This is a genomic window from Serinicoccus hydrothermalis (assembly GCF_001685415.1).
In the GTDB taxonomy this organism is placed as follows: Bacteria; Actinomycetota; Actinomycetes; order Actinomycetales; family Dermatophilaceae; genus Ornithinicoccus; species Ornithinicoccus hydrothermalis.
In genome coordinates, this window is the sequence record NZ_CP014989.1 from 3494224 (window position 1) to 3548527 (window position 54304).

The window sequence follows — 54304 nt, forward strand, 5'->3', positions numbered from 1 at the left end:
GACCCCTTTTTGCTGTTCAACAGCAGCAAGAAAAAGTACGTGGCGCTCCACCACCAGATATTGGACTACCTGCGGTTCCTGCGCGACCAGGCTTCCAACGACCTCGACCCCGGCCTCATCAAGAGCTGGTACACCTTCCGAGAGGTTAGGCAGAACTGGCTCGGTTTCACCGTCGGCGGTAACGACGGGCGCGGTCTCGGTCCCAAGTTCGCCAAGGCTCTGCACGCGGCGCTCGGCGACATTTTCGAGGACTTCGGCGACGAAACCATCACGAGCTCTAGCCACCTGGAGAAGCTCGCACTCATCCAACCCGGTGTCGGCCGGGACAGCATCTCCGACTTCGCGACCAACCTCATCAAGCACTTCCTGCTCGACTACACTGAAAAGTTCGCGAAGAAGCACTTGGCCGAGAGCGACGTCAAGCAGGTGACGGTCCAACGCGCCGCATTTAACTACGGCACCGAGACGTGGATGTCCCGCACCTACACACTCCCGTGGACCGACGGCGACTTCGTCATGCTCACCCCGGCTGACCTGCTTACGAGAGACGACACCTGGATCAACCGCGCCGACATGCTTGGGAACTTCGACCGTCTGCCCGGCGTCGTCGACAATGACCAACTCCGGGCTGACGTCAACCGGTACTTCAAGTCCGCACTCACGAGCAAACCCACCGCACGTGAGCGCGACCGGGCACGCGCCGCGACGATCCTCGCCTTCCCTGAGTTGATCGACTGCTACATCAAGCTGAAGGAGGACACTGGCGACCAGGCCGTCGCCACCAGCAGGGAGAAGGTCGACAGCACCTTGCGCCTGGCGCGGCAGGCGCAAGCTGCAGCACGCGACATCAGCGACAAGACCGACCTGTTCGCGAGGCCGTGGACATCCTTCGACGAGGCCCTGGCGGCTGTTCACATCTTCAAAGATTACGTGGAGAACCAGGACGGGTACCGGATCATCAACCGAGGCGACGGGAAGCCGCTCGCGAGCGAAGCTGAGGTGCAGGCCTTCTTCGGCCTCCTTCTCCAGGCCAGCCGGTTCGACGTCAACCGGGAACCCAACAACGGCCGCGGTCCCGTGGACTTCAAGCTCTCGATGGGCTTGGACAAGAGCCTTATCGAGTTCAAGCTTGCGAAGAGCAGCAGCCTCGAACGGAACCTGCGCAACCAGGTCAATATCTACGAGGCGGCGAACAAGACGAAGAAGTCGGTGTTCGTCGTCATCTGCTACACCGCAGCGGACAAGACTAAAGTCGACCGCGTCATCAAGAAGCTGAGACTCGACCAGCCCGACGCCCGCCCACTGGTGGTCATCGACGCCCGCGCCGACAACAAGCCGTCCGCCTCCAGGGCCTGACTCCGAACCAATTCTGACCGCGAAGTCTTGCCACGTTGCTAGGTAGCCGGGCCATCTGGCGTCGTTCCAACCCACCTGCCTCGAGTCGGGACTGCAGCGCGTCAACTCTGGGCGGTGAGCCGCCCGGGAAAGTGCTGCTGGAGGACCGCCCATCGGCATGAGGGCGATGTCACGAGCAGGAGGGGAGGCCGCTCATTTGCGTTGACGACCCGCTGAGAAGCGACAGTGCGCCCGTCCGCCCACAGAGCTGCTGAAGGTGTGTGCGCAAGCACGTCAGGCCTGGCATCAGGTGTCTGGTTACCCCGGGTGGGTCCGTTGAGCGTGGTGGACGACCGGGACATCTATTGCAAGCGCCGGTAGCAGCCCTCGCTGCCGTGGCCGCAGGTAGAGTCCGCGAGGTGGGCCGACGACTGTGGATCGACGCCTCCGCGGGGGTGGCCGGGGACATGCTGCTCGGCGCACTCCTCGACGCGGGGGCGCGCCTGGGCGCGGTTCAGGAGGCGGTGGCCACGGTCGCTCCGGGGGCCGTCGACCTGGTCCCGGACCGGGTCACCCGGGCCGGGCTCGCCGCGACCCAGCTGCACGTCCGGCCGCGCGCGCGGGCCGAGGAGCACCGCGCGTGGCCGGAGCTCCGCCGGCTGCTGGAGGGCGCTGCGCTCCCCGGACCCGTCCACGACCTGGCTCTCGCCACCTTCGCGAGGCTGGCGGTCGCAGAGTCTCGCGCTCACGGCGTGCCCGAGGAGCAGGTGCACTTCCACGAGGTGGGCGCCTGGGACTCGGTCGCCGACGTCGTCGGCGTCGCCGCGGCGCTGCACGACCTGGCCGTGGACCACGTCAGCTGCACCCGGGTCGGCCTCGGCTCGGGCACCGTCCGGACCGCGCACGGCACGATGCCCGTCCCGGTCCCTGCGGTCGTCGAGCTGCTCGGGGCGAGCAGCGTGGAGGCGGCCGCGGATGCCGATCTCGTGGGGGAGTGCGCCACGCCGACGGGGGTTGCGCTGCTCGCAGAGGTGACCCAGGGCCACGGCCCGGTCAACGCTCCCCCTGGTCGCGTCACCGGCAGCGGGGTCGGTGCCGGCAGCCGCGACACGGCAGGCCGCGCCAACGTCGTGCGGGTCGTGCTGCACGAGCAGACGGACGAGGCCGAGGACACCGACACCGGCGAGGAGGCGCTGGTCGAGCTCGCCGCCACGGTCGACGACCTGGACCCCCGCGCCTGGCCGCCGGTGCTGGAGACGCTGCTGGCGGCCGGCGCCCTCGATGCCTGGCTGGTGCCGGTGCACATGAAGAAGGGCCGCCCCGGCGTCGTGGTCCACGCCCTGGCCCGCCCGGCGGACCGGGCCGCCGTCGCCGAGGTGATGATGCGGCATACCTCGACCCTCGGCGTCCGGTGGCACGAGGTGGGCCGGTTCGTCCTGGACCGGGTATGGCGTGAGGTCCGGCTCGGCGACGACGGCACCACGGTGCGGGTCAAGCTGGGCCTCCGGGACGGCGTCGTGCAGACCGTCACGCCGGAGTTCGAGGACGTGCGGGCGGTCGCCGAGGCCACCGGGCGACCGGTCCGGCACCTGCTGCGGGACGTCGAGGTCGCCGCTCAGCTCGCGGGCTGGGAGCCGGGCGCCGAGATCTGAGCGGCCAGGTGGCCGGCGCCGTAGCCGTTGTCAATGTTGACCACGGCCACCCCCGGCGCGCAGCTGTTGAGCATCGTCAGCAGCGCGGCGACGCCTCCGAACGACGCGCCGTAGCCCACCGACGTCGGCACCGCGACGACCGGCACCCCGACCAGGCCGGCGACGACCGAGGGCAGGGCACCGTCCATCCCCGCCGCGACGACGATCGCCCGCACCGCCGGGTCGCGCAGCTCCTCGAGGCGGTCGAGCAGCCGGTGCAGCCCGGCGACGCCGACGTCGACGACGAGCCGGGTGTCCCTGCCGAGGTGGCGCGCCGTCACCAGGGCCTCCTGGGCGACGGGGAGGTCCGAGGTGCCGGCCGCGAGGACGAGCACCCGCCCGCCCTGCGGGGCCGGCGGCTCGGCGGGCCAGGCCACGACCCGGGCCAGCGGGTCGTGGTGCGCATCCGGCAGCTCGTGCTGGACCAGTGCGGCGACGCCCTCCCCGATGCGGGTGAAGAGGACCGGCCCCGGGTCTCCCGACTCCCGCCACGTGCGCGCGACCCGCGCCACCTGATCCGGGGTCTTCGCGTCGCAGAGCACGGCCTCGGGATAGCCCCGTCGGGTCGAGCGCTGCAGGTCGAGCCGGATGTCCTCCGGCGCGGTGCCGTCGGCGGGGTCGGTGCTCACCCGACCGCGCCCCGCAGACCCATCGCCTCCAGCGTGAAGACGCCGGACTGCAGGCCGGCGAGGTCGATCGTGGTGTGCCGGAAGCCGATCCGCCGGAACTGCGCCACGACCTCCGCGCGCGCCGCGAGGACGGTCGGCAGGTGCTCGACCGGCACCTCGATCCGGGCGAGGTCGCCGTGGTGGCGGACCCGCACGTCCGGCACCCCGAGGGCCAGCACGACGTCCTCGGCACGCTCCACCTGGGCCAGCTTCTCCGGGGTGACCCGCTCGTGGTGGGGTATGCGCGAGGCCAGGCAGGGCGACGCGGGCGCCTGCGCGGTGGGCAGGTCGAGCCAGGTCGCCACCTCCCGCACGACCTCCTTGGTCATGCCCGCGTCGGCGAGCGGGCGCAGCACCCGGTGCTCGTGGGCCGCGCGCGACCCGGGCCGGTCCGGGCGCAGGGCGTCGTCGGCGTTCTCCCCGTAGGCGACCGCGTCCAGCCCGTGCCGCGCGAGCAGCTGGGTGTCGATGACCGCGAAGAGCTCGTCCTTGCAGTGGTAGCACCGGTCGACGTCGTTGCGGCGGTATGCCTCGCGCTCGCCCTCGCGGGTCGTCACCTCCACGAGCGTGGCGCCGAGCCCCTCGGCGACGGCGCGCGCCCGGCGCCGGTCCCGCGCCGCCAGGCTGGGGGAGAGGGCGGTGACCGCCACGACCCGGTCCGGTCCCAGCTCGCGCAGCGCCAGCGCGAGGAGGACGCAGGAGTCCACCCCGCCGGAGTAGGCGACACCCAACCGACCCACGCCCGCCAGGCCCCGGCGGAAGGCGGCGAGGGCGTCGCGCAGGTGCTCCGGCTCAGCGGTCAGCACTGGCCTCGCTCCGGTCCCCGGACCAGTCGGTGTGGAACGCGCCCTCGTCATCGACCCGACGATACGTGTGGGCGCCGAAGTAGTCCCGCTGCCCCTGGACGAGCGCCGCCGGCAGCCGTTCGGCGCGCAGGCTGTCGTAGTAGGCGAGCGCCGCGGAGAACCCCGGGACGGGCACCCCGGCCCGGGCGGCCGTCCCGACCACGGCGCGCCACCCGTCCTGGCTGGCCTCGAGCCCCTCCCGGACGGAGGGGGCCTCGAGCAGCGTGACGAGGTCCTGGTCGGCATACTCGCTGCGGATCCGCTCGAGCAGCCGCGCCCGGATGATGCAGCCGGCGCGCCAGATCCGGGCGACGGTCTCGATGTCGACGTCCCAGTCGTAGGTCTCCGAGGCGACCCGGATGAGGTGCAGCCCCTGCGCGTAGGCCACGACCTTCGCCGACCACAGGGCGTCCCGGACCTGCGCGACGAGGGTCTCCCGCTCGGGCAGGTCGGTCCCCTCGGCCGGGCCGGACAGGGCCTGCGCGGCGGCCGCCCGGAGCTCGGGGTGGCTGGAGACCGAGCGGGCGAAGACCGCCTCGGCGATCGCGTTGACCGGCACGCCGAGCTCCAGGGCGGCCTGGACGGTCCAGCTGCCCGTGCCCTTCTGCCCGGCGGCGTCGAGGATGACGTCGACCAGCGGCTCGCCGGTCCGGTCGTCGACCTGGTCCAGCACCTCGGCGGTCACCTCGATGAGGTAGGAGTCGAGGTCGCCCTCGTTCCAGCCCCGGAAGACCTCGGCCATCTCGGTCGGCTCGAGGCCGCCCGCGCGGAGCAGGTGGTATGCCTCGCCGATGAACTGCATGTCGGCGTACTCGATCCCGTTGTGAACCATCTTGACGAAGTGGCCGGCACCGTCCGGCCCGAGGTAGGCGCAGCAGGGCTCGCCGTCGGCGACCGCGGCGATGCTCTCCAGGATCGGCCCGAGCGCGTCATAGGCCTCGGGCGAGCCGCCGGGCATGATCGCGGGACCCTCGAGCGCCCCCACCTCGCCCCCGGAGATGCCGGCGCCGACGAAGTGCAGCCCGGCCTCGCGCAGCGACTCCTCCCGCCGCCGGGTGTCCTGGTAGCGCGCGTTGCCGCCGTCGACGACGATGTCGCCCTCGTCGAGCAGCGGCACCAGCTCGTCGATCACCGCGTCGGTGCCCGGCCCGGCCTGGACCATGACGACCACCCGCCGCGGGCGGGCCAGCGAGGCGACGAAGTCCTCGAGCTCGTGGGAGGGGAGGAAGGTCCCCTCGTCGCCGTACTCGGCGACCACCTCGTCGGTGCGCTCGTCGGTCCGGTTGTAGAGCGCCACCACGTGGCCGCGCCGGGCGAGGTTGCGCGCCAGGTTGCGGCCCATGACGGCCATCCCGACGACGCCGATGACGGCGTTGCCGGCGTCGAGGTCCTGGTCCTCGGCGGGCGGTGTCGACTGGCTCTGGTCGGTCATGGTGCCTCCTGCGGTCTCGGGTCAGGTCCAGTGTCCGTCAGAGCGGCCGATCGGGCATCCGGTTGCCACCGGTTGCCTCGCGCGAGCACTAGGGTTGACCCCTCATGGACGCCAACGGTGCCGACCCGGCCGCGCGGGTGACCATCTACGACGTCGCCGCCGAGGTCGGGGTGAGCCCGTCGACCGTCTCACGCGCGTTCGCCCGCCCGGGGCGGGTCAGCAGCGCGACGGCGCGCAAGGTGCACGAGGCGGCGGAGCGGCTGGGCTACCGGAGCGAGCAGCCGCACCGGATGAGCGCTGACCCACGGACCCGCGTGATCGCGCTCGCGGTCAGCGACATCACCAACCCCTTCTACTTCGGCATCATCCGGGGCGCAGAGAGGGCTGCCGCGGACCACGACTTCTCCCTCATGGTGGCCGACGCCCGCGAGTCGGCGCAGGAGGAGCGACGCATGCTCGCGCGGCACCTGCCGCAGGTGGACGGTCTGCTCGTCACCTCCTCGCGCCTGTCGGACACCGAGCTGCGCGGTATGGCGCGCACGGTCCCCGTGGTCGTGCTCAACCGACAGGTCGCGGGCCTGCCCAGCGTCTTCCCGGACAACGCCCGTGGCATCCGACGAAGCGTCGAGCACCTGGCCGAGCTCGGCCACCGCCGGGTGGGCTACCTCGCCGGGCCGGAGGCGTCCTGGGCGGACGGCGCCCGGTGGCGCGCGGTGCGCGAGGCCTGTCACGAGCTCTCGCTGACCGACGTCCGGGTCGGCCCGGTCCGCCCCACGCTGGCGGGCGGACGCTCCGCGGCGGCCGACGTCCTGGACCGGCGGCTCACCGCGGTCATCGGCTACAACGACCTGGTTGCCGTGGGGCTCATGCGTGAGCTGGCGGAGCGCGGGGTGGACGTCCCGGGGGAGGTCTCGTTGGTGGGCTTCGACAACACCCTCGCCGCCGAGCTCGTCAGCCCCGGGCTCACCACCGTGGGCCAGCCCGTGACCGCGCTGGGCGAGACGGCGGCACGCCAGGTCATCGCCCTCGTCGGTGGGGCGCCGGCCCGTCAGCTCACGTCGGTGCTGCCGGTCGAGCTCGTGGTCCGCGCGTCGACCGGACCGTCCCCCTCGGGACGGACGCGGTAGAGCACCTCGCCGGCGTTGGGGATGACCGTGGTGCCGGGCTCGTCCGCGAGGGCCTCCAGGTCCACCGTGTCGGGGTCGAGGTAGCCCAGGTTGATCCGCGCGCAGACGTCCTCGGGGATCCGGGTGGCGAGCGTGACCCGGATCCGCAGCTCCTCCTGCCCGGTGTCGGCGTCGTAGGTGCCCTGGCCGCGCAGGTGGGTGGAGTGGGCGAGCACACCCCAGTGGATGTGCTCGAAGCGCGACCACTGCTTCACGAAGTAGTCGCGGCAGTGGTAGCCGATGTCGTAGATCTCGTGGTGCACCTCCGAGACCTCGGTGACGTGCGGCGCGTAGATGACCACCTCACCGCCGTCGGCGATGGCCGGCTCGGTCTTGTAGCCGCCCTTCGCCGCGGTCCAGATGTCCTCGTAGCGCGTCGGCATCACGGCGATGACGCGCTGCATCGGCTCGTCGAGCCACTCGACGTGGGTCTGCGCGGCGATCTGCGCGGTCTGGGCCCAGGCGTCCTCCGGGGTGCCGAAGGCCGCGGCCTCCAGGTCGCCGGTGCCCGAGCGCACCACGCAGCACAGGGCGAGCCGCCGCGTCGGGATCATGGCCGCACCCTCGTTGATCATGGCGCGGACCGGGGTGATGCCGGTCGTGCCGATGATCTCGGTCGAGGTGATGAGCGCCCCGACCCAGTGGGTCATGTCGATGAACTCCTGGCTCGCGATGCCCGGGATGAAGTACTTGTTGCCACCGGAGATCCCGACGACCTCGTGCGGGAAGACCGGCCCCACGACGATCGCGGTGTCGGCCTCCACCACCCGGCGGTTGATGACGATCGGCGCCTCCCGGTCCAGCCGCCCCTCCGACAGCTCGCGGATGCGCGCCGCCGGGATGGTGCCGACCTCGACGAGCATGTCCGGGTCCGCCCACTCGTGGTTGACCACGACCAGGCCCGGGTATGCCTCCTCCATGCTCCCCGGCTGCCCCGCACCGCCGACCCCGAGCAGCCGGTCGATCTCGTCGGGCTCCATGTAGGAGTGGGTGCCGAGCGCGATGACGGCGGTGAGGGAGCGGACGACGGGGGAGAGGTGACGGTGCAGGGTGCCCACGAGCGCGGGCAGCGGGCAGGACCGCGTGCCGTCGGGGATGACGAGGACGACGTCCTGGCCGTCCAGGCCCGCCTCGCCCACGGACGTGCGGACCAGGTCGTCGAGCGCGTCGGCGGAGACCTGGTCGTGGGGGCCGCCCACGAGGCGGCACGGGAGAGCGGTCTGGCCGGGTGTCGCGGACATGCTCTGCAGCGTACGGCTCCCGGGCCGGACCCGGGGGTGCGACGGCATACTCGGGGCAAGTGACGGCAACCCCGCCCCTGGCGGCGCCAGTCGAGGTTGGATGGGGACCTGCCCGACGAGAGGAGAGGACCGATCCGATGAGCCAGACGCTGCAGCTGCATCCCGACCGGCTGCTGCCCACCGATCCCGGGACGCGCGAGGTCGCCCGGCGGCTCTACGCCGAGGTCGCGGACCTGCCGATCGTCAGCCCGCACGGCCACGTGCCCCCGGCCTGGATCGCGCAGGACACCCCCTTCCGCGACCCGACCTCGCTGCTCATCACCCCGGACCACTACGTGACCCGCCTGATGCACGCGAGCGGCGTCGACCTCGCCGACCTCGGGGTCGGCCGGGGCGAGCTGGACGAGGCGTCCTCGCGGGCGGCGTTCCGGCTGCTGTGCGAGCACTGGCCGGTCTACCGCGGCACCCCCATGCGCCTGTGGCTCGAGCAGCAGCTGGTCGAGGTCTTCGGGGTCGAGGAGGTGCCGTCGGCGGACTCGGCCGATCGGATCTACGACGCCGTGGCGGCCTGGATCGCCCGGCCCGACGCGCGGCCCCGCACCCTCATGGACCGCTTCGACATCGAGGTGCTGGCGACGACCGACGACCCGTGCGACGATCTCGAGCACCACCGGACGCTGGCGGAGGACGCCACCTTCACGAGGTCGGTGGTCCCGACGTTCCGCCCGGACCGCTACCTCGAGCCGGCCGCCGAGGGCTGGGTGGGCGACGTCGACCGGCTCGCGGAGGTCAGCGGGCAGGACACGCAGACCTATGCCGGGTGGGTCGCGGCGATGGAGGACCGGCGCGACTTCTTCCGCGCCCGCGGGGCCGTCTCCACCGACCACAGCCACCGCGACCTGGGCACCGAGCGGGTCTCCGATTCCGAGGCCGAGCAGCTGTATGCCGCCGCGCGCGCCGGGCGGATCGCCGCCGACGACGGCGACCGGCTGCGCCGGCACATGGTCGGCGAGATGGTGCGGATGGCGGCGGAGGACGGGCTGACGATGACGCTGCACCCGGGCGTGCACCGCAACCACCACGCCCCGACGCAGGCGACGTTCGGCGCGGACGTGGGTGCCGACATACCTCTCGCGGTGGAGGTGACCCGGGCCCTGCAGCCGGCGCTGTCCGCGCACGGGACCGACCCCGACCTCACCCTGGTGGTCTTCACCATGGACGAGACGACCTACAGCCGCGAGCTCGCCCCGCTCGCCGGCTTCTACCCCAGCATGCGGGTCGGCGTGCCCTGGTGGTTCATCGACGCGCCGGGGTCGATCCGGCGGTTCCGCTCCGCGGTGACGGAGATCGCCGGGTTCACCCGCACGTCCGGCTTCATCGACGACACCCGCGCGTTCCTCTCGATCCCGGCCCGGCACGACATGGCGCGCCGGCTCGACTGCGGCTTCCTCGCCGGGCTCGTCGCCGAGCACCGGCTCACCGAGGAGGAGGCCGCCGAGACTGCGCGATATCTCGTGGCCACCCAGCCCAAGGAGGTGTTCGGCCTGTGAGCGACCTCAGGCGGCTGCGCCGCACCGACCCCTCGCCCCCGGTCCGCATGGTCCACCTGGGCCTCGGCAACTTCTTCCGGGCCCACCAGGCGTGGTACACCCACCGCGCCAACCGCGGACTCCCGCCCGAGGAGCAGTGGGGGATCGCCGCCTTCTCCGGCCGGTCGACCGCTGTCGCCGAGCAGCTGAAGGAGCAGGACGGGCTCTACACGCTCCTCGTCGACGGGCCCCAGGGCCCGGAGGCGGAGGTCGTCGAGAGCCTGGTCGCGGCATACCCGGGCACCGACCTGGCCTCGTGGCACCGTCACCTCGCCGACCCGGCCGTCGCGGTGCTCACCCTCACCGTGACCGAGGCCGGATACCGCGTCGGCGCCGACGGCGAGCTCGACCTCGAGGACGACCAGGTGGCCGAGGACCTCGAGGCGTGGCGGGAGGGCAGGACCGACGCCCTCGCGACGGCGCCCGTGCGCATCGCGAGCGGGATGGCCGCTCGTCGCGGCGCCGGGGCGGGCGGCCTCAGCGTGGTGCCGTGCGACAACCTGCCGGGCAACGGCGCCACCGCGCGGCGGGCGGTGCTCGGTGCCGCCCGCGTGGTGGACCCCGACCTGGCGAACTGGGTCGAGGCGCAGGTGAGCTTCGTCAGCACCGCGGTGGACCGCATCACCCCGCGCACGGGGGAGGGCGACGCGGAGCGGGCCGCCGAGCTCACCGGTGCCGAGGACCCCGCGGTCGTGGTGACCGAGCCCTTCGCCGAGTGGGACCTCGCCGGGGACTTCGTCGCCGGCCGTCCGGCGTGGGACGAGGTCGGCGCCGAGGTCGTCGAGGACGTCGTGCCCTACGAGCGCCGCAAGCTGCGGCTGCTCAACGGCGCGCACAGCATCCTGGCGTATGCCGGGGGTATCCGGGGCCACGAGACCGTCGCCGAGGCGATCGCCGACCCGGAGGTCGCGGCGTGGGTGGAGCAGTGGTGGGAGCTGGCCATCCCCACGCTCACGCTGCCCCGCGAGACCCTGGACGACTACGTCGGGGCGCTGCGGGAGCGCTTCGCCAACCCGGCCATCCGGCACCGGCTCGAGCAGGTCGCCGCCGACGGGATGCAGAAGATCCCCGTCCGCTTCGTCCCGGTGCTGCAGGAGGTGGCCTCGTCGGGGACGGACGTCGACGGCGCGCTGCGCCCGGTCGCGGCGTGGGTGCTCCACGCGCGCGGGCAGGGCGTGCCGCTCACCGATGCCGCCGCCGGGCGGGTGCGCGAGCTGGTCTCGGGCGACCTGCCGGAGGCGATGGAGCGGGTGCTGCGCCACTGGGACCTCGATCCCGGGCTGACCACGCGCGCCCTGGCGCTTGCCGACGAGGTCGCGGTAGCCTCGCCGCAGGAGGGGTGATCATGGGCCGGGTCGTGGTGGTGAACTTCGTCAGCATCGACGGGGTGGTGCAGTCCCCGCTGTCGGCGGACGAGGACCGGGACGGCGGCTTCGAGCACGGCGGCTGGGTGCCGCCCCTACAGCGACGACACGGTCGACGGCGTCATGCAGGCCGCCACGGTCGGCGCGGCGGGGATGCTGCTCGGGCGACGGTCCTACGACATCCTGACGCGGGCGTGGTCGTCGGCGGACGACTCCGACCCGGCCGTGGCGGCGATGAACGAGATGCCGAAGTATGTCGTCTCCTCCTCGTCGGACGGCCTCACCTGGTCGAACTCGCAGGTGCTCGGCGGCGAGCTGTCGCCCGCCGTGACCGGGCTGAAGGAGCGCACCGAGGGTGACCTCGTCGTCTTCGGCTCGGGAACCCTGGTGAAGGGACTGGCGGCGCACGACCTGGTCGACGAGTACCGCCTGCTCCTCTTCCCCGTCGTCCTCGGCGACGGGAAGCGCATGTTCGACGAGCACGCCCACCTGGCCCGGTTCACGCTCACCGACAGCGTCGTCGCCGCCACCGGGGTGGCTGTCCTGACGTATACCCGCGAGACCCGGGCCTGACCCGTCACCATGACGTGGGGGCCAGGAGTCAGGAGGGTTGGCTCCGTCGCGTTCGGCGCCGGGACCCCGGGCATACCCGGATCTGTGCACGCCACACGCGTCCCAGGCATACCTGGGCACGCTTCCTGGAGCGGAGCGGCAGAAATATCCTCAGCTCTGACCCAGCAACCGTGTCCAGACTCTCGCCGAGCGACTGGGTGTATGCACCCGGCGACGGCAGGCTCATGTGCGGTGCCGGGACCCGGGCATACCCGGACCTGTGCACGCCACACGCGTCCCAGGCGTACCTGTGCACGCCACACGCGCCCCAGGCATACCTGGGCACGCTTCCTGGAGCAGGGCGGCAGAAATATCCTCAGCTCCGGCCCAGCAACCGTGCCCAGCCTCTCGCCGGACGACTCGGTGGCGGCGCTGGTCGAGAGGTGTCAGCTGAGCCCGGAGTACCTCAGGCTCAGGACGCCGTGCTGGACCTCCTCGGCCTCGCCCCGCAGGCCGGTCAGGTCGCCGGTGCCGGAGCCGGGGACGACCGACCCCCAGGTCGACTGGTCAGCGGTGCCGGCCTCGAGGTCGCCGTCGGCGAGCCCCCCGTGCTGGATGACGAAGGACCCCTGACGTCCGGCGAGGGTCCCGACGATCCGCTCCGAGGCGACGTAGCCAGCGCCTGCTTCCCCCTGGGTCGTCAGCAGGTGCGCGACCCCGTCGCCCTCGATCTCGCCGGAGTAGCGCTTGGTGAGGGTGACCCGCGTCAGCTTCGGTCCCTCACCCGGCTCGTCGTAGGTCTCCTCCTGCCAGTCGAGGATCTCGAAGGCGGCTTCGACGGCGTTCTCGGGCCCTGGGGTCATCTCCTTGACCCTCGTAGGACGGTGGGCCTCCGGCACGGTGAGTGCCAGGTGCCGGCGGCGCCGACACGGGTCGGCCCCGGCGTCCACGTGGACGCCGGGGCCGGTCGCCGTCGGGCGGGGCGGGCTCAGGACTGGGAGGTGGCCTGCTCCTGCTCGGCCTCGGCGAGCTTGGCGCGGACGTCGTCCATGTCCAGGGCGCGCACCTGGTCCACGACGGACTCCAGGTCGCGCGCGGGCAGGGCACCGGACTGACGGAAGACGAGGACGCCCTCCTTGAAGGCCATGATCGTGGGGATCGAGCTGATCCCGGCACCCTGGGCCAGCGCCTGCTGGTCCTCGGTGTCGACCTTGCCGAAGACGACGTCGTCGTACTTCTCCGAGGCCTTCTCGTAGTTCGGTGCGAACATCTTGCAGGGACCGCACCACTCGGCCCACCAGTCGACCAGCACGATGTCGTTGCTGGTGACGGTCTGCTCGAAGGTGTCGGTGGTCAGGTCTACGGTGCTCATGTCCGGTGCAACAAGCGGGTCCGCCACCTGATTCCACGCGGGCGAGCGCCTGCTAGCGTCCCGCACATGCGAATGACTCGCGGGAAGACCTCTCGGCGGCTGGCCCTGGCGCTCGGCGCGCTGCTCGCGGTGACGGCGTGTACCGACCCGACCCAGCAGGGCTCCGGCGGCGGCGAGGACGCCGGCTCCTCGACCGGCGGCGGGGGCGGCGACGCCGGCGAGGACGTCGTCATCGCCACCGGTGGCGAGCCGGACAGCTTCAACCCCGTCCTGGGGTATGCCCGGTGGGGCGACGGCAAGATCGTCGAGGGTCTGGTGCGGCTCACCGCCGACCTCGAGCCGGAGCCGCTGCTCGCCACCGAGATGCCGGAGGTGTCCGCGGACGGGCTGACGTATACCTTTACGCTGCGCGACGACGTGACCTTCCACGACGGCAGCGCTCTCGACGCGCAGGACGTCGTCGCGACCTACGAGACCGCCATCGACCCCGAGACCGCCTCCCCGGTCGCTGCGGACCTGACCGCGCTGGAGTTGGTCGAGGCGGTCGACGACAGCACGGTCCGGTTCACCCTCTCGCAGCCGCAGTCCTCCTTCGTCGCCGCGACCGTGCTGGGGATCGTGCCCTCGGAGTCGCTCGACCCCGAGCCCGCCGCCTCCGCGGACGTCGTGGGCACCGGTCCCTACGCCATCGAGACCTACCGGTCGGGGGAGCGCATCGTGCTCGAGGGCTACGACGACTACTGGGGGGAGCAGCCCGAGGTGCAGCGCGCGACCTTCGTCTTCGTCGAGGACGACGCCGCGCGGGCCGCCCGCGTCGCCTCCGGCGAGGTCGACGGGGCGCTGCTCCCGGCGCAGGCGCTGGACCGGGTCGAGCAGGACGACGAGTTCGAGGTTGTCCGCCGCGACACCGCCGACTTCCGCGCCCTCGTCATGCCCGAGGAGAACCCCGTCGCCGGTGACCCGGCGATCCGCGAGGCGCTCGACGAGGGGCTGGACCGGCAGGCGCTGGTCGACGGCGCGCTCGCCGGTGCGGGCCGCCCCGCCTACGGCCCGATCCCGCCCGAGGCGCCGGAGTACTCCGACGTCGTCGAGGTCGAGACCGACGTGCAGGCGGCCGAGGCCGCCCTGGACGAGGCCGGCTGGGTCGAGCAGGAGGACGGCACCCGTGCCCGGGACGGGCAGGCCGCCCGGTTCACGCTGATGTACCCCGCCGGGGACACCCTGCGGCAGAACATCGCCCTGGCCGTCCAGTCCCAGGCAGCCGAGCTTGGCATCCAGGTCGAGCCCGAGGGCCTGAGCTGGGAGGCGATCGAGCCTCGTATGCGCGAGGACGCGCTCGTCTACGGCAGCGGCAACCCCTACAACGCCGACCTCTCCACCTACCCGCTCTTCCACTCCTCGCGCGCCTTCCAGGGCTTCGACAACCCCGGCGGCTACATGTCGGACGCCATGGACGCGGCCCTGGAGGAGGGACGCTCCGCCATGGACGAGGACGAGCGGGTGGAGGCATACCAGCAGGTGCAGGAGCAGCTCGCCGAGGACCTCCCCTGGGTCTTCCTCGTCTACGTCGAGCACGACTACGTCATCCGCGCGGACACGTGGAGCGGCTGGGACGTGCCCCTGGTCGAGCCGCACGAGCACGGCCTCCAGGGCGGCCCGTGGTGGAACCTGCCGGCATGGACAACGACGACGACCGCCGCCGCGGACTGACCCGGAGCAGCAGGCTCGCGACGGTGGCCCGGCGCGGTGGGACCGGACCGCTGGTGGCGCGTCGCCTCCTGCTGCTCCCGGTGCTCGCCGCGCTCGTCACGCTGGTGATGTTCGTCCTCGCGCAGCGCTCGCCCTTCGACCCGGTGCTCGCGGCGCTGGGTGACCGCGCGCTCACCCTGGACGGCCCGACCCTGGAGGCCATGCGTGCCCGGATGGGCGACACCTCCGCGGTGCAGCAGTGGCTGTCCTGGTGGGGCAACGCGCTGACCGGCGACCTCGGCTACTCCAGCAGCCAGCGCAGCCCGGTGGCCACCGTGCTGGTCCAGCGGCTGCCGTGGACCCTCGGGCTCGTCGCCGCCTCGCTGCTCGTGTCGATCCCGGTCGGGATCGCGCTCGGCGGGTGGGCCGGGACGCACCCCGGCTCGGCCGTGGACCGGATCGTCGGGCCCGGGATGCTGGCCGTGCAGGCCTCGCCACCGTTCTGGACGGGGCTGATCGCGGTCTGGGTCTTCGCCGTGGCCCTCGGCTGGCTCCCGACCGGGGGCGCCACGTCGCCGCAGGCCACGGGCGTGGAGCCGCTGGACGTGCTGCGCCACGCCGTGCTCCCGGTGCTCGTGCTCGCGCTGGCCCACCTGCCGTGGTTCGTCCTCGTGGTCCGCGACGCCTCCCGCGACGCCCTCGCCGGGGCGCCGGTCCGGGCGGCCTGGGCGCGCGGCATACCCCGGGGGCGGCTGCTGCGCTCGCACGCCGTGCGCCCCGCCCTGCTGCCGCTGGTGACGGTGCTCGGGGTGCGCGTGCCCGAGCTCATCACCGGCGCCGTCCTCGTCGAGACCGTCTTCTCCTGGCCCGGCATCGCGAGCGCGACGGTGGACGCGGCGCTGCGGCTCGACTTCGCGCTGCTCGCGGCGCTCACCGTCCTCACCACGGTGATCGTCGTGCTCGGCAACCTCGCCGCCGACCTGGCCTACCGCTGGGTCGACCCGAGAGTGGGGCAGCGCGATGGCTGAGGCGTGGCGGCCCGTGCACGACGGGGGACCCGGGACGGGTGCCCGGACCGGGCCTGCCCGCAGCCGGTCGCGCTCGTCCGTGGGCTGGGTGGCGGCGGTATGCCTGCTCCTGCTGCTCCTGCTCGTCTTCGACCTCGGGGCCGGGGGAGGCGGGGCCGACTTCGCGCGGGCCTACCTGCCGCCGTCGACCGAGCACCCCTTCGGCACCGACTACGCCGGACGGGACCTGCTCGAGCGCTCGCTGTCCGGTGCCCGGGTGTCGCTGCTGGTCGGGCTCGTGGCCGCCGCCGTCTCCAGCGTCGTCGGCGTCGTGGTCGGCGCCGCCGCCGGGATGACCGCCGGGCGTGGCTGGGGCTGGCTGGACGCGGTCCTCATGCGCCTCGTCGACGCTGTCAACGCGCTCCCGCACCTCGTGCTGGGCATCGTCATCGTGGCGCTGCTCGGGCCCTCCCTGTCCAGCGTCATCATCAGCGTGGCCCTCACCCACTGGACGACCACCGCGCGCATCGTGCGGGCCGAGCTGCTCGCCCTGGAGCGGGCCGGCTTCGTCGAGGCCGCCGTCGGGGCCGGGGCCGGCCGCTGGTGGGTGCTGCGCCAGCACCTGCTCGCGCACGTCATGGGCCGGGTGCTGCTCGCCAGCGTGCTCATGGTGCCGCACGCGATCATGCACGAGTCGGCCCTGAGCTTCCTCGGCCTCGGTCTCCCGGACGACCAGGCCTCGCTCGGCACGATCATCGAGCAGTCCCGGTCGGCCGTGCTCGCCGGGCACTGGTGGCCCGCCGTCCTGCCGGGGCTGCTGCTGGTGGTGCTGAGCCTGCTCGTCTTCGCCGTGGCCGAGCGGCTGCGGCCCGCCGGACGGGGGCGGGCATGACCGGGGAGCGGGGCGGCCTGGAGGTCGCGGGGCTCGGGGTGGCGCTGCCCGACGGGACGGGCGGGGAGCAGGTGATCCTCGACGGGGTGGACCTCACCGTGCACGAGGGCGAGGTCGTCGTGCTCCTGGGCCCCAGCGGTGCCGGCAAGTCCACGCTGGTCTCGGCGCTCCTCGGGCTGCTGCCGCCCGGCGCGCTCGTGCGCGGGAGCGCCCGCTGGCACGGCGCTCTGCCTCCCGGTGCCGGCGCGGACGCGGGCGCCGGGTCAGGGCCGGCCACCGGGACCGTGGACCTCCTCGACCCTGGACGCTCGACCCGCGAGAAGCTGCGGGGCCGGCTCGCAGCCTGGCTGCCCCAGGCGCCGGTGAGCTCGCTGACCCCGGTGCTCACGGTGCGCCGCCACCTGGTCGAGAAGGCGCGGGTGCACGTGCCGCGGACACAGGTCGACAGCACCGTGGCCACCGCCATGGAGCGGCACGACGTGGACCCGGAGTGGGGTGCCCGTCTGCCCTCCCAGCTCTCCGGCGGGCAGGCCCAGCGCGTGTCCAACGCGCTGTCGCTCATGGGCGACCCCAGGCTGGTGCTGGCCGACGAGCCGACGACCGGCCTGGACCGGCCGCGGGCCGAGGCCGTCGGTGCCGCGCTGGCCCGGCTCGCCCGGGAGGACGGACGGGCGGTGCTGGTCGTCACGCACGACCTCACGCTCGCCGAGCAGGTGGCCGACCGGGTCGTCGAGATCGACGCCGGACGCAGCGCGCCCGCCGGGCCGCCCGAGGAGGTCGTCCGACGGGTGCGGGAGGCCCGGCACCACGACGCCGGGCGGCGCGCACCCCGCGGCGACGGCAACGGGCATACCCTCGCCGGGGTCGACCTCACGCTGCGCCGCGGTCGCGGCACCCTCGTCCGCGAGGGGGTCACGCTGACGGTGCCCGCCGACCAGGTCACCGGGCTCATGGCGCCCTCGGGCGCGGGCAAGACCACGCTGCTGCGCACGCTCGCCCTGCTCCACCCGCCGGCCGCGGGCCAGGTGCTCCTCGACGGTCGTCCGCTGCGCGGGACCGGGCACGAGGTGCCGGCCCGGGTCCGGCGGCGTATCGCCTACCTGCCGCAGGACCCGCGGCAGTCCGTCGACCCCCGGTGGACGTTGGGGCGCGCCGTCATGGAGCCGCTCGCGCTCGCGGGGCGCCCGCACGACCGCACGGTCGTCGCCGGCCTGCTCGAGCAGGTGGGCCTCGACCCCGTGCTGGCCGGGCGGCGGGCGGACGAGGTCTCCGGCGGGCAGCTCCAGCGCGCGGTCCTGGCCCGGGCCCTGGCGCTGGACGCGGACTACCTGCTGCTCGACGAGCCCACCTCGATGGTCGACGGGGCGACGGCGCAGGCGCTGGTGAGCGCGGTGCACACCCACCAGCACCGGTCGGGGTGCGGGGTGCTGGTGGCCTCGCACGACGAGGAACTTCTCCGCACGTGGTGCGACACCGTGGTGGCCTGGTAGGACACAATGGCCCGCATGAGCCCCGTTCCGTCCGTGTCCAACTCCATCACCGTCCGGCTCGAGCTACCGGCCCGGGTCACCGCCGTCTCGGAGATCACCACCGCGGTGGCGGACGTCGGCGGGATGGTGACGGCCGTCGACATCAGCGACTCCGGGACCGAGCGGCTCCAGGCCGACCTGACGATCGCGACCTACGGCACCGACCACGCCGCCGAGGTCGTCGAGGCCATCAGCGGGGTCGACGGCGTCGAGATCGGGCGCGTCAGCGACCGCACCTTCCTGGCCCACCTCGGCGGCAAGCTCGAGGTCACCTCCAAGCTCCCGATCCGCAACCGCGACGATCTGTCCCTCGTCTACACCCCCGGCGTCGCCAAGATCTGCCAGGCCATCGCGGAGAAGCCCGAGGACGCCCGCAGCCTCACCATCAAGCGCAACACCGTCGCCGTCGTCACCGACGGCTCGGCCGTGCTCGGCCTGGGCGACATCGGCCCGCTGGCCGCGATGCCGGTCATGGAGGGTAAGGCGGCGCTGTTCAAGCGCTTCGCCGACATCGACGCCTTCCCGATCTGCCTGGACGCGACCGACGCCGACGAGATCGTGCGGATCGTCAAGGCGCTCGCGCCCGGCTTCGCGGGGATCAACCTCGAGGACATCTCGGCCCCCCGCTGCTTCGCCATCGAGGCGCGGCTGCGCAAGGAGCTCGACATCCCGGTCTTCCACGACGACCAGCACGGCACCGCCATCGTGGCGCTGGCCGCGCTGACCAACGCGCTGCGGGTCGTCGACAAGGACATCTCCGACGTCAAGATCGTCATGTCCGGCGCCGGGGCCGCGGGCTCGGCCATCATGCGGCTGCTGCTGCGGGCCGGGGCGCGCGACCTCGTCGTCACCGACGTCGACGGCATCATCCACCCGCGCCGCGCCGACGTCATGCGCGGCGACAACGGCAACCTCGCCTGGATCGCGAGCCAGACCAACCAGGACAACGAGACCGGCACCCTCAAGGAGGCGCTCGTCGGGGCCGACGTCTTCATCGGCGTCTCGGCCGGCGGCATCCTCACCGGCGACGACATCGCGAAGATGAACGAGGACGCCATCGTCTTCGCCATGGCCAACCCGGTGCCCGAGGTGGACCCGGTCGACGCGGGGCGGCACGCGACGGTCGTCGCGACCGGGCGCAGCGACTTCGCCAACCAGATCAACAACGTGCTCGTCTTCCCCGGGGTCTTCCGCGGGCTGCTGGACGCCCAGAGCGACCACATCGACGACGAGATGCTGCTCGCGGCCGCGACCGCGCTGGCCGACGTGGTGTCCGCGGACGAGCTCAACCCCACCTACATCATCCCCAGCGTCTTCAACCCCAAGGCGACCAAGGCCGTCGCCCAGGCGGTGCAGGCGGCGGCCGAGGCGCGGCTCAAGGGGTCCAGCTGACCTCTGCGCCATCGGGCCCGGCGCCCGGCCCCGACCTCATCCGGCTCTTCGGGTGGTTCGCCCTGCTCATCGCCCTGCTGGTCCAGGGCTACGGGCTGTATGCCCCCCAGTCGCCCGGGCCGGACGGCATACCGGGGCTGGACAAGGTCGGGCACCTGCTGCTCTTCGGCATCCCCACGCTGCTCGCGCTCTGGCTCCGGGCGCGCTGGCTGGTGCCGGTGCTCGTGGTGCACGCCCTGGTGAGCGAGCCCCTGCAGCAGCTGCTCGCGCCGATGCGTGAGGCGGACCCGCTCGACCTGGCCGCCGACCTGCTGGGCATCGCCCTCGCGGTCTGGGTCGCCGCGACGGCGAGACGTCGTTGGGGTGATGATGGGGACATGGCGACGGCGACCTCCTCGGCGGGCTCCGGGCCGCGGGGGTCATCGTGAGCACGCGCAGCCCCGAGCTGGCCGTGGGGCAGCTCCTCGTCGCCACCCCGCTCACGGGTGAGCCCTTCGCCGGGTCGGTCGTCCTGGTGCTGCACCACGACGAGGACGGCGCCCACGGGCTCGTGCTCAACCAGCCGATGGAGGCCTCCGTCGACGCGGTGCTGCCGGAGTGGCAGCCCTTCGTCACCGAGCCGGGCGTGCTCTTCCGCGGGGGACCGGTCGGCCGCGACACCGCGATGGGGCTGGTGAGCGTGCCGGGTCACGACCCGGGTGACCCGCCGCTCGGCACCCAGCTGCTCTTCGGCGGCATCGGCCTGGTGGATCTCGACGCTCCCGCGCCGCTCGTGGTGCCCGAGCTCGGGGCCTTCCGGATCTTCGTGGGCTACAGCGGGTGGGCCGCCGGCCAGCTGGACTCCGAGATCCGGCAGGGAGCCTGGCAGGTGGTGCCGCGCGAGCCGCGCGACCCCTTCCGGGAGGAGACCGAGGACCTGTGGCGCGACGTGCTGCTCCGGCAGCGCTCGGCCGCGTCCTTCCTCGTGACCTTCACCGAGCACCCCGACCGCAACTGACCGGGCGTCCGGTCTGGCGGCCCGGCTCGACCACGTCGGACGTCCGGTCGGTGCGGGCAGCCCGTTCCCCCCACCGAGCGTCCGGTCTGGCGGGCCTCAGCCCTCGTCGTCGCCCGAGCCGCCGCCGTCCTGGGGCTCGCGGAGCCCTTCGTAGATCTCCTTGCACTGCGGGCATACCGGGAAGCGCTCCGGGTCGCGCCCCGGAACCCAGACCTTGCCGCACAGCGCGATCACGGGGTTGCCGCTCAGCGCGGACTCCATGATCTTCTCCTTGCGGACGTAGTGGGAGAAGCGCTCGTGGTCACCCGGCTCGGACAGGTCCGGCTCGACCCGAGTGTCCTCCCGCTCCAGCACCGCCGTCTGCGTCGACGGCGCGCTGGGGGCCTCCGGGGCGTCGAGGGGCTGGTCTGACATCCGCGCGCTCATGCCTTGAGTCTAGGCGCCGGGGTCCCGCGGGCGCGCACGGGCGAGCGAGCGGCATACCACGAGCCGGGGCTCCGGCCCGAGAGCGAGAGCCCCGGTGAGTCGGATCGGGAAACGACCTATCGTGGGTCGCCGATGTCCACCTCAGCCGCCTCCCACCTGCCCCCCGCCTACCCCGAGCGTGCCGCCTGGGGGACGGCGGGCAAGCTGCGTGCCTGGCAGGCCTCCGCGCTCGAGGCCTACCTCACCGAGCGGCCGCGCGACTTCCTCGCAGTGGCGACGCCGGGCGCGGGCAAGACGACCTTCGCGCTGCGGGTCGCGACCGAGCTGCTGGACCGTGGTGAGGTGCAGCGGATCTGCGTCGTCGCACCGACCGAGCACCTCAAGACCCAGTGGGCCGAGGCGGCCGCCAAGGTCGGCATCCGGATCGACCCGCGCTTCGCGAACGCCCAGGGGCGGCACAGCCGCGACTTCGACGGCGTCGCCGTGACGTATGCCGGGGTGGCGAGCAAGCCGCTGCTGCACCGCGCTCGGACCGAGGCGGCGCGCACGCTCGTCATCCTCGACGAGGTCCACCACGGCGGCGACGCGCTCTCTTGGGGCCAGGCGGTGCGGGACGCCTTCGAGCCGGCCACGCGGCGGCTGGCGCTCACCGGCACGCCCTTCCGCTCGGACACGGCGGCGATCCCGTTCGTGCGCTACGAGATGGACGCGGAGGGCGTGCTGCGCTCGTCCGCCGACTACACCTACGGGTATGCCGACGCGCTGCGCGACGGGGTCGTCCGGCCGGTGCTCTTCCTGTCCTACGGCGGCACGATGCGGTGGCGGACCAAGGTCGGCGACGAGCTCGAGGCCCGGCTGGGGGAGCCGCTGACGCAGGACGTCACCAAGCAGGCGTGGCGGACCGCGCTGGACCCGGCGGGCGACTGGATCCCGTCGGTGCTGCGGGCGGCGGACAAGCGGCTCACCGAGGTGCGCCGGCACGTCGAGGACGCGGGCGGGCTGGTCATCGCCTCCGACCAGCGCTCCGCGCGGTCCTACGCCAAGCAGCTGCGGGAGATCACCGGCGAGGCGGCCACCGTGGTGCTGTCCGACGACGCGGGCGCCTCGGCGAGGATCGAGGAGTTCGCCGAGGGCGACTCGCGGTGGATGGTCGCGGTGCGCATGGTCTCCGAGGGCGTCGACGTGCCCCGCCTCGCCGTCGGGGTGTATGCCACGTCCACCTCGACCCCGCTCTTCTTCGCCCAGGCGGTGGGCCGCTTCGTGCGGGCCCGGCGCCGGGGTGAGACCGCCTCGGTCTTCCTGCCCAACGTGCCCCTGCTGCTCGGGCACGCGGGGTCGATGGAGCTGGAGCGCGACCACGCGCTGAACCGCAAGGAGAGCGACGAGGACCAGCTGTGGTCCGAGGAGGACGGGCTGGTCGCCGCGGCCCAGGCGGACGAGGGCGCCTCGGACGACCTCGAGGGCAGCTACGAGGCGATCGGCTCGGACGCGGAGTTCGACCACGTGCTCTTCGACGCCGAGCAGTTCGGCCTCGGGGGCATGCCGGGGTCGGAGGACGAGGACGACTACCTCGGGCTGCCCGGGCTGCTCGAGCCGGACCAGGTCGCCACCCTGCTGCGGGAGCGGCAGAAGACGCAGGTCGGTCGGGGCGGCGGGCGTGAACGTGCGGAGGCGGTGTCGGCGCACCGCGCGCTCGCCGAGCACCGCAAGGAGCTCAACAAGCTCGTGTCGGCGTATGCCCAGAAGAAGGGCCAGCCGCACGCCGTCGTCCATGCCGAGCTGCGGCGCGCCTCCGGTGGCCCGGAGCTGGCGACCGCCACCTCGGAGCAGGTCCGGGAGCGGATCGACACCATTCGGCGCTGGTTCGTCGGCCGCCGCTGAGGGGCGGGCCTCGGGGGAGCGGTGCGGCCTTCGGGGGAGCGGGCGGTCCCCGCGGGAGCGGGGCATACCCGGGCACGGACGTGCGGCACCGGCCCCCGCGCATACCCGAACCTGTGCACGCCACACCCCGCCTCCGCGCATACCCGAACCTGTGCACGCCACACCGGCCCCAGGCATACCTGTGCACGCTTGCTGGAGCGGAGCGGCGGATATTTCCTCGGCTCCGCTCCAGCAACCGTACCCAGACTTCTCTTCGAGCTGACGCGCCGGTCGGGGTGAGCCAGGTGTGGGGCCGCGAGCCGCGCTGAGCCCGAGGGTCGGCGTCTGCTCAGGCCGAGGTCGTGTGGCGAGCCAGCCCGCGAGCCATGGCGGCACGGATCTTGGCGACGACGCGCTCTGGGTGCGCCAGGTCCTCCCAGGTGATGCGGACCACCTCGTAGCCGAGGGCGCGCAGCCGGTCCTCGCGCCACTTCTCGGCCATGAGGTCCTGGGACGAGCCGTACTTGAGCGCCCCGTCGAACTCGACGACCGTCCAGGCCTCGCGCAGCAGGAAGTCGACGTAGCCGACGAGGTCGCCGTCGTCGTCGCAGATCATCGCCTGGAGCTCGGGGATCGGCAGCCCTGCCTCCAGCATGATCCAGCGGCACCGGGTCTCCCCGGCCGACCCGCTCAGACCCGTGGCGTGCTGGAGCACGGTGCGCACGGCCGGCGCGCCGTGCCCGAACGACCCTTCGCGGTGCGCCCGCTGCAGCTGCTCCATGGTCGTCGCCCCTTGGCGCAGCGCGATGTCGGAGCTGACGAGCCCGGCGACGACACCGAACGAGCCGGCCACCTGCAGGCAGGCCAGGGCCGGGTCGATCGAGGGCGGGTCGGTCTCGGTCACCCATTCCGGAAGCACCGGTGGGTGCACCTTGACCACGTCGTCGCTCCGTCCCCGCTGCCCGTCCGTGCGGACGAGATGCACGCGGGCATCGACACCGAAGGTACCCATGCCGCGTACCGCCAGCGAGCTGTGGTGGCTCAGGGCATGAGGCTTGCCAGGACCGCACAGGCTGGCCGCGACCGCTCTGGCGCTCAGGTCGTGACGTTCCCACGGTGCTGCCGACCGCCATACCTCTCCGCCCACGAAGCTGTCCCGGCGGATGCGGACGAGGACCCCGGACCGGACGAGCGTGGTGAGCTGACTCGGAGTCACACCAAGACCACGCAGCCCGCCGCCGCTGGCGACGTCACCATGAGCCGCGAGGTGGGCGATGATCACTTCCATGCCTGGCAGCATCGTCCAGCCGGGCGCCCGGGCGCAGAAGTTGTCCACAAGGAGGGGTCCGGAGAACGGAGCGAGCAAACCTGAACACGCTTCTACGGGCAGAGCTGAGGAAATGTCCTCAGTCGCGGTCCAGCAACGGTGCCCAGGTATGCCTGGGGCTGGTGTGGCGTGCACAGGTATGCCTGGGGCTGGTGTGGCGTGCACAGGTATGCCTGGGGCGGGCGTGGCGTGCACAGGGAGGTGCTCGGGCCGGACGCGCTGCGCGGATAGTCTGGCGCCATGAGTCAGCAGGCAGGGTGGTACGACGACCCGCAGGACGAGCAGAACCTCCGCTACTGGGACGGCGTGCAGTGGACCTCGCACACGGCGCCCAAGCAGAAGCCCAACCTCGACCGGGTAGGCCAGTCGCAGACGCAGCAACCCGGTGACCAGGGGCAGGCGCAGGGCGGCTACGCCCAGCAGGGCTGGGGGCAGGCCCCCGGTCAGCAGGGCCAGGGTCAGCAGGGCTGGGGCCAGAACCCCTGGGGCCAGGGCGGTCAGCATGGCTATCAGCAGCCCAACCCGTATGCCGGTCAGACCGGGCAGCAGCCCTACCAGGGCCAGTGGGAGGGCGGCCCCGTCCCGGGCGGATACCGTCCGCAGCCCGGCGCCACCACCCCGGACGGCCAGCCGCTGGCCGGCTGGTGGCACCGCTTCGGCGCGCGGCTCATCGACTTCGTCCTCGCCCTCGGGCTCTCCACGGTGCTCGTCACGCTCACCGCGACGCCGGAGCTGACCGAGGCGCTGCAGGACTACTCGCTCGACCCGGACCCGACGGGCGCGGTCCCGGTCGTGCTCGAGGACTGGCTGCTGCGCCTCGGCCTCATCGTGGCCCTGGTCGGCATCGCCTACGAGGTGCTCATGGTGAAGTTCTTCGGCGGGTCCGTCGGCAAGCTGCTCACCGGCCTGCGGGTGCGGCTGCGCGACCAGCCGGGCCTGCCGACCTGGCGCGCGACGCTGCTGCGGTCTGCGGTCTACCAGGGCCCCAACCTGCTCGGCACCCTCGTGCCGATCCTCGGCTTCCTCGGCCTGTTCACCATTCTCGACGTCCTGTGGCCGGTCTGGGACAAGGACAAGCAGGCGCTGCACGACAAGGCGGCGCGCACCAACGTCGTCCGCTCGCGCTGAGCGCCCCCGTAGGAAGGTCCCAGGTCATGAGCCGCGCCCTCATCGTCGTCGACGTCCAGCACGACTTCTGCGAGGGCGGCTCGCTGCCCGTCACCGGGGGCGTCGAGGTCGCCCGCCGGATCAGCGGGCACGTCGAGCAGCACCACGATCGGTATGCCGCCGTCGTCGGCACCGCGGACTGGCACGTCGACCCGGGCGACCACTGGTCGAGCGAGCCCGACTTCGTCGACTCCTGGCCGGTGCACTGCGAGGTGGGCACCGAGGGTGTTCGGTTCCGGCCCGAGCTCGCGGGGGCGCTGGAGCACGTCCAGGCGGTCTTCCGCAAGGGCGGGCACGAGGCGGCCTACTCCGGCTTCGAGGGCAGCACCGAGGTCGAGGGGCGCGAGGTCGGCCTCGCCGCCTGGCTGAGCGAGCGCCAGGTCACCGAGGTCGACGTCTGCGGCCTCGCGACCGACCACTGCGTGCGGGCGACGGCGCTGGACGCCCGCCGCGAGGGGCTGGCCACCACCCTCCTGCTCGACCTGTGCGCGGGCGTCGCCCCGGAGAGCACCGAGGCCGCCCTGACGCAGATGCGGGAGGCAGGCGTCGAGATCGTCCCCGCCGGCTGACCTCACTCCCGCGCCGGTCGTCGGCGACGAGTGGCGCGGGCACCGGCACATGGAGGAGGGGGTCGCTCAGCTCCAGTCGTCGAGGTAGGTCGTGGGGAGCGCCGGCTCGCCGTGGGACATCCGCAGCGCGCTCTGCGGGAGCTCGGCCCGGGCCCGCTCGTGGTGGGCCCGGGCGGTATGCACGTCCGTGGGCGCCACGACCTCGCCCCGCTCGACCAGCGGCACGAGCAGCGTGCGGTCGTCGCCGTCGTCGGCCGGCTGCTCCTGGATGCCGATGATCTCCTCGGTGGCGAGCCCCGCCGCGGACCGGCGGCGCAGGGCATACTTGCGCCCGCCGACGCTGGCCTTGTCCTTGCTCGCCTTGGCGACACCCTCCATCTGCCCGGCGCCGTTCTCCCGGCTGACCAGCTTGTAGACCATGCCCGCCGCCGGGTGCCCCGAGCCGGTGACGACCTTGGTCCCGACGCCGTAGGCGTCCACCGGCGCCGCGTGCAGCGCCGCGATCGCGTGCTCGTCGAGGTCGGAGGTGACGACGATGCGGGTGCCGGTGGCGCCGAGGGAGTCCAGCTGGGCACGGACCTCGAAGGCCTGGTTGACGAGGTCGCCGGAGTCGAGCCGCACCCCGCCGAGCCGCGCCCCCGCCAGCTCGACCGCCAGCTCGACGGCGCCGGTGACGTCGTAGGTGTCGACGAGCAGCGTGGTCGACAGGCCCAGGCTCTGCAGCTGGGTGGCGAAGGCCTGCCGCTCGTCGTCGTGCAGCAGCGTGTAGGAGTGCGCGGCGGTCCCCATGGTCGGGATCCCGTGCCGGCGCCCCGCCTCGAGGTTGGAGGTGGAGGCGAAACCCGCGAGGTATGCCGCGCGCGCCGCCGCGACCGCCGACTCCTCGTGCGTGCGGCGGCTGCCCATCTCGATGCACGGGCGGCCGTGCGCCACCGCGGTCATCCGGGAGGCGGCCGAGGCGACCGCCGAGTCGTGGTTGAGGATCGACAGGAAGAGGGTCTCCAGCACCACGCCCTCGGCGAAGGTCGACTCGACCACGAGCAGCGGCGAGCCGGGCACGTAGACCTCGCCCTCGGCATACCCCCAGATGTCGCCGGTGAAGCGGTAGTCCGCGAGCCAGTCCAGCGTCGGCCGGTCCACCACCTCGTGCTCGGCCAGGAAGGCGATCTCCTCCTCGCCGAAGCGGAAGTCGCGCAGCGCCTCGAGCGCCCGGCCGGTGCCCGCGACGACGCCGTAGCGGCGACCGTCGGGCAGGCGGCGCGCGAAGGCCTCGAAGACGCAGCGGCGGTCGGCGTGGCCGCTGGCCAGCGCGGCCTGGATCATGGTCAGCTCGTAGTGGTCGGTCAGCAGGGCGGTGCTCGGGCTCACCCCCGCAGCCTATGGTGGGGGGCGTGCCGATCGACACCCCCAGCCCACCCGCTCCGCCGGCCGACCCGAAGACCTCCCCGCAGGAGGAGGGCAGGGTCGCCGTGCTGGACCGGCCCGAGGCCGACACCCCCTGGATCACGCTGGTGTGGAACGACCCGGTCAACCTCATGAACTACGTCACCTGGGTCTTCCAGACGCACTTCGGCTACACCCGCAGCAAGGCCGAGACGCTCATGATGGACGTCCACACGAAGGGTCGCGCGGTCGTCTCCACCGGCTCCCGGGAGAAGATGGAGGCCGACACCGAGGCGATGCACGGCTACGGCCTCTGGGCGACCTTCCAGAAGGACGACTGAGGGTATGGCGCGCGCGTTCCGCCGGCGCAAGGACCGGGTCGTCGCCTCCTTCGAGGCGCAGGAGATCGAGGTGCTCGTCCACGTGCTCGGGCTGACCAGGGACTTCGTGGCCCCGGAGCGGCCGGAGACCGGCGACCCCTTCCTCGACCTCGTCGCCGGGCTGGGCGACGAGATCGACCCCGAGGAGCCGAGCGACCCGGCGCTGCGGCGGCTGCTGCCCCCGGCCTCCCGGGACGACGACGAGCAGGCCGCCGAGTTCCGCCGGCTCACCGAGCACGGGCTGCGCCAGCGCAAGGCGGCGACCCTGTCGACCGCCATCAACGCGCTGGAGGCGGCGCGGCCACCCCGGCTCGACCTCGACCTGGAGGAGGCGCGGGCGCTCGTCGTGGCGCTCACCGACGCGCGGCTCATCCTGGGGGAGCGCCTCGGGCTGCGCACCGACGAGGACTCCGAGCGGCTGCACGAGGAGCTCGAGCAGGCCCTGGCCGGGAAGAGCGAGCTCGACCCGGCGCTCGCGCAGAAGATGGCCTACTACGACTTCCTCTCCTGGGTCCAGGAGTCGGTGACGCTGGCGCTCATGGCGCGCTGAGGCCATACCGTCCCTCTCTCCCCGACTTCGACTGTGGGAATCGTCGCCATGGCGACGATTCCCACAGTCGAAAAAGAGGGCGGTCGGCGAAGTAGGCTGGCGCCCATCATGACGAGCACGCACTCCGCCCCCGTGTCCAGCACCGAGCAGGACGAGGCCACCGGCGCCGACGTCCGGGTCCGCTTCTGCCCCAGCCCCACCGGGACGCCGCACGTCGGCCTGGCCCGCACGGCGCTGTTCAACTGGGCCTTCGCGCGCCATCACGGCGGCACCCTGGTCTTCCGGGTCGAGGACACCGACGCCGCGCGGGACAGCGAGGAGTCGATGGCGCAGATCGTCGACGCGCTGGACTGGCTCGGCCTGGACTACGACGAGGGTCCCGGGGTGGGCGGCCCCTACGGGCCGTACCGGCAGAGCGAGCGCGCGCTCCTGCACGCCGACGTGGCCCGGAGGCTGCTGGACGCCGGCCTGGCCTACGAGTCCTTCTCCTCGCCGGAGGAGGTCGAGGCGCGGCACCGCGAGGCCGGGCGCGACCCCAAGCTCGGCTACGACAACCACGACCGCGACCTCAGCGAGGAGCAGAAGCAGGCCTTCCGCGACGAGGGCCGCGAGCCGGTGCTGCGGCTGCGGATGCCGGAGGAGGACATCACCTTCACCGACCTCGTCCGGGGCGAGGTGACCTTCGGCGCCGGCTCGGTGCCCGACTTCGTCATCGTGCGCGGCAACGGGCAGCCGCTCTACACCCTGGTCAACCCGGTCGACGACGCCATGATGCGCATCACGCACGTCATCCGCGGCGAGGACCTGCTCTCCTCGACCCCCCGCCAGATCGCGCTCTACCGCGCCCTGGTCGAGATCGGCGTGGCCGAGCAGGTCCCGACCTTCGCCCACCTGCCGCTCGTGCTGGGTGAGGGCAGCAAAAAGCTGTCCAAGCGCGACCCGGAGTCCAACCTCTTCCTGCACCGCGAGCGCGGCTTCGTGCGCGAGGGGATGATCAACTACCTGGCGCTGCTCGGCTGGTCCATCGGGCCGGACCGCGACATCTTCGACCCCGAGCACCTCGTCGAGGCCTTCGACGTCCGCGACGTCAACCCCAACCCTGCACGTTGGGACCAGAAGAAGGCCGAGTCGCTCAACGGGGACCACCTGCGGCGGCTCTCGCTCGCCGAGTTCACCTCCCGGCTGCTCCCGGTGCTGCGCGAGGCCGGGGTGCTGGGGGAGCAGTCGGGTATGGGTGAGCTGGCGCGGCTGGAGGCGGTCGCCGACCTCATCCAGACGCGGATCCAGGTGCTCTCCGAGGCGGTGCCCATGGTGCGTCCCTTCTACGTCCGGGGCGAGGAGCTGGAGATCGCCGACGACGCGCGGGGCCAGCTCAAGGACGACGCCGGCGACGTCCTCGACGCGGCCATCGCGGCGCTCGAGCCGATCTCGGGTGCCGCCCCGCAGCCGCTCGGCGGGGGTGTGGAGTGGACCCACGACCGGATCGAGGCGGCGCTGCGGGAGGCTCTCGTGGACGGGATGGGGTTCAAGCCGCGGTTCGCCTTCGGGCCGCTGCGGACGGCCGTCTCCGGGCAGCGGATCAGCCCACCGCTCTTCGAGTCGATGGAGATCCTGGGCAAGGAGGAGACCCTGGACCGGCTCGCCCGGCTGCGCCGGAGCCTCTGACCCCCAGGCGGCTTGGCAATTTGGGTCGGGCCCGCCGGGCACGGTAGTATTGTTCCTCGGTTCGCCGCTCCGAAAGGGGCGGGGATACCCCCTTGGGGTATGGTGTAATTGGCAACACGGCTGATTCTGGTTCAGTTGTTCTAGGTTCGAGTCCTGGTACCCCAGCGCGAGATCGGAGCCCGGCTCCGGATTTCGTGGAGACCTGCCCGCTCGGGTAGGCTCTCCCCTCGGCGCCGAACGCGCCGGACACGGCCCCGTTGTGTAGCGGCCTAGCACGCCGCCCTCTCAAGGCGGTAGCGCGGGTTCGAATCCCGTCGGGGCTACATCGAGCGAAACCCCTGGTCACCCAGGGGTTTCGCCGTTTCTAGGCTCCGGTGGAGAGGTCCATAGCAGAGGCTCCGGCACACAACGGGTACACACCAGCATCGGGTCTCGTGCTGAGTTCGGTGGATCGAGCGGCATCCATGGCGTCCGCCACCACGTCCAGGCGGTCCCCAAACAGGTGCCCGTAGAGGTCCAGCGTCATCGTCGCGGACTTGTGACCAAGCATCTGCTGCACCACCTTCACGTCCGCCCCCGAGGCGATGGCGAGACTGGCTGCCGTGTGCCGGAGTTCGTGCGGGTGGAAGCCGGGGATGCCCAGCCTCTCTGCGGCCTCTGTCAGCGTCGCCCGCTGGAACGTCTGTGCTCTCAGCACCGCCCCTCGACGCCCGGTGAACAGCAGGTCGTCAGGCGACCCCGCCCGTGCGTGCTCGGCTGCTCGCCCGAGACCCTCGACCTGCTCAGTGGCGATGAGGACCAGCGCGTGAGGCTAGCAGTCGCCGGGCATCGCTCCACCCCGCACGAGGCCCTCGCGGGCATGGCGAGCGAACTTGACCGGAGGCGTGACCTGTCCATCGCCCGTGCGCTGGCACGGAACCCACGCACACCCGACGCGGCGCTGGAGGGCTGGCTGGAGGACGGCACCGAGGGGCATCGGACACTGGCACGGGCTGCGCTGCGGGAGCGTGCCAACGCCGCAGCCGAGCGGACTGCTGGAGCGGTGCTCGACGGTACTGAGCGCGCGGGGACGCGCATGGATAAGGCGAGGGCGAGGGCGGTGGATGGACTGGACGACGTTCTTGGTGCACGGCTTGGACCTGCTCGGCGTGGGGAACAGGTCCAGGCATGACCGATGACGATCTGGCCGCCCGCGTCCTTGCCGCCCATCATGAGGCCGGGCACGCTACCGCCGCCTGCATGAGGGGGGAGTCGCGTCTGACCGCCGTGGCCCTCGGAGCCGTCCACGGCCAGGGCCTTACGAATCACCGATCAAAGCCCGCCGACAGCGGTTTCATCGCGTGGGCGGGGCCCTGGGCCGAGGCCCGGTTCGGCTGGCCCGAGGGGTTGCCGCTCGATGTTGAGGACGAGGACGGGACGACGTTTCCGGATCACGTCATCGGCGTCCTGCTCGCCCAGCCCGATGATGCCGAGATTGTCCGGCAGCACTGGCAGGAGATTCGGTCTTTCGGCATCGAACCTTCAGACGAGATTTGGCTCCGGGAGATGGAGGCAGTGCTGCCCGCCGTGCGCACCGTGGCCGCCCGGCTGCTGCGGGGCGAGCCGGTTACGCATGCCGATGTGGTCGAACTGCTGGAGAAAGCCGGTTGACAAATGGTGCCCCCTTCTCGCCGCGTCCGCCTGGGGTGTGCTGGATGGACAGGACAAGGCGGGGACGATACCCGTCCGGCTGAGGTTGGTAGAGGCGTAGATGGACAGAACTGACAGGAGGGTCTAGATCGTGAGCGGACAGGTAGTCGGATACGTGCGCGTCAGCAGCACGGACCAGAACCCTGCGCGCCAGCACCAGAGCATCCGCGAGGCCGTGGGCGAGCCCGACCGCATCTTCGAGGACCAGTGCAGCGGAGCAACCGCCGACCGCCCCGGACTTGCCGCTCTCCTGGCCCACCTGCGCGAGGACGACACGCTGGTGGTGAGCAGCATGGACCGACTCGCCCGGTCGGTGATCGACCTGCACGCGCTGGTGGACGGGCTGACCGACCGAGGGGTGAGCGTCCGGTTCCTGCACGAGTCGCTGTCCTTCCGCCCCGGTGAGTCCGACCCGACCGGAAGGCTGCTCCTGGGGGTCATGGGCAGCGTGGCCGCGTTCGAGCGCGCCATGATCCGCGAGCGGCAGGCCGAGGGGATCGCGCTAGCCAAGCAGCGCGGCGTCTACAAGGGCCGGGCACGCCGCCTCACCCCAGATCAGATCGAGCAGGCCCAAACCCAGGTCGAGTCCGGAGTGCCGGTAGCGCGGGTGGCACGAGAGGCGGGGGTGAGCCGACAGACGCTCTATGACGCGCTGAACCGCCGTGGGGCGTATGGAGAGGGTGCGGCAAAGGTCGGTTAGACGGTGGCGCCCCGGCTCATGCCTGCCAAGCATGATCGAAGGCGCCAGGATCGGCCCACTTGCTAAACTGGTGAGCACTTGCTATTGGCACCGATCCACAGGATGGGAGATGGTCCTGGTGACCACGGAGGATGAGCGGTATCGCGACAGCAGGTTGGTCGTCAACGGCACGACACTGACAATCGGTGCGTACTACTTTCCGTGGGCGGGCGCCAAGAGTGTCCCCCTCGCCCGTATCGAGGCTGTGGAACGGGTCCCGCTGACGGCGATGGGCGGGAAATGGCGGCTGTGGGGCTCAACCACACCGTCCTACTGGGCGAACCTCGATACCCGTCGCCCGGGCAAGGAGACCGGCTTCGTGCTCGATCTCGGTCGCCGTGTCCGCCCCGTCGTCACCCCTGACGACCCGGACGCCTTCGAGGCAGCCATCAAGTCGGCGGTGCCAGAAGTGGCGTTCGCGGTCCAGTCCGCTCCGCGCTATGGCGTCTGAGGCCAGGACGCACCCCACCCTGGGCAGATCAGCACCGCCCCCGCAGTTCGATGGAAGCGCCTGCACCTCGGCAAGGGGTCCAGCGAGAAGCAACGCATGCCGCGAAGGTTAGATGAAAGCGGTGCCCCCTCCGTTGTTTTCGCTGAGGTGCGAGCCTTGACCGGCGAGCAGGTGCGCAGCCTCTCCCACGCCGACTTCGTGGCCGCCCTGCGTGCAGCCCAGGGCGAGGGGACAGGCGCGACACGGGTCGAGAACAATGAGGTTTTGCTGCCTGAGGGGAGCGCACCGGTCTATCTCGATGGGCCGGGGATTGAAGAGGACGGGTCTGATGGATGATCCTGCGTGCCTTAGCCCATCCGCAGGTTGTACGGCTTGGGCAGGGGGTGCTGGGTCAGTCCAATCTCCGCTCGTAGGCTCGCTCGCAGGGCCACGAGCACCGGGTCAAGGCCAGCGCCGCCCTGCCCTTGAGCCATGGCGAGCATGAACTGCCTCGCGGCTTCGATTTCTGCTGGCTCTCCGAGCAGCACTATGTCCGCCAGCGCCCCTTCCAGCCCGGCGATGCGCTCGTCTGAAAGACCTGGGAGGCGGTTTGCGGCGTCGCTGAGTCGCCGGTAGGCGCTCACCAGGTACTCGATGCGCTGAGACCTGCGAGCCCCGAGCACGTCACGCTGGACGCTGAGCCGGTGCACCACCAGACCACCGACCACCGCCCCGAGGACAGCCGAGAGCAAGGGGACCAGGGCCGCCGACCAGCCGGTCACCTCGTCCCCCGCTGCGGTCCCTCTGCCTGGCGGCAGTCCCCGCTGTCATTGGCGTCTGGGCCAGGGTCACGACGGATCATGACGGTCTTCTCTCTCTTGGGTGTCTCTACCTTCCCAGGTCGGTCGGACAGGGGGGCACCATCTATCGACCGAGCGTGTACAGGCGTTGGGCGCGGCGACACGCCAGCGGACGCTGGCCCCCGCCGACACCTCGTCGGAGAGAATGGACCAAGAAGAGGAGGTCAGCATGGCGTACGGATCGGCACGCGACTTGCCAAGGTTCACGGAGTTGGAGCAGCAACTCTTGGGGATGCGGCTGCTGAAGGTTCTTCTGCCCAAGGAAGAGCGCCACCTGTTGAAGGACCTCCCTGCCCAACTCGACTACATGGCTAGCACCGTTGACGGCTTCTATGCCCTCCTCGGTCCCCGCCACTGGGTCTTCCACGACGATCTCGCGCTCGATGACATGGCTAACCTCGTAGCGGACCACGTGGACGATCCAGAAGGCGCAGAACAAGCCTTCATCGCGTGGTATCAGGACGGGGATCGCCTGCCTCGCCTGGTCAAGCGGCTGCACGGGCACCCCGGGCTGCGAGTCCGGATGCATCTGCTGCGGTGGGCGCTGGAGGACTATCAGGCTGGACGCTACTACGCGGTGGTCCAGGTGCTGCTCAGCGCTATGGACGGCTTCGTGAACGATCTCGACCCAGCCAACCGCAGGGGGCTCCATACCCGCGAGCCGGACGAGATGGACGCCTGGAACAGCGTCGTGGGGCATCACCAAGGACTCAGCGCAGCGCATGCGACCTTCACCAAGTCCTTCAAGGCGCGCAACGACGATCCGGTCTACGAGGTCTACCGCAACGGGATCGTGCACGGGATGCTGACAACTACAACAATGTCGTCGTCGCGACCAAAGCCTGGAATCGGCTCTTCGCCGTGGCGGACTGGGCTGGCTCCCTTGAAGCGGAGAAGAAGGAGGCCGCGAAGCCGCCCGACCCGACCTGGAGAGAGATGGCCCAGCAACTCAGGGCCAACGCGGAGACGAACGCCGCGCTGGCGGAGTTCTCGCCCGTCGTGCTGACCTCGGATGACCAGACATCACTCACCGCCCACCCGGTCTATGCGGCGGCTAGCGGATACCTCGACGCCTGGAAGCGGGGGAACTACGGGGGCATGGCCCAGGTGGTCACCAGGATGACTCAGACGGTGAGCCCCGGCCAAGTGCGGCAGGAGTATCAGGATCACACGCTGGAGGACTACGCCATCGAGTCGCTCCGCCACAGCGGGGCTGCGGTCTGCCTTGTCGGGCTGCGCATCGTCGTCAACGGGTCCTCATACTCTCCGGAGATGAGGTGGATACGAGAAGGGGCCGATGGGCGGGCGGCTGCGCCGAACGAGGACGGCGAGTGGCGGCTAGTCTTGTGGGGTGCAACGTTTTTCACGCGGAACGCCGCGTAAGGGGGTCACCGTAAAGATCGGTCAGTAAGTGGCGCCCCCCCGGCAGCCTTCTGGAACAGGGGAGAGAGCAAGTGCGGTACACATCGGGTACACGAACCGTTCGCAACCTCCCCACACCAACCAACAACACTCGTAGACCAATCCCCTTGTCAGCGAAGGGTTTTCACGATAGTCACAAGTAGTCGTACAGCCCAGACTCGCCCTCTCAAGGCGGTAGCGCGGGTTCGAATCCCGTCGGGGCTACCCGTGTCGGAAGGCCCCCATCGCAGCAGCGGTGGGGGCCTTCCGCATGTCCGGGCCGAGGGCATACCGAGGACGCGCGGCGCCCACGCTGGCGGTCCGGGGTCGACCTGGGCGAGGCTAGGGGGATGAACAAGACGGACCTGATCGAGGCCTTGGCACCGCGCGTGGGCGGGCGCGCTGCGGCCGGCGCGGCCGTGGAGGCCCTGGTGGACATCGTGCTGCGCGAGGTGGCCGCCGGCGGCAGCGTGGGCATCAGCGGCTTCGGGACCTTCGAGCAGGTCGAGCGGGCCCCGCGCACCGGTCGGAACCCGCGCACGGGGGAGAGCGTGCCCATCGCCGGCACGCGGACGCCGCGCTTCCGGCCCGGCAGCACCTTCAAGGAGGTCGTCGGCGACCCGTCCACGCTGCCTGCGCGGGGCCTCGCGGGGGCGCGGGCCGCGACGGAGGGCGAGGGTGGTTCGACCGGGACGCCGAGCACGGTGCGACGCAGCGGTGGTTCGGGGCGGACCGGGGCTCAGGCGTCGGAGAAGCGGTCCGCGTCGGACCGTGACCGGGAGCGCCGCGCGCCCACGGGGACCCCCTCGAGCGTGCGCCGGCAGAAGTCCGAGGAGGCCCCGGCCCCGGACGACGCCGCGAGCGACACGACCAGCAGCGGTGGGCGGGTGTTCTCCGGCGGCGAGGACATCACCGCCGGCATGATCTCGGCGAAGAAGGCCCAGCTGGCCAGGGTGAAGAACGACGAGGTCGTCAAGGGCGGCAAGAAGAAGGGCAAGGGCAAGAAGAACAAGGCGAAGAAGAAGAAGAAGGACGGCTGACGCCCCCAGGGGGACGCCGGGCGCGTCAGGTGATGGTCTCGCCCGCGCCGATGCCGACGATCCACAGCCGGGTCAGGCTCGTGCCCAGGTCCTCGGGGTCGCCGTCGACCTCGATGCTGACCCGCTGACCCACCCGCAGGTGACGCAGGCCGCTGGCGTCCATCACCGCGGCCGGGAAGGGCAGCACGCGCCCGGTGTCGAGCAGCACGGTGCCGTCGCGCCCCTCGAGGTCGTAGGTGTGCACGCTGGCCTGCATGGGCCCACTGTAGGTCGTCGGGCTGGTGGGGACCCGTCAGGCGGCGGTGGAGCCCAGCAGGGCCCGGGTGCGCGCCCCGACCCCGAGCCGCAGCGCCTCCCGCAGGTCCTCGACGCGGTCGACGTCGCGCCGCAGCCGGGGCAGGTCGAGCTCCAGCAAGGTCGCGTCGACCGCGTGCCGCGCCGCCGAGCCGGCCCCGAACTGCGGACGAGGTATGCCCCGCGTCGAGGTCAGCAGCACCGTCCCCTGACCCTCGGCGTCCGGCACCACGGCCCGCTCGTGCTCACCGCACCGGGCGAGCGCGGCGCGCAGGTCCTCCGGCCGCAGCGCGGGGAGGTCCCCGAGGAGCACGGCCCAGCCGCCCCCGGGAAGATCCCCGTCGGCACCCTCGAGCGCCCCCGCCCGCCGGGCGGCGTCCTCCAGCCCGCGGCCGATCGCCGCGTCAAGCCCGGCGCCGGGGTCGGGCACGACGACGGCGCCCAGCTCGCGGGCGCGTCCCGCCGCGCCAGCGTCGTCGGTCACGACGGTCACGCGCTCCGGCGGGAGGGCACGGCATACCGCGTCAAGGGTGTCCAGGGCGATCGCCCGCGCGAGCTCGGGGCGGGAGACGCCGTCCGGCGCGAGCAGCCGCGTCTTGGCGCGCTCGGCCCGCTGGACCGGCAGCACCAGGCGCCATCCCTGCACCGCCCGGTCCGGTCCCGTCTGCTCACGCACGGCAGCATCTTCGCCAGCACCGCCCGCAGATGCAAAGATGACCCGCGTGAGACGCCAGCCCCTGCGCCAGGCCGTGCCCTGGTCCTACCACGCGGTCATCGCGACGTTGCGCCCCGTGCTCATGGGTGTGACCCGCCGCGACTGGTCCGGCGGGGAGAACCTCCCGCAGGGGGAGGGCTTCATCGTGGCGGGCAACCACTACTCCGAGGTCGACCCGGTCATGCTGGCCCACTTCCTCGTCGACCACGGCTACGCACCCTTCTTCCTCGCCAAGTCCAGCCTCTTCGAGGTCCCGCTGCTCGGGGGGGCGCTGCGGCACCTGGAGCAGGTCCCGGTCTACCGCGCGAGCTCGCGCGCCGGCGACGCGCTCGAGGCGGCCCGGGCGGCCCTGGCCGCCGGTCGGTGCATCGCGATCATGCCCGAGGGCACGCTCACCCGGGACCCGGACCTGTGGCCGATGAGGGCCAAGTCCGGGGTGGGCCGGCTGGCGCTGACCAGCCGGGCCCCCGTCGTACCCGTCGCCCAGTGGGGTGCCCAGGAGGTGCTCGGGCACTACGCGCGCCGGCCGGGCAACCTGCTCAAGCGGCCGGTCCAGCACGTCAGCGCCGGACCGCCGGTGGACCTCTCCGACCTCTACGACCGCGCCGAGGAGCCACGCGCCCACGCCGAGGCGACCCGACGCGTCATGACCGCGATCACCCGGCAGCTGGCGCAGATCCGCGGGGAGGAGCCCCCGGACCGGCCCTTCGACGCGGCGAGCCGGCCGGAGGAGCCCGAGGTATGACGCGCGCCGCCATCTTCGGGGCGGGCAGCTGGGGCACCGCCTTCGCGCAGATCCTCGCCGACGCGGGGGCCGAGCGGGTGGTCCTCTGGGCGCGACGCCCGGAGATCGCCGACGGCATACGGGACCGGCGGCGCAACCCGGACTACCTGCCGGAGATCGAGCTGGACCCGGTGGTCACCGCCACGACCGACCCGGCGGAGGCCGCGGCCGGTGCCGACCTCGTCGTCCTGGCCGTCCCCTCGCAGACGGTGCGTGCCAACCTCGCCGAGTGGGGCGGCCACCTGCCGACGGACGTCCCCGTCGTCTCCCTCATGAAGGGCATCGAGCTCGGCACAGGCCTGAGGATGAGCCAGGTCGTCGAGGACGGCGGCGTCGCAGCGGAGCGCATCGTCGTCGTGACCGGCCCGAACCTCAGCCGGGAGATCGCCGCCCGCCAGCCGGCCGCGAGCGTGGTCGCCGGGGCCGATCACGCCGCTGCCGACCGCGTGGCCGCCGCGTGCATGACCCCCTACTTCCGGCCCTACACCCAGACCGACGTCGTCGGCGCCGAGCTCGGCGGGGCGGTGAAGAACGTCATCGCGCTCGCGGTCGGGATGGCCGAGGGGCTCGGCTACGGCGACAACACGAAGTCCAGCCTCATCACCCGCGGGCTCGCCGAGACCGCCAGGCTCGGGCAGGCGCTGGGGGCCGACCCGGCCACCCTCATGGGGCTGGCCGGCGTCGGCGACCTCATCGCGACCTGCATGTCCCCGCTCTCGCGCAACCACCGGGTGGGTGTCGCGCTGGGTCAGGGTCAGAGCATCGAGCAGGTGCTCGCGGTGCCGCACCAGACCGCCGAGGGGGTCAAGAGCTGCCGCAGCGTCGTCGAGCTGGGGGCCAGCCAGGACGTGGAGATGCCGATCTGCCAAGGGGTCACCGCTGTCGTGGCCGGGCAGATCACCCCCGAGCGGCTCACGGGCGAGCTCATGACGCGGGCCCGCAAGCACGAGCGGCACTGACGGTGCGCCTGGGGGCCGGCGGCCCGCCGACTGGTTAGGCTCGGGCCGATATGGACGCCCCGACCTCGCCCACCAGCACCGACACCCGTCACCGGGTCGCCCTCGTCTTCGGCGGTCGCTCGGACGAGCACGCGATCTCCTGCGCCACCGCCGCCAGCGTGCTGCGGGCGCTGGACCGGGAGCGGTATGCCGTCGTGCCGGTCGGCATCACCCGCGAGGGTCACTGGGTGCTCGTCGACGACGACCCCGAGGCGCTGGAGATCCGGGACGGTCGGCTGCCGCAGGTGGAGGACACCGGGCGCCAGGTCTTCGTGCCGCTCGGCGGGGTCGACCACGAGTGGACCTGGACCGGCCCGGACGGGCAGGTGGGGTCGCTCGGGCAGGTCGACGTCGTCTTCCCGCTGCTGCACGGTCCGTTCGGGGAGGACGGCACGATCCAGGGGATGCTCGAGCTCGCCGACCTGCCCTACGTCGGCTGCGGGGTGCTCGCCTCGGCGGCCATGATGGACAAGCACGTCATGAAGGTGCTCTTCGCCTCCGCCGGGCTGCCGGTCGGGCCCTACGCCCTCATCACCGACCGGCAGTGGAAGCGGGATCGCGCGGCGGCGCTGGACGCCGCGAGCTCGCTGCACTTCCCCGTCTTCGTCAAGCCCGCGCGGGCCGGATCCTCGATGGGCGTGGTCAAGGTGGAGCGCCCCGAGGAGCTGGAGGTCGCGGTCGAGAAGGCCCGCGACCACGACCCCAAGGTGCTCGTCGAGCAGGGCATCGAGGGCCGGGAGATCGAGTGCGGCGTGCTCGGCGGCCGGGGCACCGAACCGCCCCGGGTCAGCGAGTGCGGGGAGATCGTCGTCGGCGGCGGGCACGACTTCTACGACTTCGAGGCGAAGTACCTCGACGAGGCCAACGTGCAGATCACCGCGCCCGCCGACATCCCCGACGAGGTCCGCGACGAGGTCCGCCGGGTCGCGGCGCTGGCCTTCGAGGCCGCGGACGCCGAGGGCCTGTCGCGGGTGGACTGCTTCGTCACCCCGCGCGGCGAGGTCGTCCTCAACGAGATCAACACCATGCCCGGCTTCACGCCCTACTCGATGTATCCCCAGGCCTGGGCCGCCTCGGGCGTGAGCTATCCCGAGCTGGTCGACGAGCTCATCACCCTGGCGCTGGAGCGCCCGCTCGGGCTGCGTTGAGCCTCTCTGCCGGCATACCCCTGGCGGTCAGCCCTGCGGCGAGGAGCACTCACCCAGCGTCTGCGGCACCACGCGCGCCGCGTCGTCCAGCGGCGGCAGCAGCAGCGGGTGGCTGTCGTAGACCTCGGGGACCAGCACCTCGATCGCCGGGTCGCGGCCGTAGGTCGTGAACATCGTGCCCCCGTCGTCGAGCACCGTCGCGACCCAGTCGACCCCGCCCACGTCGATGCACGGGTCCGTCGTCGGGCCGGGCGGCGACTTGCCGCACCGGGCGACGATCGGCGGGTCGCCCCAGGCCGCCACCCCCTCGGACTGCACCGCGGTCACCCGGGACTCGTAGGGGCCGATCGTCTCGGGCCAGAGCGCGGCCACCTCCTGGCACACCTCGGAGTCCGAGGCGTCGAAGGGGACCGCGCGCACCGCTGACTCGCCGCAGGCGGCGAGCGAGCCGAGCGCCAGGGCGGCGAGCAGCGCCGCGGGCCGCGGCCTCAGAGCTCGACGACCGTGCACGTCGTGGTGCGGGTGATCCCGGGGACCTCGAGGACGTGGGCGATGACCCCCCGACCGAGCTCCTGCACGGACGGTGCCTGCACCTGCACGATGACGTCGTAGGGCCCGGCCACGTCGTCGGCGCTCTCGACCCCGTCCAGCTCGCGGACCGCCCGGGTGACGCTCGCGGAGAGCCCGACCTCGGTCTGGACGAGCATGTATGCCTTGACCACCGTGCTTCCTCCTGCTCGGGACCGGTTGGTGGGGAGGCTACCGTGCGGGGGTGGAGAGCACGGGTGACGGTGGCGCACGGACGGTCGGCGAGGTGGGGGAGCGCGGCATCCTCACCGAGGTCTTCGGCGTGCTGGCCGAGCACGGTGCGGGCGCGGACGGCCTGCTCGTGGGTCCCGGGGACGACACCGCGCACCTGCGGGTCCGCTCCGGGGCGGTGCTCGCGACGACCGACACGATGGTGCGGGGCCAGGACTGGCTGGACGAGTGGTCGACCGGGGAGGACGTGGGCCACAAGATCGTCACCCAGAACCTCGCCGACCTCGCCTCGATGGGCGGCCGCGGGACCGGGGTGCTCATCACCCTGCTCTGCGAGCCGGAGCTGCCCCTGGCGTGGTGCCGCGACCTCACGACCGGGCTGGCCCGCGCGTGCGCGCGGGCCGGGGTGCCCGTCGTCGGCGGCGACCTGAGCGCGGCCGGTCCCGGCGTGGTCGCGGTCTCGGTGACCGCCCTCGGGGAGCTGGGCGAGGGCATACCGGCGGCGGTGCTGCGCAGCGGCGCCCGGCCCGGGGACGTCCTCGCCGTCTCCGGGCCGCTGGGCCGCTCCGGGGCCGGGCTCGGGCAGCTCCGGGCGGGGCGACGCGCAGGGCGCTGGGTCGACCACCACCGCCGGCCGTGGGTGGACCTGGAGCAGGGCCCGGTTGCGGCCCGTGTGGGCGCCACGGCGATGATCGACGTCTCCGACGGGCTGGGCCGCGACGGGGCCCGGGTGGCGCGCGCCAGCGGGGTCGACCTCGTCCTCGACGAGGCGGCGGTGGCGGGGCTCGCCGGTCGGCTCGCGCCCGAGGTGGGGGAGCAGGACGCGCTGCGGGCCGTGCTCGGCGGCGGCGAGGAGCACGAGCTGCTCGCGACCTTCCCGCCCGGACGCGTGCCGGCCGGCTGGGTCGTCCTCGGCCGGGTCGAGGCCGCGCAGGAGGAGCCGGGAGTGCGCCTGGGGGAGCAGGAGCTCGACCCCTCGGGCGGGGGCTGGGACCACTTCGGCGGCTGACCGCCCGGGTCGGGCCGGCCGCGGACACAGCAGAGCCGGCGCGCCCCGGAGGGTCGGCGCCGGCTCGGTCCTGCCGTCAGCGGGAGGTCAGCGGGTGACCTTGCCCGCCTTGAGGCAGGAGGTGCAGACGTTGAGCCGCTTGGAGGTCCCGCCCATGGTGGTGCGGACGCGCTGGATGTTGGGGTTCCAGCGGCGCTTGGTGCGGCGGTGCGAGTGCGAGATGCTGTGACCGAAGCTCGGTCCCTTGCCGCAGACGTCGCAAGTGGCAGCCACGGTGTTCTCCTGAAGGTCGTCCGGTGAAAGGTCTCGGGCCCGCAGCGCCGGGGCGCGGGCAACCGGTCCAGCGTACCGGACGGCCTTCGCGCCGCCCAAATCATCGACCTCGTCCCTCCGACAGGCCGGTCCGCGGCCCAGGGTATGCCTGTGGGGCCGCTCCGGGGTGAGGGTGCCGGGCACTAGGTTGGTGCCGTGCCCGGACCCGTGCTCGACCTCGTGACCGCCCGCCGGTGGGCGATCACGGCGCGGCTCTCGCTCGCGGCGGCCCGGGAGCAGATCGACGCGCTCAACGTCTTCCCGGTCGCGGACGGCGACACCGGCACCAACATGTACCGCACCCTCGACGGAGCCCTCGATCACGTGCGGGTCCAGTTCGAGAGCGGCGGCGGCACCGACCGGCTCCGGGAGGGGCTGGCCCTCATCGCCCGGGGCATGCTCCTGGCGGCGCGGGGCAACTCGGGCGTCATCCTGGCCCAGCTCACCCGGGGCCTCGCCGACGCCGTGGCGCCCGACGTGGAGGAGGCCGGCCCCGACGAGGTCGCCACGGCCTTCGAGTCGGCCGCCCGCAGCGCCTGGGACGCGCTCGCCGCGCCGGTGGAGGGCACGATCCTCACCGTCGCCCGCGCGGCCGCCGACGGGGCGCGCGCCGCCGTCGACGAGGGAGCCACCGAGGTCCTCACGGTGGTCGACGCCGCGCTCGCCGCGGCCCAGGAGGCTCTGGCGCGCACCCCCGACCAGCTCCCCGAGCTGCGCGACGCCGGCGTGGTCGACGCCGGTGGCGCGGGGCTGGTGCTCGTCGTCGAGGCGCTGCACGCCGTCCTGGCCGAGCGCCCGGTGGGCGCCGACGGGGAGGTGCCGCCGTGGTGGTCCGCGGCCCCGGTCCGCCCGCGGGCCGACGCCACGGGCTCGGAGGAGCAGGCCGTGGAGGTGATGTTCCTCCTGCGGGACAGCGACCCGGAGCGGGCCGAGCGGCTGCGGGCCCACCTGACCCACCTCGGCGACTCCGTCGTCGTGGCCGGCGGGCCGCAGGAGTTCCAGGTGCACGTGCACCTCGAGGAGGAGGACACCGCGGCCGCCATCGAGGCCGGAGGGCTGGCGGGCACCGTGAGCGAGGTGCGCCAGACCTCCCTGACCGGCGACCACGAGGGGGTCGCCCGGGGATCCGGGACCTCGCCCCTGCCGCGCGGCATCGGCGTCGTCTCCTGCGTGCTCGGGGCCGGCGTCGAGGAGCTCATGGCCGCCGCAGGGGCCGTGCTCGTGCCCAGCGGCCCGCGGCAGCGCGCCGCCGCGGGCGAGGTGCTCGCCGCGGTGCGCGCCTGCGACGGGGCAGCCGTCGTCGTCCTGCCCAACGACCACGACATGGTGATGGTCGCCCGGGCGGCGGCCGCCGAGGCGCGGCGCGAGGGGCTGGAGGTCGAGGTCGTCCCGACCCGCACGCTCCTCGAGGGGATGGCGGCGCTCGCGGTGCTCGACCCGGACGGGCGGCCGGACCAGGTCGCCTCGGCGATGGGCTCGGCGGCGTCCGCGGTGCACGGTGGCGCCCTCACGCGGGCCGACCGCGGAGCCGACACCCCGGCCGGACCGTGCCGCCCCGGCCAGTGGCTGGGGATCGTGGACCACGGGATCGTCGCCGTCGAGGACGACCTCGGGCCCGCGGCGAGCTCGGTGCTCGACCAGATGTGGCACCCGGGGGTCGAGCTGCTCACGGTGCTGCTCGGCGAGGACGCCGACGACGACGTGCGCAGGACCCTGGAGCGGGCGGTCGAGGAGCAGCGGTCCGGCACCGAGGTCGAGACGAACGTGCTGGACGGGGGGCAGCCCACCTATACCGTCCTGCTCGGGGTCGAGTGATGGCGGGCACGGGGCGGGCGCACCTGCGGTCCGTCGGCGAGGGCGAGGGCAACCCGCTCGACTTCGGGCTGCGGGACCTCGTCGGTGGGAGCGCGCAGACGCTTCAGCGGACGCGCGGCATCCGCACCGTGGGCCAGCTGCTCGACTGGCTGCCCCGCACCTACCTCGACCCGACCCGACCCACCGCCTTCCGCGACCTGCCGCACGGCGAGGACGTCGTGGTCGTCGGCACGGTCCGCTCCGCGACGACCCACCAGATGCGCAACCGCCGCGGCCGCCGGCTCGTCGTCGACGTCGCCGACGACGCGGGAGGGGTTATCCAGCTGACCTTCTTCAAGCCCTACGGCCACCAGGACCGGCTGCGCCCGGGGGTGCGGGTGGTCTGCTCGGGCCAGATCGGGGTGTGGCGGGACACGCTGCAGCTGACCCACCCGGACTACGCCACGCTCTCCGAGAGCGGGGAGGGCGCCGCCCAGTGGCTGCTCGACGGGCTGGTGCCGGTCTACACCGCGACCAAGGGCCTGTCACCCATCGTGCACGGGCAGTGCCTGGAGCTCGTCTTCCACGCCCTCGACGAGCTCCCCGACCCGGTGCCGCGCGACGTGCGCACCCAGGTCGGCCTGCCCGGGCTGCTCGAGGCATACCGGCTGGTCCACCGCCCCCGGGCCGAGGCGGACCACCGCAAGGGGCACTGGCGGCTGAAGTTCGGCGAGGCCTTCACGGTCCAGGCGCAGCTCGCGCGAGTGCGTCGCTCCAGCGAGGCGGTGCCCGCCCGTCCCCGGGTCCCGGCGGACCAGGGCCTGGGCCACCAGCTGCGGCAGCGGCTGCCGTTCGAGCTCACCGAGGGTCAGGAGGAGGTCCTCGCCGAGCTGCTCGCCGACCTGGGCCGGGAGGTGCCGATGCACCGCCTGCTCCAGGGCGAGGTGGGCTCCGGCAAGACGGTGCTCGCGCTGCTGGCCATGCTCGCCGTCGCCGACTCCGGCGGCCAGGCCGCGCTGCTCGCGCCCACCGAGGTGCTCGCGGCGCAGCACCACCGCTCGATGACCCAGCTGCTCGGGCCGATCGCCGAGGCCGGTCTGCTCGGGGGGCTCGCCGACGGCACCCGGCTGGCGCTGCTCACCGGGAGCCAGTCGGCCGCCGAGCGCCGGCAGGCGCTGCTGGCCGCGGCCTCGGGGGAGGCCGGCATCGTCGTGGGCACCCACGCGCTCATCCAGCAGCACGTGCAGTTCGCCGACCTCGGGATGGTCGTCGTCGACGAGCAGCACCGCTTCGGGGTCGAGCAGCGCGACGCCCTGCGGGCCAAGGCGCCGGGCGGCACGGCGCCGCACGTGTTGGTCATGACGGCCACGCCGATCCCGCGCACCGTGGCGATGACCGTCTACGGCGACATGGAGATCTCCACGCTGCGCGAGCTGCCGGGCGGGCGGCGCCCGATCAGCAGCTTCGTCGTCGACGGCCAGCGACCCGCCTGGGTGCGACGCACCTGGGAGCGGGTCGCCGAGGAGGTCCGGGGCGGGGGCCAGGTGTATGTCGTCTGTCCCCGGATCGGTGACGTCGAGGACCCCGACCTGCCGGGTGCGGGCGGCGACGGGCCCGGCCTGCCTCTGGGCGGGGAGGCGGGCGCCGGGGAGGACGGCGACGACGGCGCGGACTTGCTCGGTGCGCTCGAGCCGGTCGAGGGGGCGGGCGGCCCGCCGGGGCTGCACGGCGTCCACCAAGTGGCCCGGTGCCTGCGCGAGCTGCCCGCGACGCGCGACCTGCGGATCGAGGTGCTGCACGGGCGGATGCCTGCCGAGGACAAGGACGCGGTCATGCAGGCCTTCGCCGCCGGACGGGTCGAGGTGCTCGTCTCGACCACCGTCATCGAGGTCGGGGTCGACGTCCCCGGGGCCACGACGATGGTGCTGCTCGACGCGGACCGGTTCGGCATCTCCCAGCTGCACCAGCTGCGCGGCCGGGTCGGTCGCGGCGGGAAGCCCGGGCTGGCCCTGCTCGTCACCCAGGGCGAGGGGGTGGACCCGGCCGCCATGGAGCGCTTGGAGCAGGTGGCGGCGACCACCGACGGCTTCGAGCTGGCCCGGCTCGACCTGGAGGGCCGGCGCGAGGGCGACGTGCTCGGCGCCAGCCAGAGCGGCGGCCGCAGCGGACTGCGCTTCCTGCGCCTCGCCCGGGACGAGGAGCTCATCGTGCAGGCGCACGAGGCGGCCTGGCGGACGGTGGGCTCCGACCCGGACCTGGCGCGCCACCCCGAGCTGGCCGACGCCCTGACCCGCCTCGACGCGACCAGCGCCGCCTTCCTGGAGCGGGGCTGAGCCGATGACGAGGATCATCGCCGGGAGCGCCGGCGGGCGCACCGTGCATACCCCCCGCGGCGCCGGGACGAGGCCGACGACCGACCGGGTGCGGGAGGCGATGTTCTCCCGGATCGAGTCCCTCCTCGACCTCGACGGCTGCTCCGTGCTCGACCTGTATGCCGGCTCCGGCGCCCTCGGGCTCGAGGCGGCCTCGCGGGGAGCAGCGCACGTGCTCGCCGTGGAACGGCACCGGGCCACGGCGGGCCTCGTCGGGCGCAGCGCGCAGGACCTGGGCCTACCCGGCGTCGAGGTGGTCGTGGGGCAGGTCGGGCCGGTGCTGGAGGCCGGGCCCGGCGGGCACACCTACCACCTCGCGCTGCTCGACCCGCCCTACCCGCTGGACGAGGCCGGGCTGGCCGAGGTGCTGCACTCCCTGGTCTCCCGGGGCTGGCTCGACCCGGACGCGCTCGTGGTGGTGGAGCGCAGCGCTCGCTCGCCCCGGCCGGACTGGCCACCGGGCCTGCGCCACCTCGACACCCGGCGCTACGGCGAGACCGCGGTGCACCTCGGCGAGCCGGCCGCCTCGCCGGGCGGCTGACCGGACCGCCTGAGAGGATCGCGGGATGAGCGACTACACCATCCCGCGCCCGGTGTCCGGCGACGTCGTCGAGCTGATCCTCGACGACCACCGGCTCTTCGAGGCGCTCATGCGCGACCTGCGCGACAGCAGCGCCGACCGGGCTGCTGCGCGGTCGGCCTTCGCGAGCGTGCTCATCGCCCACGGCGAGGCGGAGGAGGAGAAGGTCTACCCCCGCCTGCGGCGCAAGGACGCCATCGACGCGCACGAGGCCGAGCACGGTGAGGAGGAGCACGCCGAGATCAACCAGGCCCTGCTCGACCTGCTCGAGTGCGCCGGCACCGACACGCAGAAGTTCGACGACGCGGTGGAGGCGATGAACGAGGTGCTGCAGCACCACCTCACCGAGGAGGAGCTGACGATCCTCAACCCGGCCCGCGAGGACGTCAGCGAGCAGGACCGCCGCGACCTGGGCGCGGCCTTCCTCGAGGTCCGCGGCCGTCACCTCGACGAGGGCGTCACCGTGGACACGGTCCGCGCCCTGGTGGAGGAGGCCCGCGAGGACGGGCTGCTGGACGACGAGGGCTGACGCCGGCCCGGTAGGGTCCGTGGCATGTCGACCCGCCGCTGCGTCTGCCCCGGCTCCTTCGACCCGGTGACCCTGGGCCACGTCGACATCGTGACCCGCGCCGCCGCGCTCTACGACGAGGTCGTGGTGGCCGTGCTGCACAACCCCGCCAAGCAGGGCACCTTCGCCGTGCCCCGGCGGATGGAGCTGGTCACCGCCTCGCTGCCGCCCGAGGTGGCGGACAGGGTGCGGGTCGAGGCGTATGCCGAGCGCCTGCTCGTCGACGTCTGCCAGGAGGTCGGTGCGCAGGCGGTCGTCAAGGGGCTGCGGGGCGGCACCGACTTCGCCTACGAGCTGCCGATGGCGCTCATGAACCGGCACCTCACGGGGGTCGAGACGGTCTTCCTGCCCGGGGACCCGGCGCTGGAGCACGTCTCGAGCTCGCTGGTCAAGGAGGTCCACCGGCTCGGCGGCGACGTCTCCGCGCTCGTCCCCGCGCCGGTGCTGAAGGCGCTGCGGCAGATTTGAGTGGCCCGCACCCGCTCCGGTAGTCTGGTGCGTCGGTTTGTGTCCCTTCCATGCTCGCCGTGGACGAGGGCCGGACCCGATCAGCAGGTCAGACCAAACGTGAGGGATTGTTGCCATGGCTGCCCAGCAGACGGAGCGCGACTGGGTGTTCGACACCCGGGAGCTGGTCCGCCGGCCCGGCACCATGCGCGAGCTCTCGCGCGAGGTGACCACGACGGAGCCCCTGGGCACCGACGTCGTCGCGGTCCCTGCCGGACGCCCCGTCCGGCTGGAGCTGCGGATGGAGTCGGTGGTCGAGGGAATCCTGGTGACGGGGACGGCGCAGGCCACGGCGAGAGGGGAGTGCGTGCGCTGCCTGGATGAGATCGTCGACGAGCTCGAGGTCCCGTTCCAGGAGCTGTATGCCTACCCCGACCGCGCGGCGCACCACCAGGAGGTGGGCAGCCGCTCGGTCGGTGACCAGGACACGGACGACGAGGACGAGCAGCGCACGCTCGACGGAGACCTCATGGACCTCGAAGAGGTCGTGCGGGACGCCGTCGTGACCGAGCTGCCCTTCCAACCGGTGTGCCGGGACGACTGTCCGGGACTGTGCTCCGAGTGCGGGGCACGCCTGGCGGACGACCCGGGGCACGCGCACGACGTGATCGACCCCCGGTGGTCGGCGCTGGCCGCGATGGCCACGCCGGCCGACGACGACGAGAAGAGGACCTGACGTGGCCGTTCCCAAGCGGAAGATGTCCCGTTCCAACACCCGGCACCGCCGCTCCCAGTGGAAGGCTGCGCCGATCGCGCTGACCACCTGCCCGCAGTGCCAGGCCGTGGCGACCCCGCACCAGGCGTGCCCCAGCTGCGGCTCCTACGGCGGCCGCCACTACGCCGCCGCCGAGCGCACCGAGCACCAGGGCTGACCCCGGGGCACCGGCGTGCGTCCCGTCTCCGAGCTGGCCGACCGCCTCGCCGAGGTGGTCGGTGAGGCGTGCGACGAGGCGCTGCTGCTGCGTGCCCTGACGCACCGGTCGTTCTCCTACGAGAACGACGGGCAGCCGCACAACGAGCGGCTGGAGTTCCTCGGTGACTCCGTGCTGGGGGTCGTGGTCACCGACGCGCTCTACCGCACCCACCCCGACCTCACCGAGGGTCAGCTGGCCAAGCTGCGCGCGGCCGTCGTGAACTCGCGCGCGCTCGCCGAGGTCGCCCGGGTCGCCGAGCTCGGCGACTTCGTGCTGCTCGGCAAGGGGGAGGAGGCCACCGGTGGCCGGGACAAGGACTCGATCCTCGCCGACACCACCGAAGCCGTCATCGGCTGCGTCTACCTGTCCTCGGGGCTGCCCGCCGCCTCCACCTACGTGCACCACGTGCTGGACCCGCTGATGCGGCGCAGCGCCGGCCTCGGGGCCGCGCTGGACTGGAAGACCAGCCTGCAAGAGGTCGCCTCTGCCGGTGACCTCGGCCAGCCGCAGTACCTCGTGGACGCGGAGGGGCCGGACCACAGCAAGACGTTCACCGCCCGCGCGGTCGTGGCCGACGAGGTCGTCGGGACCGGGGTGGGGCGGTCCAAGAAGCTGGCCGAGCAGCAGGCCGCCGAGCAGGGCTGGCAGCTGCTCACCGAGCGCGCCGCCCAGGTGGTCTCGACCGAGCCCACCGTGGAGGCCGCCACCGGCGACGGGCCCGGCTGAGCGCGTGCCGGAGCTCCCGGAGGTCGAGGTCGTCCGTCGTGGCCTCGAGACCCACGTCGTGGGTCGGCACATCCGTGCCGCCCGGCTGACCGGCGCCCGGGTCGCGCGCCGCCACGTGGCGGGACCGGCCGACCTGGCCGCGCGGCTGGCCGACGCGCAGGTGCTCGCCGCGGACCGGAGGGGGAAGTACCTCTGGCTGGTGCTGCAGCCACCGGCCGACGACCCCCAGGCGCTCGTCGTGCACCTCGGGATGAGCGGCCAGCTCCTCGTCGAGGACGCCGGCGCACCGCCGGAGAAGCACCTGCACGCCACCCTGGACTTCCACGACGACGGGCCCCAGCTGCGCTTCGTCGACCAGCGCACCTTCGGCGGGTTGGCCCTCACCCCGCTCCAGCCCGACCGGAGCGGGGACGGGCACGGGCACGGCATACCGGAGCCGGTGCTGCACATCGCGCCCGACCCGCTCGAGGAGTCCTTCGACCGGGCCGCCGTGGTGCGGCGGATGAAGGGCAAGGACGTCGCGCTCAAGCGGGTGCTGCTGGACCAGGGGGTGGTGAGCGGGATCGGCAACATCTACGCCGACGAGGCGCTGTGGCGCGCCCAGGTCCACGGGCGGCGGCTGACGTCGGGCCTCACCAAGCCCGCGCTCGGGCGGGTGCTCGACCACGCCGCGGACGTCATGCGGGACGCGCTCGGGCAGGGTGGCACCAGCTTCGACGCGCTCTACGTCAACGTCAACGGGGCGAGCGGCTACTTCGACCGGTCGCTGGAGGCCTACGGGCAGACCGGACGCCCGTGCCGGCGGTGCGGGGCGGCGATCCGGCGCGAGGAGTTCATGAACCGCAGCTCGCACTTCTGCCCCCGCTGCCAGCCGGCGCCGCGGGCGCGGCGGGGCTGAGCCGCCTCAGCGCTCGTCGTCCTCCGGGTTGGGCGGGGCAGGGGGCAGCTGGTCGCGCCACCTCTTGCGCGGCTTCTCCGGGCGGTCACCCTCCACCGCCCGGCGGGCGAGCTCCTGGCGATGGGCGCGCTCCTTGCCCGAGTCGACGAAGAGGCGGAGCGCGCGACCGACGAGGTCGATCACGTGGACCGGGGTCCACTGCCGCAGCGGCACGCGCTCGCCGCGCGGGGTGGCCGCGCGGCCCAGGAGGGCCAGCAGCAGGACGGCGACGAGCGCGAAGACGGCGAGCTCGACCATCACGTCACCGCGGCGGTGGTCTGCAGCGGCTCTTCCTCCTGCGGGTAGCGGACGCCGAGCTCGCGCCGCGCGCTCTCCAGGATCGTCATGATCGCGACGGTGTCCGCGTGCGGTACGAGCGGCGACTCCAGCAGGCCCTCGGCGAGGCAGCGGTGGAACTCCTCCACCTCGTGCTCGTAGCCGCGGCGGTCGCCGCCGCTCACCAGCTCCTCGTGCTCGCCGCGGCGGACGGTGAACGAGGTCGGGTTGTTGAGGGGGCCGTGGAGCTGGAGCGAGCCCTCCGTGCCCCGCACGATCGTCTCGGTGCTGCCGTGCGAGAGCGAGTCCGTGAGGACCTGCACCACCGCGCCCTCCTCGGTCATCCACTGCAGCGACACCAGGGCGTCGGCGCCGGTCGCGACCCGGGAGCCCAGCACGTGCAGGTGGGTGGGGTGGCCGACCAGCAGGTGGGCCAGGGTCACCGGGTAGATCCCGAGGTCGAGCAGCGCCCCGCCCCCGTTGTCCAGGTCGAAGAGGCGGTGCGACTCGTCGTACTCGAAGGGCACCGGGAAGGCGGCGTGGAAGCTGCGGACCGTCCCGATGTCGCCGCCGCGCACCCGGGCGAGGGCGTCCAGGACGATCGGCTGGCACCGGGTCCACATGGCCTCGACCGCGAGGACCCCTGCCTCGCGCGCGGCCTCGAGCACCTCCTCGGTGTCGCGGACGGTCAGCGTCGTCGGCTTCTCGACGAGCACGTGCTTGCCGGCCTCGATGCAGGCCAGCGCCTGGTCCCGGTGGAAGGGATGGGTCGAGGAGATGTAGACCGCGTCGACCTCGGGGTCGGCCATGAGCTCGTCGTAGCTGCCGTAGGCGCGGGGGATGCCGAACTCGTCGGCGAAGGCCCTGGCCCGCCCGCCGTCCCGGGCCGCCACGGCGACCACCTCACCCCCGTCGACGGCGGCGATGGCCTGCGCCAGGGCCCGGGCGATGCCCCCGGCGGCGAGCAGCCCCCACCGGACGGGGCGGTCGGAGACCGGCGGATCGGCCGGCGGACGTGCGGTCGTCGACGGGTCGGTCATGGGTCCACCGTAGTCTCGGAGCCATGGAGCGCGCGCTGATCTTCGTCCGCGGCCGGGTCCAGGGTGTCGGTTTCCGCTGGTGGACCCGGGCCCGGGCGCTCGAGCTGGACCTCGTCGGGCACGCCCGGAACCTGCCGGACGGACGGGTCGAGGTGAACGCCCAGGGCGGGCGCGCCGCGATCGACTCGCTCGTCGGGCTGCTGCAGGAGGACCCCTCGACCCACAGCCGTCCCGGGAACGTCACCGGCGTAGCGGTCCAGTGGCACGACGTCCGCGAGGGGCTCTCCGGCTTCGTCGAGCGCTGACCGCCCGCACGGTTTGCGCCGACCGCCCGCACGGTTTGCGCCGACCGGCCGCACGGTTTGCGCCGACCGGCCGCACGGTTTGCGCCGACCGGCCGCACGGTTTGCGCCGACCGGCCGCGCGGCGGCACGGGTCCGGCATACCTCGCCAGTATGGTGACCGGGAGCCGACGAGCCCGACCCGACCGCGGAAGAGCGCCAGATGTACGTGAAGAGCCTGACCCTCAAGGGCTTCAAGTCGTTCGCCTCGACGACGAGCATGCGCCTGGAGCCGGGCATCACCTGCATCGTGGGTCCCAACGGCTCGGGCAAGTCCAACGTCGTCGACGCGCTGGCGTGGGTGATGGGGGAGCAGGGGGCCAAGAGCCTGCGCGGCGGCAAGATGGAGGACGTCATCTTCGCCGGCACCTCGGGCCGCCAGCCGCTGGGCCGCGCCGAGGTCTCGCTGACCATCGACAACACCGACGGCGCGCTGCCCATCGACTACAGCGAGGTGACGATCACCCGCACGATGTTCCGCACCGGGGGGTCGGAGTATGCCATCAACGGCACCTCGTGCCGACTGCTCGACGTGCAGGAGCTGCTCTCCGACTCCGGCATCGGGCGGGAGATGCACGTCATCGTCGGGCAGGGCCAGCTCGACCAGGTGCTGCGCGCCACGCCCGAGGAGCGCCGCGGCTTCATCGAGGAGGCCGCCGGGGTCCTCAAGCACCGCAAGCGCAAGGAGCGCGCGCTGCGCAAGCTGGACACGATGGAGGGCAACCTCACCCGGCTCACCGACCTCACCACCGAGATCCGACGCCAGCTCGGTCCGCTCGGGCGGCAGGCGGAGACGGCGCGCCGGGCCGCGACGATCCAGGCCGAGGTCCGGGACGCGCGGCTGCGGATCCTCGCCGACGACCTCGTGCAGCTCACCAGCGCGCTGGAGGCCGAGCTCGCCGACGAGCAGGCGCTCCTCGAGCGCCGCACCCGGGTGCAGGAGGCGGCGCGGGTCGCCGAGGCCCGGGTCGCCGAGCTCGAGCAGGAGCGGGCCGCGGGCGCGCCGGCCCTCACCGCGGTCCAGGACCGGTGGTATGCCCTCTCCTCCCTGGTGGAGCGGGTCCGCGCGCTGGGTGACCTGGCCGCCGAGCGGACCCGACTGCTCGGCGCCGAGGCCGAGGAGCTCGCCGCCGAGGAGAGCGGCCGGTCCCGCCGGGGTCGCGACCCCGAGGAGCTGCGCGCCCAGGCCGCCCGGGTGCGGGCTGAGGAGGCCGAGCTGCAGACCCGCGTCGCCGAGCTCGCCACCGCCCTCGCCGACGCCGAGGGGGAGCGGGCCGGTGCCGAGGAGGCGCACGCCCAGGAGCAGGCACGGTTGCAGCGCCTCGCCCGCGCGGCGGCGGACCGGCGCGAGGGTCTGGCCCGGCTGTCCGGGCAGGTGGCCGCCCGCCGTTCCCGGCTGGAGGCGGGCGAGGACGAGGTCACCCGGCTGCAGGAGGTCGCCGCCGCCGTCGTGGGGCGCGCGGAGAAGGCGGAGCGGGACTACGCCGGGCTCGAGGGCACGGTGCTGGACGTCGAGCAGGGCGAGGAGGGCCTCGACGACCACTACGAGGCCGCGGAGGCGCGGCGCGCCGAGTCGCTCGAGGAGGTCGAGCGGCTCACCGAGGAGCTGCGGACGGCACAGGCCGAGCAGGCGCGGTGGGAGGCCCGGGTGGAGGCGCTGTCGCTGAGCCTGCGGCGCACCGACGGGGCCAGCGCCCTCCTGTCGGCCGAGGCCGTCGGCGGCGTGACCGGCACGCTCACCGACCACGTGGTGGTCGAGCCCGGACGGGAGGCCGCGGTCGCGGCGGCACTCGGCTGGGCCGGGGAGGCGCTCGTGGCCGAGGGGCTGGGCCCGGCGCAGCAGGCGCTCGCCTGGCTGCGGGACCAGGAGCAGGGGCAGGCCGGGCTCGTGGTGCCCGAGCTGCTCGCCGGTGACGAGGGCGAGGCTCGCGCGGGCTGGCCCGAGCTGCCCGGGTATGCCGTCTGGGCCGCGGACATGGTGCG

General features: G+C 73.0%; 59 protein-coding genes and 2 tRNA genes (2 of these 61 running past the window's edge). 43 read left to right on the top strand and 18 right to left on the bottom strand.

Annotation, left to right across the window (positions count from 1 at the left end; translation table 11 throughout):
* Together SGUI_RS16370 and larC are read left to right on the top strand one after the other, a co-directional pair.
* Positions 1-1356 carry the 3' portion of a hypothetical protein gene (locus SGUI_RS16370; RefSeq protein ID WP_237141392.1) on the top strand. The gene continues 171 nt to the left of window position 1, outside the view, so only the last 1356 of its 1527 coding nucleotides appear in the window; its start codon lies beyond the left edge, outside the window; the stop codon is at positions 1354-1356.
* Positions 1357-1754: 398 nt separating this feature from the next.
* Entirely contained in the window at positions 1755-2987 is a 1233-nt protein-coding gene (larC, locus tag SGUI_RS16375) for a nickel pincer cofactor biosynthesis protein LarC (RefSeq protein ID WP_237141393.1), read from the top strand.
* Here the strand turns inward: larC and larB are convergent.
* Genes larB through gndA form a run of 3 tightly spaced genes read right to left on the bottom strand, consistent with a single transcriptional unit; the run spans position 2951 to position 5971 of the window.
* Positions 2951-3655, bottom strand: a complete 705-nt coding sequence (gene larB, locus SGUI_RS16380; protein ID WP_066642093.1) for a nickel pincer cofactor biosynthesis protein LarB — start codon at positions 3653-3655, stop codon at positions 2951-2953. The two genes, larC and larB, sit on opposite strands and share 37 nt — an antisense overlap.
* Complete coding sequence (gene larE, locus SGUI_RS16385; protein ID WP_237141394.1) at positions 3652-4500, bottom strand: ATP-dependent sacrificial sulfur transferase LarE; 849 nt, start codon at positions 4498-4500, stop codon at positions 3652-3654. The genes larB and larE overlap by 4 nt, the downstream gene beginning before the upstream one ends.
* Entirely contained in the window at positions 4487-5971 is a 1485-nt protein-coding gene (gndA, locus tag SGUI_RS16390; protein WP_066642096.1) for an NADP-dependent phosphogluconate dehydrogenase, read from the bottom strand. Before gndA ends, larE begins: the two co-directional genes overlap by 14 nt.
* Positions 5972-6075: 104 nt before the next feature.
* Here gndA and SGUI_RS16395 point away from each other — a divergent pair, with 104 nt between their 5' ends.
* Positions 6076-7098, top strand: a complete 1023-nt coding sequence (locus SGUI_RS16395) for a LacI family DNA-binding transcriptional regulator (RefSeq protein WP_066642099.1) — start codon at positions 6076-6078, stop codon at positions 7096-7098.
* Here SGUI_RS16395 and SGUI_RS16400 read toward each other — a convergent pair.
* On the bottom strand, positions 7020-8378 hold the full coding sequence (locus SGUI_RS16400; protein WP_083190769.1) for a lactate racemase domain-containing protein: 1359 nt from the start codon (positions 8376-8378) through the stop codon (positions 7020-7022). The genes SGUI_RS16395 and SGUI_RS16400 overlap by 79 nt on opposite strands.
* A 137-nt stretch (positions 8379-8515) precedes the next feature.
* Here SGUI_RS16400 and uxaC point away from each other — a divergent pair, with 137 nt between their 5' ends.
* The 3 genes from uxaC (at position 8516) to SGUI_RS16415 (ending at position 11904) form a co-directional block, all read left to right on the top strand.
* Positions 8516-9928, top strand: a complete 1413-nt coding sequence (uxaC, locus tag SGUI_RS16405) for a glucuronate isomerase (protein WP_066642101.1) — start codon at positions 8516-8518, stop codon at positions 9926-9928.
* The gene (locus SGUI_RS16410) at positions 9925-11310 is read left to right on the top strand and encodes a mannitol dehydrogenase family protein (RefSeq protein ID WP_066642103.1); all 1386 of its coding nucleotides are present in this window, start codon (positions 9925-9927) and stop codon (positions 11308-11310) included. Before uxaC ends, SGUI_RS16410 begins: the two co-directional genes overlap by 4 nt.
* A 144-nt stretch (positions 11311-11454) precedes the next feature.
* A complete protein-coding gene (locus SGUI_RS16415; RefSeq protein ID WP_202816593.1) occupies positions 11455-11904 on the top strand; it encodes a dihydrofolate reductase family protein in 450 nt (149 codons plus the stop codon).
* A gap of 425 nt (positions 11905-12329) precedes the next feature.
* Here SGUI_RS16415 and SGUI_RS16420 read toward each other — a convergent pair whose 3' ends face one another.
* Both SGUI_RS16420 and trxA read right to left on the bottom strand, forming a co-directional pair.
* Positions 12330-12746: a DUF3224 domain-containing protein gene (locus SGUI_RS16420; protein ID WP_066642105.1), complete on the bottom strand. Its 417-nt coding sequence runs from the start codon at positions 12744-12746 to the stop codon at positions 12330-12332.
* A gap of 125 nt (positions 12747-12871) precedes the next feature.
* Positions 12872-13255: a thioredoxin gene (gene trxA / locus SGUI_RS16425; RefSeq protein WP_066642108.1), complete on the bottom strand. Its 384-nt coding sequence runs from the start codon at positions 13253-13255 to the stop codon at positions 12872-12874.
* A 66-nt stretch (positions 13256-13321) separates the two neighbouring features.
* Here trxA and SGUI_RS16430 point away from each other — a divergent pair, with 66 nt between their 5' ends.
* The 7 genes from SGUI_RS16430 (at position 13322) to SGUI_RS16460 (ending at position 20761) form a co-directional block, all read left to right on the top strand.
* Positions 13322-14965 (top strand): ABC transporter substrate-binding protein, encoded by a 1644-nt coding sequence (locus SGUI_RS16430; protein ID WP_083190770.1) that lies wholly within the window; start codon positions 13322-13324, stop codon positions 14963-14965.
* Positions 14932-15972, top strand: coding sequence for an ABC transporter permease (locus tag SGUI_RS16435; protein WP_083190771.1), 1041 nt, complete (start codon positions 14932-14934; stop codon positions 15970-15972). The genes SGUI_RS16430 and SGUI_RS16435 overlap by 34 nt, the downstream gene beginning before the upstream one ends.
* A complete protein-coding gene (locus tag SGUI_RS16440; protein WP_066642112.1) occupies positions 15965-16843 on the top strand; it encodes an ABC transporter permease in 879 nt (292 codons plus the stop codon). The genes SGUI_RS16435 and SGUI_RS16440 overlap by 8 nt, the downstream gene beginning before the upstream one ends.
* Positions 16840-18333, top strand: coding sequence for an ABC transporter ATP-binding protein (locus SGUI_RS16445; RefSeq protein ID WP_066642113.1), 1494 nt, complete (start codon positions 16840-16842; stop codon positions 18331-18333). Before SGUI_RS16440 ends, SGUI_RS16445 begins: the two co-directional genes overlap by 4 nt.
* Before the next feature lie 15 nt (positions 18334-18348).
* A complete protein-coding gene (locus SGUI_RS16450) occupies positions 18349-19764 on the top strand; it encodes an NAD-dependent malic enzyme (RefSeq protein WP_066642115.1) in 1416 nt (471 codons plus the stop codon).
* A 239-nt stretch (positions 19765-20003) separates the two neighbouring features.
* The gene (locus SGUI_RS17770; RefSeq protein ID WP_191090926.1) at positions 20004-20192 is read left to right on the top strand and encodes a VanZ family protein; all 189 of its coding nucleotides are present in this window, start codon (positions 20004-20006) and stop codon (positions 20190-20192) included.
* The gene (locus SGUI_RS16460; protein ID WP_191090927.1) at positions 20189-20761 is read left to right on the top strand and encodes a YqgE/AlgH family protein; all 573 of its coding nucleotides are present in this window, start codon (positions 20189-20191) and stop codon (positions 20759-20761) included. Before SGUI_RS17770 ends, SGUI_RS16460 begins: the two co-directional genes overlap by 4 nt.
* A gap of 96 nt (positions 20762-20857) precedes the next feature.
* On the opposite strand, the gene SGUI_RS16465 is transcribed toward SGUI_RS16460, so the two are convergent.
* The gene (locus SGUI_RS16465; RefSeq protein ID WP_083190772.1) at positions 20858-21187 is read right to left on the bottom strand and encodes a DUF3039 domain-containing protein; all 330 of its coding nucleotides are present in this window, start codon (positions 21185-21187) and stop codon (positions 20858-20860) included.
* Between the two features lie 132 nt (positions 21188-21319).
* On the opposite strand from SGUI_RS16465, the gene SGUI_RS16470 reads away from it, so the two are divergent.
* Positions 21320-23068, top strand: a complete 1749-nt coding sequence (locus SGUI_RS16470) for a DEAD/DEAH box helicase (protein ID WP_066642127.1) — start codon at positions 21320-21322, stop codon at positions 23066-23068.
* Positions 23069-23396: 328 nt separating this feature from the next.
* Here the strand turns inward: SGUI_RS16470 and SGUI_RS16475 are convergent, their stop codons facing one another.
* Positions 23397-24032, bottom strand: coding sequence for a DUF559 domain-containing protein (locus SGUI_RS16475; protein ID WP_157621892.1), 636 nt, complete (start codon positions 24030-24032; stop codon positions 23397-23399).
* A 582-nt stretch (positions 24033-24614) separates the two neighbouring features.
* Between SGUI_RS16475 and SGUI_RS16480 the strand changes: the two genes are divergently transcribed.
* Complete coding sequence (locus tag SGUI_RS16480; RefSeq protein ID WP_066642135.1) at positions 24615-25502, top strand: RDD family protein; 888 nt, start codon at positions 24615-24617, stop codon at positions 25500-25502.
* A 26-nt stretch (positions 25503-25528) separates the two neighbouring features.
* Positions 25529-26110: an isochorismatase family protein gene (locus SGUI_RS16485; protein WP_066642138.1), complete on the top strand. Its 582-nt coding sequence runs from the start codon at positions 25529-25531 to the stop codon at positions 26108-26110.
* A 66-nt stretch (positions 26111-26176) separates the two neighbouring features.
* On the opposite strand, the gene SGUI_RS16490 is transcribed toward SGUI_RS16485, so the two are convergent.
* Positions 26177-27433 (bottom strand): nicotinate phosphoribosyltransferase, encoded by a 1257-nt coding sequence (locus SGUI_RS16490; RefSeq protein ID WP_066643645.1) that lies wholly within the window; start codon positions 27431-27433, stop codon positions 26177-26179.
* Positions 27434-27501: 68 nt separating this feature from the next.
* Here SGUI_RS16490 and clpS point away from each other — a divergent pair, with 68 nt between their 5' ends.
* The 5 genes from clpS (at position 27502) to SGUI_RS16515 (ending at position 30411) form a co-directional block, all read left to right on the top strand.
* Positions 27502-27834 carry an ATP-dependent Clp protease adapter ClpS gene (clpS, locus tag SGUI_RS16495; RefSeq protein WP_237141395.1) on the top strand — a complete coding sequence of 111 codons (333 nt, stop codon included), beginning with the start codon at positions 27502-27504 and terminating at the stop codon, positions 27832-27834.
* Positions 27835-27838: 4 nt separating this feature from the next.
* Positions 27839-28423 (top strand): DUF2017 domain-containing protein, encoded by a 585-nt coding sequence (locus SGUI_RS16500; protein ID WP_066642140.1) that lies wholly within the window; start codon positions 27839-27841, stop codon positions 28421-28423.
* A gap of 108 nt (positions 28424-28531) precedes the next feature.
* Entirely contained in the window at positions 28532-30088 is a 1557-nt protein-coding gene (gene gltX / locus SGUI_RS16505; protein ID WP_066642145.1) for a glutamate--tRNA ligase, read from the top strand.
* A 93-nt stretch (positions 30089-30181) separates the two neighbouring features.
* Positions 30182-30253 (top strand) — tRNA-Gln (locus SGUI_RS16510).
* Between the two features lie 85 nt (positions 30254-30338).
* Positions 30339-30411: transfer RNA gene (locus tag SGUI_RS16515), tRNA-Glu, on the top strand.
* Between the two features lie 41 nt (positions 30412-30452).
* Here SGUI_RS16515 and SGUI_RS17255 read toward each other — a convergent pair.
* On the bottom strand, positions 30453-30785 hold the full coding sequence (locus SGUI_RS17255; protein ID WP_418314005.1) for a tyrosine-type recombinase/integrase: 333 nt from the start codon (positions 30783-30785) through the stop codon (positions 30453-30455).
* A gap of 470 nt (positions 30786-31255) precedes the next feature.
* Between SGUI_RS17255 and SGUI_RS16525 the strand changes: the two genes are divergently transcribed.
* The 4 genes from SGUI_RS16525 (at position 31256) to SGUI_RS17595 (ending at position 33303) form a co-directional block, all read left to right on the top strand.
* Positions 31256-31738 carry a hypothetical protein gene (locus SGUI_RS16525; RefSeq protein WP_066642149.1) on the top strand — a complete coding sequence of 161 codons (483 nt, stop codon included), beginning with the start codon at positions 31256-31258 and terminating at the stop codon, positions 31736-31738.
* A 130-nt stretch (positions 31739-31868) separates the two neighbouring features.
* Positions 31869-32477 (top strand): recombinase family protein, encoded by a 609-nt coding sequence (locus SGUI_RS16530; protein ID WP_066642152.1) that lies wholly within the window; start codon positions 31869-31871, stop codon positions 32475-32477.
* 109 nt (positions 32478-32586) lie between these two features.
* Complete coding sequence (locus tag SGUI_RS16535; protein ID WP_157621894.1) at positions 32587-32967, top strand: PH domain-containing protein; 381 nt, start codon at positions 32587-32589, stop codon at positions 32965-32967.
* Between the two features lie 156 nt (positions 32968-33123).
* On the top strand, positions 33124-33303 hold the full coding sequence (locus SGUI_RS17595) for a hypothetical protein (RefSeq protein ID WP_157621895.1): 180 nt from the start codon (positions 33124-33126) through the stop codon (positions 33301-33303).
* 11 nt (positions 33304-33314) lie between these two features.
* Here the strand turns inward: SGUI_RS17595 and SGUI_RS16540 are convergent, their stop codons facing one another.
* Positions 33315-33728, bottom strand: a complete 414-nt coding sequence (locus SGUI_RS16540; RefSeq protein WP_066642156.1) for a hypothetical protein — start codon at positions 33726-33728, stop codon at positions 33315-33317.
* A 289-nt stretch (positions 33729-34017) separates the two neighbouring features.
* Between SGUI_RS16540 and SGUI_RS17600 the strand changes: the two genes are divergently transcribed.
* The 3 genes from SGUI_RS17600 to SGUI_RS16555 all read left to right on the top strand — a co-directional run bounded on the left by SGUI_RS17600 (position 34018) and on the right by SGUI_RS16555 (position 36247).
* Positions 34018-34812 (top strand): hypothetical protein, encoded by a 795-nt coding sequence (locus tag SGUI_RS17600; protein WP_157621896.1) that lies wholly within the window; start codon positions 34018-34020, stop codon positions 34810-34812.
* Positions 34743-35189 (top strand): hypothetical protein, encoded by a 447-nt coding sequence (locus tag SGUI_RS16550; protein WP_066642164.1) that lies wholly within the window; start codon positions 34743-34745, stop codon positions 35187-35189. Before SGUI_RS17600 ends, SGUI_RS16550 begins: the two co-directional genes overlap by 70 nt.
* Before the next feature lie 368 nt (positions 35190-35557).
* Positions 35558-36247 (top strand): HU family DNA-binding protein, encoded by a 690-nt coding sequence (locus SGUI_RS16555; RefSeq protein WP_066642167.1) that lies wholly within the window; start codon positions 35558-35560, stop codon positions 36245-36247.
* A 25-nt stretch (positions 36248-36272) separates the two neighbouring features.
* Here SGUI_RS16555 and SGUI_RS16560 read toward each other — a convergent pair whose 3' ends face one another.
* Positions 36273-36503: a hypothetical protein gene (locus tag SGUI_RS16560; RefSeq protein WP_066642173.1), complete on the bottom strand. Its 231-nt coding sequence runs from the start codon at positions 36501-36503 to the stop codon at positions 36273-36275.
* A gap of 36 nt (positions 36504-36539) precedes the next feature.
* The gene (gene cofC, locus SGUI_RS16565) at positions 36540-37217 is read right to left on the bottom strand and encodes a 2-phospho-L-lactate guanylyltransferase (RefSeq protein ID WP_237141396.1); all 678 of its coding nucleotides are present in this window, start codon (positions 37215-37217) and stop codon (positions 36540-36542) included.
* 37 nt (positions 37218-37254) lie between these two features.
* Here cofC and SGUI_RS16570 point away from each other — a divergent pair, with 37 nt between their 5' ends.
* Genes SGUI_RS16570 through SGUI_RS16580 form a run of 3 tightly spaced genes read left to right on the top strand, consistent with a single transcriptional unit; the run spans position 37255 to position 40186 of the window.
* A complete protein-coding gene (locus tag SGUI_RS16570) occupies positions 37255-38001 on the top strand; it encodes a lysophospholipid acyltransferase family protein (RefSeq protein ID WP_066642175.1) in 747 nt (248 codons plus the stop codon).
* Positions 37998-38999 carry an NAD(P)H-dependent glycerol-3-phosphate dehydrogenase gene (locus tag SGUI_RS16575; protein WP_066642177.1) on the top strand — a complete coding sequence of 334 codons (1002 nt, stop codon included), beginning with the start codon at positions 37998-38000 and terminating at the stop codon, positions 38997-38999. Before SGUI_RS16570 ends, SGUI_RS16575 begins: the two co-directional genes overlap by 4 nt.
* A 50-nt stretch (positions 39000-39049) precedes the next feature.
* The gene (locus SGUI_RS16580; protein ID WP_066642185.1) at positions 39050-40186 is read left to right on the top strand and encodes a D-alanine--D-alanine ligase family protein; all 1137 of its coding nucleotides are present in this window, start codon (positions 39050-39052) and stop codon (positions 40184-40186) included.
* 27 nt (positions 40187-40213) lie between these two features.
* Here SGUI_RS16580 and SGUI_RS16585 read toward each other — a convergent pair whose 3' ends face one another.
* Positions 40214-40696 carry a DUF3515 family protein gene (locus SGUI_RS16585; RefSeq protein WP_083190776.1) on the bottom strand — a complete coding sequence of 161 codons (483 nt, stop codon included), beginning with the start codon at positions 40694-40696 and terminating at the stop codon, positions 40214-40216.
* On the bottom strand, positions 40675-40908 hold the full coding sequence (locus SGUI_RS16590) for an Lrp/AsnC ligand binding domain-containing protein (protein WP_066642188.1): 234 nt from the start codon (positions 40906-40908) through the stop codon (positions 40675-40677). The genes SGUI_RS16585 and SGUI_RS16590 overlap by 22 nt, the downstream gene beginning before the upstream one ends.
* Before the next feature lie 50 nt (positions 40909-40958).
* On the opposite strand from SGUI_RS16590, the gene thiL reads away from it, so the two are divergent.
* Positions 40959-41954, top strand: a complete 996-nt coding sequence (gene thiL / locus SGUI_RS16595; RefSeq protein ID WP_066642191.1) for a thiamine-phosphate kinase — start codon at positions 40959-40961, stop codon at positions 41952-41954.
* A gap of 87 nt (positions 41955-42041) precedes the next feature.
* Here the strand turns inward: thiL and rpmB are convergent, their stop codons facing one another.
* Entirely contained in the window at positions 42042-42227 is a 186-nt protein-coding gene (gene rpmB / locus SGUI_RS17260; protein WP_083190777.1) for a 50S ribosomal protein L28, read from the bottom strand.
* 195 nt (positions 42228-42422) lie between these two features.
* On the opposite strand from rpmB, the gene SGUI_RS16600 reads away from it, so the two are divergent.
* From SGUI_RS16600 to mutM, 9 genes are all read left to right on the top strand, one after another.
* The gene (locus SGUI_RS16600; RefSeq protein WP_066642194.1) at positions 42423-44081 is read left to right on the top strand and encodes a DAK2 domain-containing protein; all 1659 of its coding nucleotides are present in this window, start codon (positions 42423-42425) and stop codon (positions 44079-44081) included.
* On the top strand, positions 44081-46393 hold the full coding sequence (locus SGUI_RS16605) for an ATP-dependent DNA helicase RecG (protein ID WP_083190778.1): 2313 nt from the start codon (positions 44081-44083) through the stop codon (positions 46391-46393). Before SGUI_RS16600 ends, SGUI_RS16605 begins: the two co-directional genes overlap by 1 nt.
* Positions 46394-46397: 4 nt before the next feature.
* Complete coding sequence (rsmD, locus tag SGUI_RS16610) at positions 46398-46973, top strand: 16S rRNA (guanine(966)-N(2))-methyltransferase RsmD (protein WP_066642197.1); 576 nt, start codon at positions 46398-46400, stop codon at positions 46971-46973.
* 25 nt (positions 46974-46998) lie between these two features.
* Entirely contained in the window at positions 46999-47541 is a 543-nt protein-coding gene (locus SGUI_RS16615; RefSeq protein ID WP_066642199.1) for a hemerythrin domain-containing protein, read from the top strand.
* 24 nt (positions 47542-47565) lie between these two features.
* Positions 47566-48048, top strand: coding sequence for a pantetheine-phosphate adenylyltransferase (coaD, locus tag SGUI_RS16620; RefSeq protein ID WP_066642202.1), 483 nt, complete (start codon positions 47566-47568; stop codon positions 48046-48048).
* Positions 48049-48163: 115 nt separating this feature from the next.
* A complete protein-coding gene (locus SGUI_RS16625) occupies positions 48164-48763 on the top strand; it encodes a YceD family protein (RefSeq protein WP_066642204.1) in 600 nt (199 codons plus the stop codon).
* Position 48764: 1 nt separating this feature from the next.
* A complete protein-coding gene (rpmF, locus tag SGUI_RS16630; protein ID WP_058892500.1) occupies positions 48765-48959 on the top strand; it encodes a 50S ribosomal protein L32 in 195 nt (64 codons plus the stop codon).
* Between the two features lie 15 nt (positions 48960-48974).
* Positions 48975-49727 (top strand): ribonuclease III, encoded by a 753-nt coding sequence (gene rnc / locus SGUI_RS16635; protein WP_066642206.1) that lies wholly within the window; start codon positions 48975-48977, stop codon positions 49725-49727.
* A gap of 4 nt (positions 49728-49731) precedes the next feature.
* Positions 49732-50625 carry a bifunctional DNA-formamidopyrimidine glycosylase/DNA-(apurinic or apyrimidinic site) lyase gene (gene mutM, locus SGUI_RS16640; protein ID WP_066642207.1) on the top strand — a complete coding sequence of 298 codons (894 nt, stop codon included), beginning with the start codon at positions 49732-49734 and terminating at the stop codon, positions 50623-50625.
* 6 nt (positions 50626-50631) lie between these two features.
* On the opposite strand, the gene SGUI_RS16645 is transcribed toward mutM, so the two are convergent.
* Both SGUI_RS16645 and SGUI_RS16650 read right to left on the bottom strand, forming a co-directional pair.
* Entirely contained in the window at positions 50632-50922 is a 291-nt protein-coding gene (locus SGUI_RS16645) for a hypothetical protein (RefSeq protein WP_157621897.1), read from the bottom strand.
* Complete coding sequence (locus tag SGUI_RS16650; RefSeq protein ID WP_066642212.1) at positions 50922-51980, bottom strand: Gfo/Idh/MocA family protein; 1059 nt, start codon at positions 51978-51980, stop codon at positions 50922-50924. Before SGUI_RS16650 ends, SGUI_RS16645 begins: the two co-directional genes overlap by 1 nt.
* A 23-nt stretch (positions 51981-52003) precedes the next feature.
* Between SGUI_RS16650 and SGUI_RS16655 the strand changes: the two genes are divergently transcribed.
* Both SGUI_RS16655 and smc read left to right on the top strand, forming a co-directional pair.
* The gene (locus SGUI_RS16655; protein ID WP_066642222.1) at positions 52004-52285 is read left to right on the top strand and encodes an acylphosphatase; all 282 of its coding nucleotides are present in this window, start codon (positions 52004-52006) and stop codon (positions 52283-52285) included.
* A 199-nt stretch (positions 52286-52484) separates the two neighbouring features.
* Positions 52485-54304: the 5' portion of a chromosome segregation protein SMC gene (gene smc / locus SGUI_RS16660; RefSeq protein WP_066642223.1), read on the top strand. Its footprint extends 1852 nt past the window's final position; 1820 of the gene's 3672 nt are visible here — the first part of the coding sequence; its start codon is at positions 52485-52487; its stop codon lies off the right edge, out of view.

What these genes read in the sequence shown, in the direction of transcription:
- SGUI_RS16580 (WP_066642185.1), top strand. Translation starts at nt 39,050, where the DNA reads ATGGACGCCCCGACCTCGCCCACCAGCACCGACACCCGTCACCGGGTC.
- SGUI_RS16395 (WP_066642099.1), top strand. Translation starts at nt 6,076, where the DNA reads ATGGACGCCAACGGTGCCGACCCGGCCGCGCGGGTGACCATCTACGAC.
- SGUI_RS16500 (WP_066642140.1), top strand. Translation starts at nt 27,839, where the DNA reads ATGGCGCGCGCGTTCCGCCGGCGCAAGGACCGGGTCGTCGCCTCCTTC.
- SGUI_RS16440 (WP_066642112.1), top strand. Translation starts at nt 15,965, where the DNA reads ATGGCTGAGGCGTGGCGGCCCGTGCACGACGGGGGACCCGGGACGGGT.
- SGUI_RS16415 (WP_202816593.1), top strand. Translation starts at nt 11,455, where the DNA reads ATGCAGGCCGCCACGGTCGGCGCGGCGGGGATGCTGCTCGGGCGACGG.
- SGUI_RS16490 (WP_066643645.1), bottom strand. Translation starts at nt 27,433, where the DNA reads ATGATCCAGGCCGCGCTGGCCAGCGGCCACGCCGACCGCCGCTGCGTC.
- SGUI_RS16605 (WP_083190778.1), top strand. Translation starts at nt 44,081, where the DNA reads ATGGCGGGCACGGGGCGGGCGCACCTGCGGTCCGTCGGCGAGGGCGAG.
- SGUI_RS16450 (WP_066642115.1), top strand. Translation starts at nt 18,349, where the DNA reads ATGAGCCCCGTTCCGTCCGTGTCCAACTCCATCACCGTCCGGCTCGAG.
- SGUI_RS16485 (WP_066642138.1), top strand. Translation starts at nt 25,529, where the DNA reads ATGAGCCGCGCCCTCATCGTCGTCGACGTCCAGCACGACTTCTGCGAG.
- SGUI_RS16645 (WP_157621897.1), bottom strand. Translation starts at nt 50,922, where the DNA reads ATGGTCGAGCTCGCCGTCTTCGCGCTCGTCGCCGTCCTGCTGCTGGCC.
- SGUI_RS16525 (WP_066642149.1), top strand. Translation starts at nt 31,256, where the DNA reads ATGACCGATGACGATCTGGCCGCCCGCGTCCTTGCCGCCCATCATGAG.
- SGUI_RS16650 (WP_066642212.1), bottom strand. Translation starts at nt 51,980, where the DNA reads ATGACCGACCCGTCGACGACCGCACGTCCGCCGGCCGATCCGCCGGTC.
- rsmD (WP_066642197.1), top strand. Translation starts at nt 46,398, where the DNA reads ATGACGAGGATCATCGCCGGGAGCGCCGGCGGGCGCACCGTGCATACC.
- SGUI_RS16535 (WP_157621894.1), top strand. Translation starts at nt 32,587, where the DNA reads ATGGTCCTGGTGACCACGGAGGATGAGCGGTATCGCGACAGCAGGTTG.
- SGUI_RS16470 (WP_066642127.1), top strand. Translation starts at nt 21,320, where the DNA reads ATGTCCACCTCAGCCGCCTCCCACCTGCCCCCCGCCTACCCCGAGCGT.
- SGUI_RS16430 (WP_083190770.1), top strand. Translation starts at nt 13,322, where the DNA reads ATGCGAATGACTCGCGGGAAGACCTCTCGGCGGCTGGCCCTGGCGCTC.
- SGUI_RS16560 (WP_066642173.1), bottom strand. Translation starts at nt 36,503, where the DNA reads ATGCAGGCCAGCGTGCACACCTACGACCTCGAGGGGCGCGACGGCACC.
- SGUI_RS16555 (WP_066642167.1), top strand. Translation starts at nt 35,558, where the DNA reads ATGAACAAGACGGACCTGATCGAGGCCTTGGCACCGCGCGTGGGCGGG.
- gndA (WP_066642096.1), bottom strand. Translation starts at nt 5,971, where the DNA reads ATGACCGACCAGAGCCAGTCGACACCGCCCGCCGAGGACCAGGACCTC.
- SGUI_RS16575 (WP_066642177.1), top strand. Translation starts at nt 37,998, where the DNA reads ATGACGCGCGCCGCCATCTTCGGGGCGGGCAGCTGGGGCACCGCCTTC.
- gltX (WP_066642145.1), top strand. Translation starts at nt 28,532, where the DNA reads ATGACGAGCACGCACTCCGCCCCCGTGTCCAGCACCGAGCAGGACGAG.
- SGUI_RS16480 (WP_066642135.1), top strand. Translation starts at nt 24,615, where the DNA reads ATGAGTCAGCAGGCAGGGTGGTACGACGACCCGCAGGACGAGCAGAAC.
- trxA (WP_066642108.1), bottom strand. Translation starts at nt 13,255, where the DNA reads ATGAGCACCGTAGACCTGACCACCGACACCTTCGAGCAGACCGTCACC.
- SGUI_RS16615 (WP_066642199.1), top strand. Translation starts at nt 46,999, where the DNA reads ATGAGCGACTACACCATCCCGCGCCCGGTGTCCGGCGACGTCGTCGAG.
- SGUI_RS16550 (WP_066642164.1), top strand. Translation starts at nt 34,743, where the DNA reads ATGGCCCAGCAACTCAGGGCCAACGCGGAGACGAACGCCGCGCTGGCG.
- coaD (WP_066642202.1), top strand. Translation starts at nt 47,566, where the DNA reads ATGTCGACCCGCCGCTGCGTCTGCCCCGGCTCCTTCGACCCGGTGACC.
- SGUI_RS16570 (WP_066642175.1), top strand. Translation starts at nt 37,255, where the DNA reads ATGACCCGCGTGAGACGCCAGCCCCTGCGCCAGGCCGTGCCCTGGTCC.
- SGUI_RS16655 (WP_066642222.1), top strand. Translation starts at nt 52,004, where the DNA reads ATGGAGCGCGCGCTGATCTTCGTCCGCGGCCGGGTCCAGGGTGTCGGT.
- SGUI_RS16420 (WP_066642105.1), bottom strand. Translation starts at nt 12,746, where the DNA reads ATGACCCCAGGGCCCGAGAACGCCGTCGAAGCCGCCTTCGAGATCCTC.
- SGUI_RS16625 (WP_066642204.1), top strand. Translation starts at nt 48,164, where the DNA reads ATGGCTGCCCAGCAGACGGAGCGCGACTGGGTGTTCGACACCCGGGAG.
- SGUI_RS16400 (WP_083190769.1), bottom strand. Translation starts at nt 8,378, where the DNA reads ATGTCCGCGACACCCGGCCAGACCGCTCTCCCGTGCCGCCTCGTGGGC.
- SGUI_RS16435 (WP_083190771.1), top strand. Translation starts at nt 14,932, where the DNA reads ATGGACAACGACGACGACCGCCGCCGCGGACTGACCCGGAGCAGCAGG.
- SGUI_RS16465 (WP_083190772.1), bottom strand. Translation starts at nt 21,187, where the DNA reads ATGAGCGCGCGGATGTCAGACCAGCCCCTCGACGCCCCGGAGGCCCCC.
- uxaC (WP_066642101.1), top strand. Translation starts at nt 8,516, where the DNA reads ATGAGCCAGACGCTGCAGCTGCATCCCGACCGGCTGCTGCCCACCGAT.
- SGUI_RS16445 (WP_066642113.1), top strand. Translation starts at nt 16,840, where the DNA reads ATGACCGGGGAGCGGGGCGGCCTGGAGGTCGCGGGGCTCGGGGTGGCG.